The organism is Xanthomonas cassavae CFBP 4642 (genome assembly GCF_000454545.1).
Lineage (GTDB): Bacteria > Pseudomonadota > Gammaproteobacteria > Xanthomonadales > Xanthomonadaceae > Xanthomonas > Xanthomonas cassavae.
This window is the reverse complement of the sequence record NZ_CM002139.1, coordinates 2,939,916-2,997,586: the sequence shown is the minus strand read 5'-3', so window position 1 is coordinate 2,997,586 and position 57,671 is coordinate 2,939,916. Positions and strand designations below refer to the sequence as shown.

The following is a 57,671-nucleotide window of genomic DNA, read 5'->3' as shown; positions in this document are numbered from 1 at the left end:
CGAAGGCAGGCAATGGCCGGCCGCCGGTCGGCCTGGAACGGATGCTGCGGATGTATTTGGTGCAGCACTGGTTCAATCTGGCCGATGAGGCCTGCGAGGAAGCGCTACTGGACAGCACGGCGCTGCGGCGGTTCGTGGGGATCGACCTGGGCCGCGAGCGGGTTCCGGACGCGACGACACTGCTGAAGTTTCGTCGCCTTCTGGAGACGCACGAGCTGGGGGCGGAGCTGTTCTTGCAAGTGAACCGGGAATTGGAAGCACGTGGCCTGAAGGTGGGCACGGGCACCATCGTGGATGCGACTATCATCGGCGCGCCCAGTTCGACGAAGAATGCGGACAAGGCCCGCGATCCGGACATGCATCAGACCCGCAAGGGGCAGCAGTGGTACTTCGGGATGAAGCTGCACATCGGCGTGGATAGTCGTAACGGCCTGGTGCATAGCGCGGCGGTGACGGCGGCCAATGTGCATGACAAGCACCTGCTGGGAGACCTGCTGCACGGGGAGGAACGCCGGGTCTATGGAGACAGCGCCTACGCCAGCCAGAAGGCGCTGATCGGCACGCATGCACCGCACGCCCGGGACTTCACCAACCAGCGGGTTCGCAAGCGTGGCGAAGTGAATGAGGTGCAGCGCCAGCGGAACCGCAACAAGTCGAAGATCCGTGCCCGTGTCGAGCACGTGTTCGCGGTGGTGAAGCGGCTGTGGGGCTTTGCCAAGGTGCGTTATCGCGGGCTGGACAAGAACGCGAACCGCTGCTTCGTGGCCCTGGGCCTGGCGAACCTGTACCTGGCGCGGGTGCGTTTGGCGGGATAGTTGCGCCTGCGGGGCCGCAAAAGCGGCCCGCAGCGCCCGGAAACGGGCATGGAAGGACGGCTGATCGTAGATCCAAGTGCGTCATGAGCCGGATCGGCCAGTTCGCTGGCCGTTGCGACTACTTGATCAGCGTTGCCCTAAGGAGTATCGCGAGCGCGGAGAACCTTATCCCTTCGCTCAAAAGAGGGCGCTAGACCAGGAGGGTGGAAGCATGGATGCATTCAGCGCGCACCCACCAAGTCACCGCTCGCCTAGTGAAGCGGCCGCGCAAGCCGATGCCTTCCCATCTCCAGTTCAGCGCTTTGCTGGTGCAGGGGAAGGGAATGCGCCAAACGACGCGTCGAAAGCTGAGCGGAAATCCATCACGGGCGACCCGGACGTGGACGAAGTGCTCTACGCGCTCGAGAGCAAGAAGGAACTGGCGATCGAGCAGGCTCTGAATCGAGTGGCCAACAGCGCAGCGACGCAGGCGCTGATCGAAAAAGGCAACGAGTTCCTGGAGGCACAGGCCCAGCAGGAGGCCCAGGAGCTTGCCGCCACACGTCAGGCGCTGGGGATGGATGTCTCAGCGGAGATCAACACCAGCCGTGGGCCGGTGATGGTGCTGACCTTGCCAGAGTTCGCCAAGGGGCCGATGCAGAGCGGTCCCCAAGGGGACGGCGGTGGGGGTGGAGACGGCGGTGGTGGTGGAGGGGGCGGCGGTTAGTCAAAATCGCTTCCGTGACCAGCCGAGCTCAGGAAACCTCATGGACAGGCAAGACGCCGCCGCGATGGCGGAAATGATGGCCACGTTGAATGCATCGAACACCTCGTTGCAAGAGACGGTCAAAGTGCTGACGACGCTGGTGGCATCCATGCAGCAGCGCGAACAATGGCTGCGCGAAGTGGTCGCCGAGCAACTTCGGGTAGTCCAGCACGCGGCCAGCAGCGCCGATGCCAAGGTCAATCGGGTCTTGGAAAACGCACTGCCGCGGCTGACGCAGCTGACCAATCAGGCGTTGACGCAGACGCTGGAGCCGGCCGCCAAGCGGTTCAACAAAGAAATGGCCACTGCGGATGAGACATTGCAGCAAGCCACTCGACGTTATGCGCAGGCCCAGCAGTCCTTGGAAACGCGGAGCACGCGGCGCACGTGGATCGCATCCGCCACGATGCTCGTGGCGGGCGTGCTAGGGCTGGGGGCGGTGGCCTACTCGGTTGGAATCATCAACGAAAAGCGAACCGAACTCGCACAGCTTCGAGCGTCCATCGACTACCCGGAGCGCGTGCCGACGTGGCTCCCTGTGGCGAAGGCCGGCTCTGTGCCACCTTGGAGAAGAATGGGCCGCGTTACGGCAACCAAAGGCAATACAGAGCGATCAATCTGCGCGCGACATCAGATTCGCAATGATGCGACGTCGTCATTACAGTGACTGGCTTGCGCGCGACATGGGCGGCCGATAACACCTCATCGCGTGCGGTCGCGCGCCTAAGCGGCTCATCGAACTTCGTTGGCTACCGGCAAATGCCCAGGCCAGCCGAGTCGACGCAATGCGTTGCACTGCAGTCAGATGCAACGCACCCACCACTCACTTCAGGCAGTGGTGCCCGCCAAGCATGCGCGCAACGCGCGCAGCTTCTCTAGGGGTCACAGATTCCAATCGATCCGCATGCCCGCAATCAGCGCGTTCTTCAGATCGTTGGTGCGGGTCGGTTCGTTGAACTGGTCGGGGTTGATCACGTAGTGCAGGTTCGGGGCGATGCGTAGGCGCTTGGTGACCTGGATGCCGTAGCTCAGCTCCATCATGATCTGGTTGTCGGCGGGGGTGCCGGTGCCGCCGGCGGAGGCGCGCGCCAGGCGCAGGTTTTCGATCGCTTCGTCGCTGTACTTCTGCTGGGTGATCACAAACGCAATATTGTCCTGCGGGCGGCTGGCGAAGGTGCCTTTCTGCACCAGGCCTAGTTGCACGAAGTGGTCTTCGATCGCCTGGCCGCTGGTGCTCTTGAGCATAGCGGCGAATACGGTCAGGCCGCGGGTGCCGGAGGGGTCGGGGTTGGTGACCTGCTGTTCGAAGCGGCCGAACAGGCCCGAGCGGCCCTGCTTGTTGTCGTAGCCCAGGCCGCTGAGGACGGCGGGGTCGCCGTTGCGGTCGCGCAGCGGGTCGGTGTAGTCGGAGTTGTCCTGCCAGCCGCCGAGTTCGTACATTGCCGCCAGCGTGCCGTCGCCGCCCTTGTTCTTGTAGCCGATGGCGTAGGGCACCACCACGCCGGTGGTGTCGTCGGTGCTCCACTTCAAACCGTGCTGGCCGTCCTGGGCCTGCACCGGGTTCACTTCATACGCGCCCACATGCACATAGACCTTGGGTGTGACCCAGGCGGTGGCGTGTGCGGCCCAGCTGGAGACCGGCCAGTAGGTGAAGTTACTGGTGCGGAACACGAAGGTGGGGTTGCCGCAGGCGGAGTTGCCCTGGAAGTACTGGCACAGGTCCGAGCCGAGGAAGTGGATGTTGGCCACGCTGCGGCCGGCTTCCAGTTCCAGGCGGTCGTTGAAGAGTTTTTGCAGCAGGGTGAAGTTGGCCAGGCGCGTGCCCTGGCCGCCGTAGATTTCCTGCACCGAGGTGCTGTTGCCGATGCTGCTGTTGGCCAGGTTGGTGCCGTGGCGGTTGGTGACATAGAGCTTGACGGTGGCGCCGTTCCAGCCGAACAGGCGGTCCATGTCCACGTCGGTGCCCACCATCAGCTGGCCGGCGTAGGCGTCGCCGCTCTTGCGACCACCGTCGATCATCGAGGCGGCTTCGCCGGTGTAACCCAGCTTGAGTTTGAAGGCATCGGCGGCGTCTTGCGCCTGGGCGAGTGGGGCCAGCGCCATGGCAAGCGACAGGCACAGCAGACGATGGGAAGCGCGGTGGGAGAGCAGGGCGGACATGGCAGAACTCCGAACAAAGAGGGCGCGGCCGAGGTGGCGGACGCAACAGCGAAGGGTGGGCAGGCCGCTGGCGGCGCGCGATCACTGCGCAGCGCGGCGGTAACAGCGATCAGGAGCGATGGGCGTCCGGCGCGTCGGATGCGGCGGCAGATGTCTGCCGCCGCGGGGTGGCTCAGGCGACGACGTCGGCCACCGGTTTCTTGAGCACGCGCAGGGCGATGGCGGTGACCACCACGCCGGCCAGCAAGGCCAGCACATACATCGCCAGGTGGGTCACGGCATTGGGGATCAGCAGCACGAAGATGCCGCCATGCGGGGCCTTCAGTTCGGCGCCGACCGACATCGAGATCGCGCCGGCCACGGCCGAGCCGATCACTAATGCCGGAATGGTGCGCAGCGGGTCGCGCGCGGCATACGGGATCGCCCCTTCGGTGACGAAGGCCAGCCCGAGCACGCCGGCTGCGGTGGCCGTGCCGCGTTCTTCCACGGTGAAGCGATTGCGGAACACCCAGGTCGCCAGCGCGATGCCCAGCGGCGGGGTCATGCCTGCCACCATGGCGGCGGCCATCGGGGTGTAGACCTGGCTGGCGATCAGGCCGGTGGAGAACGCGTAGGCGGCCTTGTTGACCGGCCCGCCCATGTCGAAGGCCATCATGCCGCCGAGCAACAGGCCCAGCAGCAATGCGCTGCTGCCCTGCATGCCGCGCAGCCAGGCGGTGAGCCAGGCCAGCAGGTCGGCCACCGGTTGCCCGAACACGTACATCATCGCAAGGCCCACCAGCAGGGTGCCCAGCACCGGCAGGATCAGCACCGGCTTGAGCCCTTCCAGCGTGCGCGGCAGTTTGATGTAGCGGTTGAGCGCGGCCACGCCGTAGCCGGCGATGAAGCCGGCAATGATCCCGCCGAGAAAACCGGCGTTGAGGTTGGCGGCGACCAGCCCGCCGATCATGCCGGGCGCGATGCCGGGGCGGTCTGCGATGGAGTAGGCGATGTAGCCGGCCAGCGCGGGCACCATCAAGGTAAAGCCGGCCTTGGCGCCGATCTGGAACAGCGACCAGGCCAACGTGCCTTGGTGCGCGTCGTCGCCGGCATAGATGCCGCCCAGCGCAAATGCCAGCGCGATCAGCAGGCCACCGGCAGTGACGAACGGCAGCATGAAAGAGACGCCGGTCATCAGGTGCTTGTAAGCGCCGGTGCGGGTGTTGCCCTTGCTCGCGGTGGTGCTGGCAGCGGTGCCGGCAACTGGCGTTGCGCCGCCCTGCACGCTCGCCTCGGCCAGGGCCTTGTTGATCAGCGCCGGGCCGTCGTTGATGGCCGGCTTGGTGCCGCTCTTGAACACGCGCTTGCCGCCGAAGCGGGCCAGGTCCACTTCGCGGTCGGCGGCGATGACAACGACATCGGCCGCGCGGATTTCATCGTCGGTGAGTGCGTCCTGCGCGCCCACCGAGCCCTGGGTTTCCACCCGCATCTGGTAGCCGAGTTTCCTGGCGGCCTGCTGCAGGCCTTCGGCGGCCATGAAGGTGTGCGCGATGCCGGTGGGGCAGGAGGTGATCGCGACGATGCGTTTGCTGCTTGCGCCGCCTGCGCCAGACGATACGCCCGCGTCGGCAGGTGCGGCGAGCTGGCTCAGCGCGGCGGCCGGGTCGTCCAGTACCGCGCCCAGGCTCAGGCGCACCAGCTGTGCCTCGCCGAAGCGTGCGGTGTCGGCATCGGTGTCGCCCACCACCAGCACCTGGGACGCGCCGCTGGCGAGTTCGCCCGGCAATGCGCCGAGCACGCCCTGGTCGCTGCGGATTTCGATCGTTACGCTGCGCCCGGCGGCGGTGGCCGCGCGGCGCAGCGCTTCGGCCGCCAGAACGGCTTCGGTGCTGCGTTCGCCAGCGGCGATGACCACGATGGAAGAGGACATGGCAAAACTCCTGCTGTGTTGCGGTCGCCGGTGTTGTCGGCGGGGGGAATTTCAAGCGTTATGCGTGGCGGTGACGCGCGATCTGCCGCGGTCTGCAACTGCCAGCCCGACGGCCACCTGGGTGCACGCATCGGGAGTGGCGAATGGCGGCTCATGACAGCATTTCGATCACGACGTCGGTTGCGGCGCGGCGCACGCCCTCTGGTGTAATCCGGCGCGCGTCGCCGCTTTCCAGCCGGCACATCGAAAACGCCGTGGCCAGCCGTGCGCACTGCTCCAGCGTGGTCGCGGCATCGAGCGAGGCGGCGGCCAGACCGGCCACCATCGCATCGCCTGCGCCCACGCTGCTGCCCTGGGCCAGCCGCGGCGGGCGGGCGATCAAGCGCTGGTCGCGCCGTACGAACAGGGCGCCGTCGGTGCCCATCGAAATGACCACCAGCTGGATGCCGCGCGCGATCAGTTCGTGCGCGGCGGCGCTCAGTGCGGCGCGATCGTGCAACGGCCGGCCGGTCCAGGCTTCGAGCTCGTGTCGATTCGGTTTCACCGCGTACGGCAGTGCATCGCGCGCGGCGCCCAGCGCAGCCACCAGCGGCATGCCGCTGGTGTCCAGCAGCACGCGCGCACCAGCGGCGCTGGCCTGGGCCTGCAATTGCGCCCAGCTGTCGTCCGGTAGCCCGGCCGGCATGCTGCCCGACAGCACCACCGGCAAGCCGGGGCGCAGCAGCGGGGCAAGGTGATCGGCCACGCTTTGCAGATGCGGCGGGCCCAAGCGCAGGCCGGGTAGATTGATGTCGGTGGTGTCGTTGCTGCGCGCTTCCACCAGCTTGAGATTGGTACGGGTTTCGCCGGCCACGCGCTGGCAGTGGTCGACGATGCCGCGCTCGCGGAACAGCGCTTCGAACACGCCGGCATTGCCGCCGCCGAGCACGCCGAGCGCGGCGACATCGCTGCCCCAATCGGCCAGGCACGCGGCCACGTTGATGCCCTTGCCGCCGGCATCGTTGCGCACGCTGCTGGCGCGATGCACGGCGCCGGGCTGCAGGCTGTCGAGCTGGATGGTCTGGTCGATCGCCGGGTTCAGCGTGACGGTGATGGCCTGCAGGCTCATGCCTTGTCCTCGCGCTGCGCTTCGAGTGCGCGCACTTGCTCGGCGGTTTCGCAGTTCAACGCCTGCTCTGCCAATTGCTGCAGCGTGCTGAGCGCAGTGCCACGCAGACGTGCCTTCACCGCCGGGATATCGTTGGGCGTCATCGACAGTTCCTGCACGCCCAGGCCGGCCAGCAGGCTGGCGCCGAACGGATCGCCGGCCAGGCCGCCGCACACGCCGACCCAGCGGCCGTGCTTGCGCGCACCTTCGATCGTGCTGCGGATCATGCGCAGTACCGCTGGATGCAGGCTGTCGGCCTCGGCGGCCAGTTCGGGGTTCTGGCGATCGATCGCCAGCACGTACTGGGTGAGATCGTTGGTGCCGATGGAGAAGAAGTCCGCGTGGCGCGCCAGCACGTCGGCCTGCGCGGCGGCGGCCGGCACTTCGATCATGATGCCGATCGGCACTTCGGGCGCGTCCAGCTCGGCGCGGATGCGCGCGCAGATGTGGCGCAGCGCGATCAGCTCCGGCACCGAGGTGATCATCGGGAACATGATCGACAGCCGCGCACCGTCCCTGGCGGCGCGGTACAGCGCACGCAGTTGCGGCTCCAGCAGGTCGGGGCGACGCAGCAGCAGACGCGCGCCGCGCACGCCGAGGAACGGGTTTTCTTCGTCCGGCAGTTCCAGGTGCGCCACCTGCTTGTCGCCGCCGATATCCAGCGCCCGCACGATCAGCGGGCGGCCATCCAGTGCCTGCGCCATCGCCAGGTAGGTCTGGTACTGCTCGTCTTCGCTGGGCGTGCTGCCGCTTTCCAGGAACAGGAACTCGGTGCGCATCAGACCCACGCCTTCGGCACCCTGGGTCAGCGCCATCGCCACCTGGTCGGGCAGATTGACGTTGGCGCCGATGTCGATGTGGTGACCGTCGGTGGTTTCGGCAGGCAAGGCGCGCTGCGCGGCTTCGCGCTCGCGGATCGCCTGCTGTTCGGCGATATGCGTGCGCGCGGCGTCCAGATCCAGCTCGGACGGGTTGATGTACAGGCGGCCGCTGCTGCCGTCGATGATGGCGGTGACGCCGTCCTCGATATCCAGCAACTGGCCGCCGGCCGCGACCAGCGCCGGCAGGCCGAGCGTGCGCGACAGGATCGCGGTGTGCGAGGTCGGGCCGCCCTGCGCGGTGGCCAGGCCAAGCACGCGCGCGGTGTCCAGGTTGGCGGTGTCCGACGGCGACAGGTCGCCGGCCAGCAGGATGCAGGGTTGGTCGGGCAGGTCGGTGAGGCCGGCGCCAGCCGCGGCCGGGTCCAGCTGCGCCAGTACGCGGCGGCCGACATCGCGCAGGTCGGCAGCGCGGCCGGCCAGCACCGGGTTGCCCAACGCGGCCAGGCCGGAGGCAATCTGTTCCACCGCCTGGTGCCACGACCACGCCACGCCATGGCCTTCGACCATCAGCTGGCAGGTGCGGGTGATCAGGTCGGTGTCGTTGAGCAGTTCTGCCTGGGCCTTGAAGATAGCCGCATCCGAGGCACCGAGACGGCGCTGGGTATCGTCCTGGATCGCCGCCAGCTGCTGGCGGGTGCGGGTCAGTGCGTCGTGCAGCAGCGCGCCGCCATCGCCCAGGCCAACCGGTTGATCGGCCACCTCGGTCTGCGCCGCGCGCAGCCGGTGCACGATGCCGATCGCCACGCCCGGGCTGGCGCCGATGCCGACAATGGCTGGCTGCGCCTGCGGCGGGGTCCAGCCGATGACTGGCGCGGCGCGGCGTTGTGCGGCGCGTTCGGCGTCGGCCTTTTCCTGTGCGGTGAGGCTGTCCATCACCGCACGCAGGCGCGTGAGCAGGGCCGCGGCATCGCCGCCTTCGGCCGAGACGGTGATGCTGTCGCCCGCACGCAGGCCCAGCTGCAGCAGGCCGACCAGGCTCTTGGCATCGGCGGCCTGGTCGCCGGCGCGGACCTGGGCGCGGGCGCCGAAGCCACGCGCGGTTTCAGCCCAGCGGGTGGCCGGGCGCGCATGCAGGCCGCTGGGGTAGGCGATGGTCCACTCGAAGCGTTCGGCCAGGTCGGTGGCCGGTGCGGCACTGGTGTCCGGGGCGCGGTCGCCGGTGAGGGCGGCCACGATCACGCCGGGGTCGTCGGTGGCGAACAACGCCTCCAGCTGCGCAGGGTCCTGGATCAGCCGGGTCAGCCGGCGCAGCAGGGTGATATGGGTGTCGGACTGCGCAGCGATGCCCACCACCAGCCGGGTGGTCTGGCCGGGGTTCCATTCCACGCCTTCGGGCAGCTGCAGCACCGCAATGCCGTCGCGGCGCACCAGATGGCGGTCTTCGCCCACGCCATGCGGGATCGCCAGGCCGTGGCCAAGGAAGGTGTTCGCCAGGCCTTCGCGGCGCCGCATGCTGGCGTCGTAGCCCGGCGCCACGCAGCCGGCGGCAACCAGCAGCTGCGCCGCCTGGGCGATGGCGTCGTCCTTGTCGCGGGCGTGCGCTCGCAGGCGGACAAGCTCGGGGGTCACGGGGGCAAGCGGCGGAGAGGACAAGGCGGGCTCCGGGTGGGATCGGGCTGGGAAGTATAGTGGGAACGTTCCCACACTCCAGGTCAATGTGCGGTGCACAAAACCAAGTAATGCTTTCAGGTTAGGATCGGGGTCACGAGGCGCCTGGGTTCAGGTGCGGCATATGGAGCGGGAACGGTCCCAGTGAGTATCAGCATCAACGACGTGGCCCGGGTGGCCGGGGTGTCCAAGTCCACGGTGTCGCGGGCGCTGGGCAGCGGCCCGGTGAGCGAGCAGGTGCGCGCCAAGGTGGAAGCAGCGGTGCGCCAGACCGGTTATCGGCCCAATCTGATGGCGCGACGGCTGCGCTCGCAGCAGTCCGGCATCCTCGGGGTGATCGTGGCCGACATCCGCAACCCGTACTTCACCGCCCTGATCCGGGCCGTGGAAGAGGTCGCCTACAAGGCCGGTATGCGCGTGACCCTGTGCAATACCGATGAAGATCCCAAGCGCGAGGCGCTCTACCTGGAGCTGATGCAGGAAGAGCGCATCACCGGGCTGATCTTCGCGCCGACCCGCGTGACCGTGGGGCGCATGCATGAGCTGTCGCTGGATTACCCCACCGTACTGGTGGACCGTGCCGGCCCCGGCAGCCGCTACGACAGCGTGGTGCTGGACAACGCGGCGGCGATGGCCGAACTGGTGGCGCATCTGCAGGGCCAGGGCTATCGGCGCATCGGCGGGCTGTTCGGCAGCACCAGCACCACCGCGGCCGAGCGCCGCGACGGCTACCTGGCGGCGATGCGTGCGCAGAGCCTGTCACCGGACTACCGCGAAGTGGCGCCGACTGCCGAAGCGGCGATCGCCGAGCTAGCCCATTGGCTGGCCAGTGACGACCGCCCGGAAGCCATCGTCACCAGTAACAGCCTGCTGCTGATGGGCGCGCTGAAGGCCGCACGTACCGCCGGCCTGCGCCTGCCGCAGGACCTGGCGCTGGCCGGCTTCGACAACGAACGCTGGACCGACCTGGTCGAACCCGGCATCACCGTGGTAGAACAGCCGGTGGAAGACATGGGGCGCGCAGCGATGTCGCTGCTGCTGGAACGCCTGGGCAATCCGCAGCTGCCGATTCGCCGCATGGTCATGACCGGGCGTTGCGTGGTGCGTGGTTCTACCGGCGCACGCGTCGCGAGTGTGTAGGGTCGACGGCGCGAGACTGTCGGGTGCGGTGGGTTTGACGGTCATGCGTTCTCGCCCGGGGCGCTCCTACAAAGATAGCCGTCTACCGCGCGTTGCAGACCTGCGCGATGCCGGCGAACCGGAGGCGGCACGTCGGGTGATTGTTCGGGCCATCGCACCGATCACTGCAACCCGGCCGCCCACCGCACTCTCGTAGGAGCGCACCCGGGCGCGACGGGCGTTATCGGGGCCGCACCGTGCGCACGCGCCATGTCCAGTTCTGCGCCTTGACCGCTTCATCGTATTGCTTGGCGAGCGCATCGGCCTGAGTTTCCTTGGCCTGCGCCTGCGCCTGCGCGCTTGCCTGCGGCTGACGCTGCGCCTGGCGGTCGGTACAGCCACTCACTGCAGCGACGCACAAGCCTGTACGCGCACGGCTACCGGGTGTGCGTACTCAATCCAGCGCAGGTGGCGCTGTACGCGCGCAGCCAGTTGCAGCGGGTCAAGACCGACCGCAGCGACGCGAAGCTGATCGCCAGCTACGGCCTGCGCCATCGTGACCAACTGCGTGCCTGGCCCCCCGATCCGCCGGCCCTGAAGACGCTCAAGGCGCTGGTGCGCCGCCGCGATGACCTGCTGCAGATGCTGCAGATGGAACGCAACCGGCTGGAGGTTGCGCAGGCGGATGTACAGCCCTCGATCCAGGGCCTGATCGACCATCTGCATGCCCGCATCACCGAGATCCAGCAGGCCATCGACGACCACATCGACCAGGATCCGGACCTGCGCCAGCAGCGTACGCTGCTGACCAGCATCGACGGCATCGGTGACATCAGCACCGCCCTGCTGCTGGCCGAGTTGGGTCCGATAAACCGCTTCACCGACGCGGCTGCGGTGACGGCCTTTGCCGGCCTGAACCCGCGCCTGCACGAATCGGGCAGGTATCAGGGCAAGGTCTGCATCTCCCGCACCGGCTCGGCGCGGCTGCGCGCCGGACTGTACATGCCAGCCCTGGTGGCCATGCGGCATAACCCGGTGGTTACCGCGCTCAAACAGCGTCTGCATGCCCGCGGCAAGCACGGCAAGCAGATCGTCTGTGCCGCCATGCGCAAGCTGCTGCATCTGGCCTACGGCGTGCTCAAATCCGGCACCGCGTTTGACCCGCAGAAGGCCCTTGCCACATGAGGGGCAAGACGGTATCTACGACGGCGTGGCGGTTGTCGCGGATCGCGCCGTGCGGGTCCTGTCGAAGCACGCCATGTCACCAATCCCCGCAACTCCGTAGGAGCGCACCCGGGCGCGACGGGCGTTACCGGTGCAGCCCGTCGCGCCCGGGTGCGCTCCTACGAGACATGACTGCAGCGCAGCCAAAAAAAAGCCCCGGCACTGCCGGGGCTTTTCGTTCTGCGCCGTATCCGGATCAGCGATCCGGACGGTGCGAGCCCGAGTCGTTTTGTGCGACCAGATATTCCTTGGACTGCTCGTCCAGCTTGTCGCCCAGCATGCGGCGCACCACCACGAAGAACAGCGGGATGAAGATCACGCCGAGCACGGTGGCGAACACCATGCCGCCGATCACGCCGGTGCCGATGGAGTGACGCGAGTTGGCGCCGGCACCGGTGGAGATGGCCAGCGGCAACACGCCCAGGATGAACGCGAACGAGGTCATCAGGATCGGGCGAAAGCGCAGGTGCGCCGCTTCCAGTGTCGCCTCGCGCAGGGTCTTGCCCGCTGCCCGCTGCTCCACCGCAAATTCCACGATCAGGATCGCGTTCTTCGCCGCCAGACCGATCACGGTGATCATGCCGATCTTGAAGTACAGATCGTTCGGCAGGCCGCGCAGCATCGAGAAGATGATCGCGCCCAGCACGCCGATCGGCACCACCATCAGCACCGCCACCGGAATCGACCAGCTCTCGTAGAGTGCAGCCAGGCACAGGAACACCACCACCACCGACAGTGCAAGCAGCAGTGTGGCCGCGTTGCCGGCGATGATTTCCTGGTAGGACATGCCGCTCCAGTCGAAACCGAAGCCCGGTGGCAGATCGTTGTTGACGATCTCTTCCATCGCGTTCATCGCCTGGCCGGAGCTGCCGCCGGGCGCCGGATTACCGACGATGTTGACCGCCGAGTAGCCGTTGTAGCGGTTCAGCGCCGGCGAGGCGTAGGTCCATTCGGCCTTGACCACATTGCTCAGCGGAATCATGCCGGGCTGGCCATCCGCGTCGGTGGCGGTGCTGCTGGGGCTGAAGAAGTTGCGCAGCGATTCGGGGCCGGTGCGGAACTGGTCGTCGGCACGGATGTTGACGCGCTTGATGCGGCCTTCGGCGAAATAGTCGTTGACGTACACCGGCGCCAGCATCAGCTGGATCAAGCTATAGATGTCGCTGACTTCCAGACCCATCGACTGCGCCTGCACGCGGTCCACATGCAACTGCAGCTGCGGCGAGTTTTCCAGGCCGTTCGGGCGCACGCCCACCAGGGTGTCGGCTTTCTGCGCCGCCTTGCTCAGCACAATGTTGCGCGCCTGGGTCAATGCCTCCTGGCCTGCACCGGAGCGGTCCTGCAGCCACATGTCGAAGCCGCCGAACTGGCCCAGACCCTGCACGGTGGGCAGGTTGACCACGAAGATCTGCGCACCCTTGATGCCGTAGAAGGCACCGTTGAGCTGCTGGATCAACTGATCGGCAGTAACGTCGCGCTCGTCCCATGGCTTGAGCCGGATGAAGCCCATGCCGACATTTTCGCCCGAGCCCAGGAAGCTGAAGCCGGCGATCTGCAGCATGCCTTCCACGGCCGGCTGCTTTTCCAGCACCGCGCGCATCTGCGCAAACGCTTCATTGGTGCGGATCTTGGTGGCACCCGGCGGCAGCTGCACGATCGCCACCGCAAAGCCCTGGTCTTCTTCGGGCAGGAAGCTGCCCGGCATGCGGGTGAACAGGAAGCCGCACAGCACCACCAGCACCACGAACACGATCATCCACGGCGGCGAGCGCTTCAGCGTATGACCCACCACGCCGACATAGCGATGTGCCAGCTTGTCGTAGTACTTGTCGAAGGTGCGATAGACCCAGTTCTTCTTGTCCGAATGGGTGGCCTTGAGGAAGCTGGCGCACAACGCCGGCGTAAAGGTCAGCGCCAGGAACGCGGAGAAGCCCATCGACATGGCGATGGTCAGCGCGAACTGCTTGTAGATCGCACCGGAGGCGCCGGGCTGTAGCGAGGACGGGATGAACACCGCCGCCAGCACCACGGTGATGGCCACCACCGCGCCGGTGATCTGGGTCATCGCCTTCTGCGTGGCCGCCTTCGGCTCCAGGTGCTCCTCGCTCATGATGCGTTCGACGTTCTCGATCACTACGATCGCATCGTCCACCACGATGCCGATCGCCAGCACCATCGCAAACAGCGTCAGCTGGTTGATGGTGAAGCCGATGGCGTACATGCCGAAGAACGTGCCCAGCAGCGCCACCGGAATCACCAGGGTCGGGATGACCGTGGCGCGGAAGTTCTGCAGGAACAGCAGCATCACCAGGAACACCAGCACGATGGCTTCTGCCAGCGTGTGCACCACTTCCTCGATGGAGATGCGCACGAACGTGGTGGACTCGTACGGCGCAAACCAGGTCACGCCCTGCGGGAAGGTGGGCTGCAGCTCGTCGAGCTTGGCGCCCACGGCCTCTGACACGTTCAGTGCGTTGGCACCCGGCAGCAACTGGATGCCGAAGGCACCGGTGGGCTTGCCGTTGTACTGGGTGTCGAAGCCGTAGTTGCTCGGGCCCACGGTGACGCGCGCGACGTCCTTCAAACGCACGGTGGCGCCATTGTTGTCGGTACGCAGGATGATGTTTTCGAACTGCTCGGGCGAGCTGAAGCGGCCTTCCGCCGACACCGTGGCGGTGAAGCTGATGCCCTCAGGCGTGGGGTCGGCGCCGACCGAACCGGCAGCGAACTGCACGTTCTGGTTGCGCACGGCGGTCAGCACCTGGGTGGCCGACAGGTTGTAGCCCTGCAGCTTCTCCGGGTTCAACCAGATGTTCATGGCGTACTCGGCGCCGAACTGGTTGGTACTGCCGACGCCGGGAACGCGCGAGATCTGTTCGAGCACGCGCGAACCGACGATGTCGTTGAGCGCATCGCGGTCGATCGATGGGTTGTCCGAGCGCAGCGCCGCAACCATCAGGAAGCCGGCGTTGGCCTTGGCCACCACCACACCTTGCTGGGTCACTTCCGAGGGCAGGCGCGGCGTGGCCAACGACACTTTGTTCTGCACCTGCACCTGCGCGATATCCGCGTCGGTGCCGGTTTCGAAGGTCAGCGTGATGGTGACGCGGCCGTTGGCGGCCGAGGACGAGTTGAAGTACAGCAGGTGGTCGATGCCGGTGAGCTGCTGTTCGATGACCTGGGTCACCGCCTTTTCGGCAGTGTCGGCGCTGGCGCCGGGGAAGTTGGCGGTGACGGTGACCTGCGGCGGGGCGATCGTCGGGTACGACTCGATACCCAGATTCAGGATCGAGATCACGCCCGCAAGCGAGATCAGGATCGCCACCACCCACGCAAAGACCGGGTGTTCGATAAAAAACTTAGGCATGTCCGGGTTCCGTCACTGCTGCTTGGACTGGGAGTCGGCCGGCTGCGCGGCCGCGTCCTGCTTGGGCTGGGTCTGAGTGGCTGGGGCAGCGGCATCGGCGGGATCGGCCGCGGGTGCGCCCTCCGCCTTGCCGGCCTGGCCGGCGGCCGGTGCCGCACCCGGGGCACCGGGCTGCGCACCGGCGGCCGGCTTGTTCGGATCCCACGGCACGCCCTTGGCCGGCTGACCTTCCTTGGCCTTCTGCACGCCGTCGACGATGACCTGGTCGCCCGGTGCCACACCGCCGGTCACGATCCACTGGCCCTTCTGCTGGCCATCCACGGTGAGGTTCTTGCGCACCACCTTGCCGTCCTTGCCCAGCACCAGCGCATAGGCGCCGGTTGCATCGCGCTGCAGCGCCTGCTGCGGCACCAGATAGGCATTGTTGCGCTGCCCCAGGCTGGCCTTGAAGGTCACGAACGCGCCCGGCAGCAACGCCAGCTCGGGGTTGGGCAGGGTGGCGCGCAGCGACACCGCGCCGGTGCCCGGGTCCACCGTCACCGCCGACACGTCCAGCGTACCGGGGTGCGGGTACTGCGTGCCGTTGCCCAGTTCCACGTTGATGGTGGACTTGCCGTCGCCGCTGAGCTGCACGTTGCCGCTGCTCTGCGCCTGACGCAGCGCGGCCAACTCCTCGCTGCTCATCGCGAAGTTCACGTACAGCGGGTCGATCTGGTCCACGGTGGTCAGCAGGGTGGCCTCACCGGCACCGACCAGCGCGCCCTCGGTGACGCGCTGGATCCCGGCGCGACCGGTGATCGGCGAGGTGACGCTGGCGAAGCTGAGCTGGATCCTGGCGGCCTGGACCGCACCGCGCGCCTGCTGCACGCTGGCGCCAGAAGAGCGCTCGGTGGCTTCGGCGCTGTCGATGTCGGCGCGTGACACGTATTGCTGCGGCGCCAGGCTGCGCGCACGCTTGGCGGCGATCTGCGCGTTGGCATAGGTGGCCTCGGCGGCGGCCAGCTGGCCCTGGGCCTGCAGCAGCGTGGCCTTCAGCGGTTCCGGGTCGATCTGGAACAGTGGCTGGCCTTCCTTGACGTCGGTGCCTTCGGTGTACAGGCGCTTGAGCACCACGCCGTCGACGCGGGCGCGCACGTCGGCCGAGCGGAACGCCGACAGGCGGCCCACCAGGTTGCGCTCCAGCGGCAGTGTCTGCGGCTTCATTTCCAACACCGACACTTCCGGCGGCGGCGGCGCCTGCTGTTGTTCGGGCTTGCTGCAGGCAGAAAGCGCCACGGTGATGGCCAGGGCCAGGCCGAAGGTGCGGAGCGGGGCAATCATCAGGAGGAACTCCGTTAGGGTCTTGACGTGAGAAGGGGGAGCGGGGCCAGCGCGGGCGCGGCGCTGGCCGCGGCAAACGCCCGCAAAAAGGTGTCGACGGCGAACTGCGCCCACTGCTGCCTGGCGGCAAGGCCGGCGCGATGGGGAACCTGGAAGCGTTGGCGATCGAAATCCAGCCCCACGATCATGCTCAGCAACAGCTCGGCCATGAAGTGCGGATCGTCATGGCGCAGCCGCCCGGCGGTCATCGCCTGCTCGAAGCGATGCGCCAGGCGCTGCTGCATGCCGACCACGCCCTCGTGGAAGATCTGCTGTGATTGATCGGGGAACCGGTGCGACTCGGCCTCCACCAAACGGCAGGTCTGTAACACATCCGGGCTGTTGAGACGGTCAAGATGCGCCAGCGCAAACGCCAACAGATCGTCGCGCAGGTCGCCCGAGGCGGCGCCCAGCGGGACCGTGGCCAAGTGCACATGGTCCTGCAGCACGTCGCGCAGCAGGTTTTCTTTACATCCGTAATAACTGTAGAGCGTCTGCTTGGAACATCCCGCGCGCTCGGCCACCGCGTCCATGCTCAGTCGCATTCCGCGCTCGGCAAGTAAGGTCTGCACGGCAGCGTGGATGCGGCGGTCGCAGTCCGATCGCCGGGCAGCACGGGGGGAACGAGGGGTCATGGATGTAGACTATACCGTCCAGTTTAGTTTTTAAACAGCCTTGATGATCGTAGTTTGCTCTGCGCAACGCCTTGTGTGCCAAGCCTTGTGCAGGACTTTGCCGGATCTGGCGATCCAGCGCCCGGCTGGCTCGTGCTGTGAGGCAAAACTACAGAGTCACAGCGCTTTGACTCCATGCCGCGTCCGCTGGGTGCGGTGCATTTGCGCTATGCAGCAAGGCGTTATCACGGTCCATCGGTACAATTCAGGTTTTCCACCGAGCATTCCAGCTCTACTCATGACAGCCAACAAAGCCGCTTCGAAATCGTCCACGACGTCGGTCAAACCGGTCGCCGAACGTGCCGTCCCCGTGCTTGCCACCGAACCGCAGGCGGTCACCTTCGAGCCGGTGTTTGCCGCGTTGCGCAAGCGCTACCCGGCCGCCCGCCAGGCGGAGGTCCAGGCGTTCGCCGCCGACTTCTACCGGCGCATGGAGGAAGACGAATTCCCGAGCCACCCGCCCGAGCAGTGGGCAGCGCTGGCGTCGGACATGCTGGAGTTCGCGCGCAGCCGCAAGGCCGGCACGGTCAATGTGCGGGTGTTCAACCCCACCTTGAAGAGCCACGGCTACGAGTCGCCGCACACCTTGCTGCAGATCGTCAACGACGACATGCCGTTCCTGGTGGACTCGGTCAGCATGACCCTGTCGGACCTGGGTATCGGCGTGCATGTGCTGGGCCACCCGGTGCTGCGCATTGCGCGCGACAAGTCCGGCAAGCTGACCGCGGTGGGCGAGGGCAAGAGCGAGTCGCTGATGGTGCTGGAGATCGACCGCCAGCCGGCCGATGAAATGCCCAAGGTGGAAGCGGCGGTGCGCAAGGTGCTGGGCGAAGTGCGTGCCATCGTGCACGACTGGGCCGCGATGCGCGAAAAGATGGTGATGCTGGCCGACGACCTGGCCACCCGGCGCCTGCCGATCGACGACATCAGCCGCCACGAGGCGCAAGAATTCCTGCGTTGGGCCGCGTCCGACCATTTCACCTTCTTCGGCTATCGCGAATACCGCGTGGAGAAGCAGGGCGGGCAGGACGTGCTGGCACCGGTGGAAGAATCCGGGCTGGGCCTGATGCGCGGTCACGACACCTCGCCGGCACGCCCGGTCACCACGCTGGCGGCGCATGGCCTGAATGCCTCGTCCAAGCTCAAGGACGCATTGATCCTGACCAAGACCAATGCACGTTCGCGCGTGCACCGGGTTGGTTACATGGATTACATCGGCATCCTGGAGTTCGACGCCAAGGGCCGCATCGTCGGCGAGCAGCGCTTTCTTGGCCTGTTCACCTCCAGTGCCTATAACCGCCGCCCGTGGGAAATCCCGCTGGTGCGCCAGCGCCACGAATACGTGATGAGCAAGTCCGGGCTGACCCCGAGCAGCCATAGCGGCAAGGCCTTGCGCCACATTCTGGAAACGCTGCCGCGCGAAGAGCTGTTCCAGTCCAACGAAGAAGAGCTGTACCGCACCGCGATCGGCATTCTCGGCCTGCAGGAGCGCGTGCGCAGCCGCATGTTCCTGCGCCGCGACAAGTACAGCCGCTTCATCTCGGCGCTGGTGTACATCCCGCGCGAGCGCTTCAACACCGATGTGCGTCTGCGTATCGAAGCTTTGTTAAAAGACGCCTTGCATGGCGAATACATCGACTCGTCGGTGGTGCTGGGCGAATCGCGGCTGGCGCAGCTGCATCTGATCGTGCGGCCCAAGAGCGGCGAGGCGCTGGAATTCAACACCACCGAGCTCGAATCGCGGCTGGCGCATCTGCTGCGCAACTGGCGCGATGCGCTGCGCGAGGCATTGGTCGCCCGGCATGGCGAAGCCAATGGCCTGCGCATGGCGGCCAACTTCGGCCGCGCGCTGCCGGCCGGCTATATCGAAGATTCGTCGATCGAATCGGCGGTGTCCGACGTCGAACACCTGGCAACGCTGGATGGCCCGGATGACCTGCATCTGAGCCTGCAGGACATCCGTCGCGACGATGGCATGCGCCTGGATGCCGGCGAAGGGCTGCGCCTGAAGCTGTATCGCCAGCTCGATGACATTCCGTTGTCCGATGCGATGCCGATGATGGAAAACATGGGTCTGCGCGTGATCTCCGAGCGGCCATATCGGCTGCAGGTGGGCGAAACGCCGGTCTATATCCAGGATTTCGAGGTCGAATCCACCGCCGGCAGGATCAATGCAGCCAGTGCCGATGCCAGCTTCGGCGAAGCGTTCGAGCGCATCTGGAACGGCGATGCCGAAAACGACGGCTTCAACCGCCTGATCCTGGCCGCCGGCCTGCACTGGCGTCAGGTCGCGCTGCTGCGCGGCTACTGCAAGTATCTACTGCAGACCGCGGTGCCGTTTTCGCAGGCCTACGTCGAAGCCACGTTCGCCCGGTACCCGTTGCTGGCACGTTTGCTGGTGGAACTGTTCGAAGCGCGCTTCGACCCGTCCACCGGCTCGGAAACCAAGGCACAGATCTTCGCCGGCCAGGAGCGCCTGCGCGAAGAACTGTCCGCACTGGCAGGGGGCGACGACGCTACCTTGAAGGCACTGGAGCCGGTGCTGGAGGCACGCGGCAGCGACCGCGCCGCGCAGCAGGAGGCCACGCGCGCCACCTTGCTGAAGCTGATGGACCGCGTCTCCAGCCTGGACGAAGACCGCATCCTGCGCAGCTTCATCGACGTGATCGATGCGACCTTGCGCACCAATTATTATCAGACCGATAAACAGGGAAAGCACGGCCACTGCATCAGCTTCAAGCTGGATTCGGCGCTGGTGCCGGACCTGCCCAAGCCGCGCCCGTACCGCGAGATTTTCGTCTACGGCCCGCGCGTGGAAGGCGTGCACCTGCGCTTTGGCGCGGTCGCGCGCGGTGGCCTGCGCTGGTCGGACCGCCGCGAGGATTTCCGCACCGAGGTGCTGGGGCTGGTCAAGGCGCAGATGGTGAAGAACACGGTCATCGTGCCGGTCGGCGCCAAGGGCGGTTTCTACGTCAAGCGCTCGCCGGTCGGCGGCGATCGCGATGCGATCCAGGCCGAAGGCATCGCCTGCTACAAGCTGTTCATCCAGGGCCTGCTCGACATCACCGACAACATCGTCGGCGGCAAGATCGTGCCGCCGCCGCAGGTGGTGCGTCACGATCAGGACGACCCGTATCTGGTGGTCGCTGCCGACAAGGGCACGGCCACGTTCTCCGACATCGCCAATGGCCTGGCGCTGGATCACGGCTTCTGGCTGGGTGATGCGTTCGCCTCTGGCGGCTCGGTGGGCTACGACCACAAGGGTATGGGCATCACCGCGCGCGGCGCGTGGGAATCGGTCAAGCGCCACTTCCGTGCGATGGATCGCGATTGCCAGAGCCAGGATTTCAGCGTGGTTGGCATCGGCGACATGTCCGGCGACGTGTTCGGCAACGGCATGCTGCTCTCAAGGCATATCCGCCTGCTGGCGGCATTCGACCACCGCCACATCTTCCTGGACCCGACCCCGGATGCGGCGGTCTCCTTCGCCGAACGTGAGCGCCTGTTCAAGCTGCCGCGCTCCAGCTGGGCCGATTACGACGCCAAACTGATCAGCGCCGGTGGCGGCATCTATCCGCGTACGCTCAAGTCAATCGACCTCAGCGCACCGGTGCGCGAGGCACTGGGCCTGGAGGCCAACGTCAGGCAGCTTTCGCCCAACGAGCTGATGAACGCCATCCTCAAGGCGCCGGTGGACCTGTTCTGGAACGGCGGTATCGGCACCTACGTCAAGGCAGCCAGCGAATCGCATGCCGATGTGGGCGATCGCGCCAACAACGGCCTGCGCGTCAATGGCGGCGAGTTGCGCTGCAAGGTGGTGGGCGAGGGCGGCAACTTGGGCCTGACCCAGCTCGGCCGCATCGAAGCGGCGCAGACCGGCGTGCTGCTCAATACCGACTTCATCGACAACTCGGCCGGCGTGGACACCTCCGATCACGAGGTCAACATCAAGATCCTGCTCAACGACATGGTGCAGGCCAAGAAGCTGACCTATGACGCGCGCAACACGCTGCTGGCGTCGATGACCGACGAAGTGGCCGATCTGGTGCTGTGGGACAACTACCGGCAGAACCAGGCCATCAGCCTGATGGAGCGCATGAGCGTCAAGCGACTGGGCTCCAAGCAGCATTTCATCCGCACGCTGGAACTGCAGGGCCTGCTCGACCGGCAGATCGAGTTCCTGCCGTCCGATGCCGAGCTGTCGGCACGCAAGGCGCGTGGCCAGGGCCTGACCCGGCCGGAACTGTCGGTGCTGTTGTCGTATTCCAAGCTGGTGGCGTTCCAGCAGTTGCTGGAATCGGATATTCCGGAAGATCCGTACCTGTCCAAGGAATTGCAGCGCTACTTCCCGCAGCCGCTGCAGAAGAAGTACGCCGATGCGATGGAGCGCCATCGCCTGAAGCGCGAAATCATCGCTACCGCGGTGACCAACACCACCATCAATCGCATGGGCGCCACCTTCCTGATGCGCATGCAGGAAGACACCGGCCGCAGCATCGGCGAGGTGGCCAAGGCCTACACCATCAGCCGCGAAACGCTGGATGCGCGCGCGCTGTGGACGCAGATCGATGCGCTGGACGGCAAGGTGTCCGAGTCGGTGCAGATCGATGCGCTGGAAGTGATCTGGCGCCTGCAACGCTCGTTCGTGCGCTGGCTGTTGCTGCGTCCTGGCCAGATGCCGGGCATCACGGCGGCGGTGGAGCGGTATCACGGTCCGTTCAACGATATCCGCGTGGCGTCGGGCGTGTTGTCCGACACCCAGCGGCCGCTGTACGAAGCCAGTGTGCAGGAATGGCAGGACAAGGGCCTGCCGCCAGCACTGGCGCAGCAGCTGTCCGAGTTGCGCTATCTGGAACCGGCGTTCGACATCATCGAAACCGCACGCACCCGCAAGCTCAAGCCGGTGGAAGTGTCCAAGGTGCATTTTCGCCTGGGCGATGCGTTGCGCCTGCCGTGGTTGTTCGAGCAGATCGACGCGTTGGAGGTCAATGGCCGCTGGCATGCGGTGGCACGTGGCGTGCTGCGCGACGAACTGGCAGCGCATCAGCGTGCGCTGATGGGTCAGGTGCTGGGTATGCCGGGCAGCAGCGCCGAGGACAAGGTCGCCAACTGGATGGCACGCGACGACTCCAGCCTGCGCTTCACTCTGGCCATGCTGGCCGACGTGGCCGAGCAGAAGACCCTGGATTACCCCACCGTCTCGGTGGCGGTGCAGCGGCTTGGGCAGTTGGCCGCGCACGGGGTGTAATGACGTGCAGCGAGGTGATGGCGGAGCAGGTGCTTCGCCATCACCTTGGCTGAGCTGGTGCAGTTATGGAGTTGTCTGCCCATGCACAAGGCGGCCCAAGGGTCGCCTTGTTTATATGCGGAATTGCTCCGTACGATCGCGAGCCCAGTCCGTCGTCCGGGTGTGACCAATCGCGTGGTGGTCCACAGCCGGTTAGCGACGACACGCGCGCTGCCTTTCTGTGGGCATTTCTGCATGCCAGAGGCATGTCAGGCAACGCACGCGGGTAGGTGAACAATCCCGGGCTTCTTGACACTGTCGAGTAGTCCGATGAGTATCACCTTGCTGCAGTGGATCCTGCAGACGGGTGTGGAAGCCCGAAATCCAAGGCGCACGAGCGCCGGTCAACGATGGCGGTGCTCTCCACTCTCCAAGGAGATCCTTCATGCCGCGTACTACTTCTGCCCATTCGGCCACTGCCGCAACCGCCTCGCAGCCGACCGCCCACCCCGTGGCCGATCATGCTGATGCGCGTGAGGACGTGTTCTTCCGTCGCCTGTCCGAGTCACGTGGTGCGGAGGCCACCAACGGCCTCCATTGGTCTGATCTGCCGATGCAATTTGGCCTGGCTCTCAAATGCGCGCATATCGATCATTGCCTGGTCGGACTGCATGGTGTGCTGGAAGTGCTGCATGCCAGCGAGGCAGCCCGTGAGGCTGGCCAATCTGGCCTGGGGGGGCAGCTCACCGATCGCTTGCTCTACGCGTCGCGTGCGCTTACTGAATCGGGAAAAGAATCGCTCTATGCCTTGCAAGAACGTATTGCAGCTACGTCATAAGGTGCATTGCTAACGTCATTCATCGCGTCGCGCATCCTGGGTGCGCCGTTCAGAGGCTCCCAGGATGCTAAGCAAGTTCTCGTTCTAGCTCTTCATGGGCATAAGAGAAAATGCCTATCCCAACGATCTCAACCTGTGAGCAACGTACATCCCTAGAGCGTGTTATGAACTTGAGGCTTGCGCGGTTATCGTAAGCAGATGAAGCCAGCACGCCCCTATCCGACCGACGTATCCGATGAAGAATGGGCCTTCGCTGCCCCCTACTTNTAGAGCGTGTTATGAACTTGAGGCTTGCGCGGTTATCGTAAGCAGATGAAGCCAGCACGCCCCTATCCGACCGACGTATCCGATGAAGAATGGGCCTTCGCTGCCCCCTACTTGACGCTGATGGATCCGCAGGCACGGCAGCGCAAGTATGACCTGCGCTTGATGTTCAATGCGTTGCGCTGGATGGCGCGAGCCGGGGCGCCCTGGCGCTTGATTCCCCACGAGTTTCCGCCGTGGGAGGCGGTCTACCAGCAAACCCAGCGGTGGTTGCAGGCTGGCTGCTTTGAGGCCATGGTCAACGACTTGCGTTCGATCTTGCGAGTGGCGCAAGGCAAGCAGGGGCAGCCCAGCGCCGTGATCATGGATGGCCGAACGCTACAGTCCACATGCGAAAGCGGACCACGTGCTGGCTATGACGGCTACAAGCGCAAGAAAGGCAGCAAGGTGCACATGGCGGTGGATACGCTCGGCCACCTGCTAGCAGTGCAGGTCACCCCAGCCGACGAGCAGGAACGCGCCCAAGTGCGATCGCTGGCGCAGGAAGTTCAGCATGTCACGGGCGAGACGGTAAAACTTGCGTTCGTCGATCAAGGCCACACAGGCGAAGGACCAGGCGAAGCCGCGCAGGAGGAAGGTATCGAACTGCACGTCGTAAAACTGCCGGAGGCCAAGAAAGGCTTTGTATTGCTACCGCGCCGTTGGGTCGTGGAGCGCAGTTTCGGCTGGGTCAATCGATTCCGACGCCTGGCCCGTGATTACGAACGCCTGCCGGAAACNGAGGCCAAGAAAGGCTTTGTATTGCTACCGCGCCGTTGGGTCGTGGAGCGCAGTTTCGGCTGGGTCAATCGATTCCGACGCCTGGCCCGTGATTACGAACGCCTGCCGGAAACTCTGGCTGGACTCCACTTCGTCGTCTTCTCCATTCTCATGCTTGGAAATGCCGCGTCTCTACTTCAAAGTTCATAACACGCTCTAGACTCATGCCACTGGATTCAAAATCTCGGCCTAGAAAAATGACGTGCTTACCTTCATTCGCTGCCGATTTGAGCGGACCGGACTTTTGCGCGCTTTCAGCAGTTAGAACGACTGCGTCACCCGCGCGTCTAGCCAGGTCTGCATCAGTCGCTCCTGCTGGCAGGCCTGAAGGCGTTGTTCAGAGGGTCCCTAAGCCCGATGCCCGCTCATTTCCTGCCCTGCATGCTTGTCGAAGCGCACATGCCACCAGGTGGCGCTGAGCGAGATCAGGCTGACCACGCAGAAAGCCAGCGAAAAGTCCCCTTGCAGGGGCTGGGCGTGACCGCCGGCGAGCATCGCCAGGTTGAGGATCATCGCGCCAGCACAGACGCCGACCGACAGCATCAACTGCTGCAGCGTGGTGTACAGGCTGCTGGCGCGGCTCATGCGCGCGGTGGGCACGCTTTCGTAGGCGATGGTGTTGTAGGCGGCGAACTGGAACGACATGAACGCGCCGCAGCACAGCAGCAGGCCGGCCATCAGCGCCGGCGGCCAGTCGGGGCGGAACAGCGCGCATACCATGTAGCCCAGGCTGGCCAGCACGCCGTTGCCGATCAGGCTGTTGCGGTAGCCGAAGCGGCGCAGCAGCTGCGGAGTGATGCTGCGCATCAGCAGTGCGCCCAGCGCAGTGGCCAGGATCAGCCGGCCGCTGTGCGCGGCGCTGAAGCCGAAGCCGATCTGGAACAGCAGCGGCAACAGAAACGGATGCGCGCCCTGGGTGATACGCATCAACGCGCCGCCGATCACCGACAACCGGAACGAGTCGATCCGCAGCAGGGTCAGGTCCAGCAGCGGAGCGGGGTGGTGGCGTGCATGCCACAGATAGCCAATGGCCGCGCTGGCGCCGATCGCCAGCAGCCAGCTGGCCACGCCAAGACCGTCGTGCTGGCTGACCATCTCCAGGCCGAACAGCAGGCAGCCCAGCGCGGTGCCGCACAACACGAAGCCGCGCAGGTCGAACCGCGCCGGCACCGATTCGCTGGGAATCTCCGGGATGAAGCGGCGCATCAGCAGGAAACCGGCGATGCCGATCGGCACGTTGATGTAGAAGATCCAGCGCCAATCCAGATACGAGACGAAAAACCCGCCCAGCGGCGGGCCCAGCATCGGGCCGATGAAGGCCGGCACCAGCGTCCACGCCATCGCCGACACCAGGTGGCGGCGCTCCACCGTGCGCAGCAGGATCAGCCGGCCGAGCGGCGCCATCATCGCCCCGCCGGCGCCCTGCAACACGCGGGCGGCGACCATGGTGGGCAGGCTGTCGGCCAGCGAACACAGGATCGAGCCGCCGACGAACACCCAGATGGAGGCGCCGAACACCCGGCGCAGGCCGAAGCGGTCGGCGATCGCGCCGCTGGCCGGGATCAGCACCGCCAATGTCAGCAGGTAGCTGGTCATGGCAATGCTCATGGCCGGTGCGGCGACGCCGAAGTCGCGCGCCAGGGTCGGCAGCGCGGTCGCCAGCACGGTGGCGTCCATCTGCTCCATGAAGATGGCGCAGGCCAGGATCAGCGAAATGATGCGGTAATCGGGGTAGGACGGCGGCATGGCGCCGGCCTCGGACACGCTGGAGGACATCGGACTCTCGGTTGCCGGGCCACGTGGACGGCGCCGCAACGGCAGCCGGATCGGCCCGCGTCGCACGGTGTTGTGCGGCGCAACATGGCTATTGTCCGCGGGTGTGGGGTGGGGTTCAAGCGCACGTGGGTAACAGTGCGTGCTTGTCGGTGCAGACGCGGTGGTCTGGTGGCGGGTGTTGGCGTGATGCAAAGGTTTCGGCTAAGCGGCCGGTGATGAGGCGAGCGCGCGATGGCGATATAGGATGCGCGAAGTGATGCATCGTCGGCATGTTCTCCCCCCAGCTACCCGCACCCTCATCCGGCGCTGCGCGCCACCTTCTCCCGAAGGGAGAAGGATCAAGATGCCGCACGCGGACAGGGATCGCCCCTGGGGAAAGCCGCTCTCCCTGCGGGAGAGGGGGTGGGGTGAGGGTGCGGCGGAAGACAGCCAGCCTGACATCGCGAACGGGCACTTGTCTGAGCTCCCCAAATCAGCGCTGTGGCATCGGGCTGTCCCAGGCGTCCTTGATCTGCAGGATCTGCGGCAGCGCTTCGCGGAAATGCAGCACCAGGCGTGGTTCCAGCTGCTTGCCGGACATGCTTTCCAGCTTGCGCATGGCGTCTTCCACCGTCCACGGCGCCTTGTAGGCGCGCCGCCCGCACAGCGCGTCGAACACGTCGGCCACTGCCACGATACGTGCAGATTCGGGAATGGCATCGCCGGACAATCCCTTGGGATACCCGCTGCCATCCCAGCATTCATGATGATGCAGCGCGATTTCCGCGGCCAGCTGGAACACCGGCCCGCGTCCGTGGCGCAGCAGGTCGTGGCCGGCCTGCGGATGCTGCCGCACCACCGAGCGCTCGTGCTCGTCCAGCGCATCGGGCTTGTGCAGAATGCTGCCGGGCACGGCGATCTTGCCGGCGTCGTGCAAGGGTGCGGCATCCTGCAACAACTGCGCCTGCTGCGGCGACCAGCCCGCCGCTTCGGCCAGCACGCAGGCATACGCGGCCATGCGCCAGATATGTGCGCCGGTGTCCACATCCTGGCCCTGGCCGGCGGTGCCCAGCAGATGGATGGCATCGCGGTAGTGCTGCGCCAGGCGCCCGCATTCGGCCAGTTTGAGCTGGGTGCCGATGCGGGCCTTGAGCAGCGCGGGCGAGTAGGGCTTGCTGACGTAATCGGCGGCGCCCGCCTCCAGCCCGGCGCGTTCGTCGTGCGCGCTGTTGCGCGAGGTGACGAATAGGATGGGGATGGCGCTGCTGGAGGGCTGTTGCTTGAGCGTGCGTGCCACCGCGTAGCCGTCCATGTCCGGTAATTCCACGTCCAGCAGGATCAACGCCGGGCAATGCCGGCTCACTGCTTCCAGCGCTTCGCCACCCGATTTGGCATATACCAGCGGAAAGTCGTCGCGCAACAACTGGCGCAGCGTCGCCAGGTTGCTGGACTCGTCGTCGACACAGAGCAGGGGACGGGACGGCATGGAGAGGTCCTTGCAGCAGGCGCGGGAGATCGTCTTCAGCGTGGGTGGGTGGCCTGCCAGTCGCGCAGGGTGGCTTCGGCGCGGCGGAAATCGAAATCCTCCACCGCCCGTTGCAGTTCTTCCTGCAGCGTGCGCGCCAGGCGAGGCGCGCAGATCAACAGAGCATGGTCGATCTTGTCGGCATCGTCGCTGGCGAAGGCCGCTTCCAGGATCTGCACGCTGTCCGTATCGAGCGCGGTCTCGCCATCGTCGCCGCTGGCCGCGTCATCGTCGTGCTGCAGGAAGGCGCGAATCGCATCGGCCGTGCGCTGCATGATGTCCTGCAGCGCCGTCAATGCGGCGGTGATGTCATGGCCGTCCTCGATGCGCGTTTCCAGATCGCCTGCGGCGCCGGCCAGGGCCGGCAGCGCCAGCGACCCGGCCGCGCCGCGCAGCTTGTGCGCCATGGCGCCGATCGCCGGCAACTCGTTGTTGCGCAGATGCTCGGCCGCCACACCGGCCGGGTCCGGGTTTTCGCGCAGCAGCTTGCGCAGATAGCGAGCATACGGCTCGCGCTCGCGCCACAGGCTGCGCGCGCGCGGCGTCCAGCAGTTCCGGGTCGCTGTGCTGCCATTCCGGGCCATCGTTGCTGGCGGTCTCGTGCGGCAGCGACGGGATGCGGCGCATCCCCGGGTGCATGAAATGGCGGATCGCGGTGACCAGTTCCTCCACGTTGAACGGCTTGGCGATAAAACCGTTCATGCCGGCTTCCAGGGCTTTTTCCTGCTGCGGGCGGAAGGCGCCGGCAGTGAGGGCAATCACCGGCAGGCTGGCCAGGGCCGGGATCTGGCGCAGCCTGCGGGTGGCTTCGTAACCGTCCACCACCGGCATCTGCACGTCCATCAGCACCAGCTGGAACAGCTCCGGCGCGCGCTTGAGCACGTTGACCGCCTGCTCGCCATCGTGGGCGACGGTGACCATGGCGCCTTCGCCTTCGAGAATGCGCTGCGCCACCTCGCAATTGATTTCGCTGTCGTCCACCAGCAGCAGGTTCGCGCCTTCCAGTCGCCGCGCCACGAAGGTGGGCGCAGCAGGACGAGCGCCGGGGCGCGCGTCGGCCAGCTGTTCCACCAGGCGATGCAGTGCCCCGCTGGTCACCGGCTTGGTCATCACCGCGTCCAGGTCCTGCTGCTCGGGATGCTGCTCCAGCAGGCGGCGTTCGTAGGCGGTGACCATCACGATCACCGGATGCGGGCCGGGCGCGGCGCGCGCGCGGATCTGGCGTGCGATGGCCACGCCGTCGATGTCGGGCATGCGCCAGTCGAGCAGGAAGATGTCGTAGGGCTCGGCGGCCTGTTCGATCGCGGCCAATGCGGCCTGGCCGCTGGCCACCGCATCCACCCGCCAGCCAAGATCGGTGGCGATGCGCACCAGGTTGTTGAGCGCGGCATCGTGGTCGTCGGCGATCAGCACGCGCGGCATCGTCTCCGGCGGTGGCAGCGGTGCATCGCTCTGCGCGGCCGGCGGGGCGGATTTCTCCAGCGTCACCACGAAGTAGAACTCGCTGCCGCGGCCGGGCACGCTCTCCACTTCCAGTGCACCACCCATCAGCTCGATCAGCCGTCGGCTGATGGTCAGGCCCAGACCGCTGCCGCCGTAGCGCCGGCTGGTGGAGGTATCGGCCTGCAGGAACGGGGAAAAGATCAGGCTCTGCTTTTCCTTGGAAATGCCGATGCCGGTGTCGCGTACCGAAAACAGCAGCTTGACCTTGTTGGGGTCGCCGCTGGGGAAGCGCCGCACCGACAGCACCACTTCGCCCTGTTCGGTGAACTTGATCGCGTTGCCAACCAGGTTGACCAGCACCTGGTTGATGCGCAGTGCATCGCCCAGCAGCCAGCGGCTGTCGCGCGGCAAGGGCTCGACGATCATCTCCACCGGCTTGGCGCTGAGCGAGGAGCGCATCAGGTCGGCGATGTTGTCGAACAGCTGGTTGAGGTCGAATGGCGCACGCTCCAGGTCGATGCGCCCGGCTTCGATCTTGGAGAAGTCCAGGATGTCGTTGATGATCTCCAGCAGGCTGCGCGCGGAGCGGTCGATCTTGATGACCATGTCCTGGGCGGCGCCGGGAAGCTCGCTGCGTTGAAGCAGGTACAGCATGCCGAGGATGGCATTCATCGGGGTGCGGATTTCATGGCTCATGTTGGCCAGGAAATCGGACTTGGACTGGTTGGCGCTCTTGGCCGCATCCATCGCCAGCCGCAGCTGCTTCTCGTGCAGCTTCTGCTCGGTGAGATCCACCGCCACGCCGAGATAGCCGATCACCTGATCGTTGTCGTCGCGCAGGGTGCTCAGCGTCAGCAGCACCGGCAGGCGGCGACCGTCGTGGCTGACATAGGTCCACTCGCTGGTATCGCTACGGCCCAGGCTGGTCAGTGCGGCCACCGCTTCCAGTGTCGGCGCCACCGGCGTGCCGGTCTGTTCGGACAGCAGGTGCGCGCGCTCGTGCAGATCGTCGTGTTCGACGAACTGGCTGGCCTTGCGTCGGCCGATCACATCATCGGCGCTGTAGCCCAGCAGTTTTTCTGCGGCGGGATTGAACAGCGTGACAAATCCGCTGGAATCGGTGGCGATGATGGCGTAGCCGGCATGCGCCAGGATCGCGCGTTGCAGGACCGAGAACTTCACCAGCTCACTGGTGCGCTCGGCCACCTGGTGTTCGAGCGAGGCGTTGAGATCGACGATACGCTGGTGCGAGCGCACTCGCTCGGAGATGTCGCGGAAGAAATGCGAGTGACCGCTGAGGGTTTCGTTCGCTTCGATGATCGGCGCCTTGCTGGCCAGCACGTGCACCTGATGCCCGTCGCGGTGGCGCACGCTCAGCGCCGCAGACGCGTTGACCGGATGCGCCTGGTCGGGCTGGTCGATCTCCGGCATCGCATACGGTTGCGGCGACAGCAGCATGCCCAGATCCTGGCCGATCGCATCGTCCGCGGGATAGCCGAACATCGTTTCTGCGGCGGGATTCCAGTGCGTGATGCGGCCATCCGGGGTCTCGGCCACGATGGCTTCGCTGGAATGGCTGACCAGGGCTGCCAGTTCCATCTGCTTGCGCAGCACTTCCTCGCGGCGCAAGCCGTTGCTGAAGTACAGCCCCAGCAATGCAGCCAGCAGCGCCGAGGTTGCCATCACCAGTCCGCCGACCAGCCATGGCGGGGTCTGGTTGAGCGATGCGACGAAGCTGGCGGTGGGATGGGCGGTGATGACCCAGGTGCGGCCGTAGATGGGCAATAGCTGCACCACCGGCCGCCACCGCGCGCTGTCGCGGGTAGGCGTCCCGCTGCGGTAGAAGTTGTGGGTGGGCTCGTTGCGATCGGACAGATCCAGCGCCACGTCGTCGCGCTCGCCCAGTGCGCTGCGCACCATCTGCTCGACACTGAAGGGCGCATACACCCAGCCGTTGGTCGCTGCCATGCGCTGTTGCGGGGTCTGCAAGGGCATGCCTTCGCGATACACCGGCAGCAGCACCAGAAAGCCGCTTTCGCTGGGCACGCGGTAGCCCGACAGCGAGACCGGCGAGGTCATGGTCGGTTCGCCGCTGCGTGCGGCCTGCAGGGCTGCCGCACGTCGGCGCGGTTCGGATGCGATGTCCAGGCCGATGGGCCGGTTGCCGGACGATTCCGGCTCGAAATACAGCACGATGTAGCGCTCGCCATCCCACGGTGCCAGCGCGCGGCGATGGATGTCCGGCGCACCATCGGCACGGGCGGTTTCCAGGAACTGCGCCTCGTCGGCGGGGGGCACGCGATGGATATAGCCGTATCCCAGCACGCCGGGAAACTGGCGCGAATAATCCCGCGAGCGGCTGTACAAGGTAAAACGTTCCCGGCTGATGACCTCGCTGCCGGCGCCGATCACCACGCCGCGCGCACCGCGCAGGCCGTGCTCGAAGGTATACATGCGCTCGCTGATATTGCGCGCCAGAGTGCGCACCACATAGTGGAATCGCTGGTCGCGCTCCAGTTCGTTATGCCGTTGCAGCCACACGCCCGACGCGATGGCGGCGATCAATCCGGCAGCGAGAAGCAGTGCTGCACAGATAAAGGCACGGCGCCCATATTTCCTGCGCAGATTCCAACGGCCATTCGGCATGCTCGTTCCTTCGCCTTGCCTGTTGCGTGCCCAGTGTCCTGGCCGACGGTGACGTCGACCGCGTGGTACCGCTTGACGATCATCCGGCTGCGTACAAGTCTCCCCATGGCCTGCCTGCATTGCTGGTGGGCGCTCACCTTCGTTTCAGTGCATCAGAACGATAGCCAGATCGATAATGCGTGAAGGGCAAGACCGATCAGCCCGCCAACCAAGGTGCCGTTGAAGCGAATGTATTGCAGATCGCGTCCGACACCCAATTCCAATTGTTCGACGAGGTGACGTTCGTCCCAACTTTTCATCGTCGATGCAATATGGTCGGTGACCGATGCACGCAGCCGTGTGGTGAGTTTGTCCGCAGCCTGCAGCATGTGCTGGTTGAGTGCCTCGCGCAATGACGGATCCTGCGACAGCGCCTGGCCGAGCGACTGCATGGAGCGCTCCAGGTGCGCGGCCATCGACGATTCCTCGCGTGCCAGGTCGTTGCGCAATGCCGTGCGGATTTCGCCCCACAGGCCCTGCACGTGGTCCTGCAATGCCGGATGGTCGATCACGCGCTGCTTGAGCGCTTCCACGCGTTCGGCCATGTCCGGCTCATCGCGCAGCCGCGCGATGTAGCCCTGTAACCAGGTTTCGTAGTCGCGCCTGAGTGGATGCTCGGGTGTGGTGAGGATGTCCTGCAATTCTTCGATCGCTGCACGTGCCATGCGGTCGGCCAGTGAGTCGCCGATCTCTTCGATCGGCTTGACCCAGTTCACAGTGCCGACCAGCTTGGGCCATTCGCGCCGTGCGTAGCGCACGATCAGTGCCGAGGCGCGGGTCTTGACCTGTTCCTGGTCCAGCCACTCGCCCAGCCGCAGCAGCACTTCGTCCAGCAGTTTCTGGTGGCGCCCATCGGTGGTGAGCAAGGCCATGACATCGCCAACGGTGACGGCCGCATTCCACTTGCGCAGGCGGTCCATCACGAAGCGCTGGATCGCACGCCGCACCGCGGCCTCGTCCAGCAGCTCCAGCGCCTGCAGCATCCAGCCGCGCGCCATCTGCGCCAGCATGCGCGACTGCTCGGGCTTGGCCAGCCATTCGCCGAGCCGGCTGGCCGGGTCGAAGACGCGCAGCTTTTCCATCAACGCATCCGGGGCGAGGAACTGGTCGCGCACGAACACCGCCAGGCCGTCGGCCAGCCGCTCCTTGCCGCGCGGCAGGATGGCAGTGTGCGGGATCGGCAGACCCATCGGATGGCGGAACAGGGCCACCACCGCGAACCAGTCGGCCAATGCACCGACCGTGGCCGCTTCGCAGAAGGCCGAGACCCAGGCCCAGATGCCGTGCTCGCCCATCAGGTGGCTGACCAAAAAGCCGGCGAACATGGCCAGCAGCAAGGCCACGGCCAGCAATTTCATGCGCTGCAACTGGGCGCGGCGGGGATCGGCGGGGCGGGGCGTGCTGGGGCTGGGTTTCATGTCCGGAGTGTACCCAGTCGCTTGAGCAGGACATGTCCACGGCCGCGCTTGATGACGCATGCAGCGGTTGAGTGCGGCCAGCCAGCGCGAGAAGGCGAGAGGATATGCGGCACGCCCGGTGGGTGGCGCGTTCGCGTGTCGCGGCATTGCCGGTCAGGCCGCGACACGGCAGGGCATGCCTGGCGGTTGCGATGGCTTGCATGCAGTCACTGCCTGTGCAGCGCAGGGTCTGTGCGAGGCGATCACTGGCTGATGCGTGGAGTGGCGGCCCGCTGGTGCACGGTGTTGTTGCAGGGAAAGCGTCGTCGCGCCAAGGGCACCTCCCATGGGCACTTGCAGCGGAGCGGTGGTGGGCTCTTCGGCAGTCGCGATTGTGGTGGTGCTGGCCGGGCAGGGGGGCGCTTGCGTCTGTGGCTTTACACGAAAGCCCCATCGCGCCCAGGGGCGCTCCTACGACGGGCAACGGGGCTAGGCGGGCTGCCCAAAGCGTGCCACTGGCGATTGCGACGACGTCGAAAAACAGGTAGGAGCGCCCCTGGGCGCGACGAGGCGTCACCGGTGTCGGCCCATCGCAGCCAGGCGCGCGCCGGCGAGTCCGAACGATTGCCCGTACTACCTGCGCCTGTGCCGCGTCGCGCGCTCAGCCGCGCAGCCTCTCCAACTGCGCTTGCAGGGCGGCGACCTTGGACTGCAGCGCGGCGTTCTCGTTCTCCAGTTCGGTGACGCGGCGCTGCAAGGCCGTGAGGTCGCGGCGTTCGGCCTCGCCACCGTCGGCCTCGTCGGCCTTGGGCTTGCGCTTGGCATCGCGCACGCGCTTGGCCGCCTGCTTGAGCTCGGCCTTGCCGGCCTGCGCGGCGGCGCGCTGTTCGTCTTCGGACAGGGTGGCTACCGCAGCGGCGGCGCTGATCGAGATCTCGCCCGCCTTGACCGCCTGCACCACTTCCGGGGCGGCCTGCTTGTGGATGCGCTCGATCATGACCACCTGGTTGCTGCTCAGGCGCGCCTCGCGTGCCAGCTCGGCGCGGCTGACCGGGGTGGAGGTTTCTTCCCACGGTGGGCTGTCGGTGTCCTCGGCAGCGTGCGCGGCGGGGGTGTCGCGCACTGCGCTGTCGTCACCGTCGGTCTGTGCATGCGCGTTGGCCACCACCGGCGCCTCGGCGGCGGCATCGGCCTCGCGCTGGATACGCTGGCGTGCGGCCAGGATCTCGCGCTTGCGCAGTGCCAGCACGCCGCGCTGGAAGTCGGAGACGCTGCGCCGGCCCAGGTGCTGCTCGATCATCCACAGATGCACGTCCTGCATCGACTGGAAGCGCGGATTCTGCACGGTCTGGAACGGCAGCCCGTGCTTCTGGCAGATGCCATAGCGGTTGTGGCCGTCCACCAGCACCTCCCCCCACAGCACCAGCGCGTCGCGGCAGCCTTCGGCCAGCAGGCTGCGCTCCAGCGCCTCGTGCTCATCGGGCGTCAGCGGGTCGATATAAGCCTTGAGTTCTTCTTTGACAAGGATGTTCATGCGGCAACTGCGGGGGAGTACGGGGCCGGCATTGTAGTGAGCCTGCCCCGGCTTTGCGCGCTTGACGCGGCGCCTGCGCGCGTGACACGCGTGCGCCCGGTGCGCGCCCTGCCACTGGATGGCCGCGGCCTGCGCGCGGGCCGCGGGCGGTGCGTGTGGCCTGCCGGGCAAGGCGATCCGCACCGCCCAGGCGAGCGGACCACAAGCGGGCAGATGGCGTCGCGGACACGCTGGGCGACTGCCCGGCCTGGCGGCATCAGTCCAGCGTGCGCAGGATCCCGGCCAGGGTCTGGACCATCTGCCCGATCTGCTCCTGGGTCACGATCAGCGGCGGCGACAGTGCGATGACATCGCCGGTGACCCGCACCAGCAGGCCGCCTTCGTGGAAGCAGCGCTCGAACGCGGCATAGCCACGTGCCCCCGGCGCACCGTCGCGTGGCGCCAGCTCGATCGCACCGATCAGGCCGATGGTGCGGATGTCGATCACATGCGGCAGCCCACGCAGGCCGTGCAGCGCCTGTTCCCAGTGCGGGCCGAGCGTGATCGCGCGCTGGAACAGGCCTTCTTCGGCGTAGGTGTCCAGCGTGGCCAATGCTGCCGCGCAGGCCAGCGGATGGCCGGAGTAGGTATAGCCGTGGAACAGTTCGATCGCCGCCTCCGGTCCGCGCATGAAGGCATCGTGGATGGCGGTGTTCACCAGCACCGCGCCCATCGGCACGGTGCCGCTGGTCAGCCCCTTGGCGGCGGTGATGATGTCCGGGGTGACGCCGAAGCGCTGCGCCGCAAATGCCTCGCCGACCCGACCGAAGCCGGTGATCACCTCGTCGAACACCAGCACGATGCCGTGACGGTCGCAGATCTCGCGCAGCCGCTGCAGGTAGCCTTCCGGCGGCAGGATCACCCCGGCCGAGCCGGACACCGGCTCGACGAACACCGCGGCAATGGTGGAGGCATCGTGCAGGGCGATCAGCCGCTCCAGATCGTCGGCCAGCTCCGCGCCATGCGCCGGCAGCCCGCGCGAATAGGCGTTGCGCTGCAGGTCCAGGGTGTGGCGCAGATGGTCGGTGCCGGCCAGCAGCGGGCCGAACCACTTGCGGTTGTTGGGCAGCCCGCCGATCGACATGCCGCCGAAACCCACCCCGTGATAGGCCTTCTCGCGGCCGATGAAGCGGATGCGCTGGCCCTCGCCACGCAGCCGGTGATAGGCCAGCACGATCTTCATCGCGCTGTCCACCGCTTCGGAGCCGGAGTTGGTGAAGAACACATGCCCCAGCCCCGGCGGGGCGATCGCCGCCAGCCGCTGCGCCAGCACGAACGGCAGCGGTGAGCCCATCTGGAAGGTGGGCGCGAAATCCAGCGTGCCGGCCTGGTCGCGGATCGCCGCCACGATGCGCTCGCGGCCATGCCCGGCATTGCAGCACCACAGCCCGGCGGTGCCGTCCAGGATCTGGCGGCCGTCGACGTCCCGGTAATACATGCCGGCTGCCGAGGTCAGCAGGCGAGGGCGCGCCTTGAACTGGCGGTTGGCGGTGAACGGCATCCAGAACGCGTCCAGCTGCGGCGGCGCCTGCAACGCGTGGGCGGTCTCGTGCGAAGGGTGGTCGTGCATCGCAGGCTCCATAACGGGGATGGCCCGACTCTACGGCAGCCTGCGCCCTGGCCGTCACCCCGGCCGATGCCCGGCCGCTCGTCGCACCGCACCAGCCAACGCTGGCAGCAGCGCCATCTAGTCAATAAGGACTAGTCAATTAGTCGCACAGCCGGCCGCTAACGACGAGGAAGGCTTGCGTGGCGTGGGTGTGGCAATGCGATGGAACGCTGCGAGGCGATGCCGAGCATTGCAATGACGCGAGGATCGCCGATGATGCGCCAGACCGGCGCCTGGCGGGGCTGATTGTTGTCGCCGGCCTGATCGCACCATGCCACTCCATCGCAGCCGTCAATCGTATTCATCGCAGTTCATCGCACTTTTATTTGGGGAAATGGGAATGACGCAAGGGTCCACCGTGGCGACAGCCAGCGGCGCTGACGCCGGTCTGCTGTCCAAGGAGCGCATCGTTGCGCGTCCTGGATTCAATCGTTGGCTGGTGCCGCCGGCAGCGCTGGCGATCCACCTGTGCATCGGCATGGCATACGGCTTCAGCGTGTTCTGGTTGCCGTTGTCCAAGGCGCTGGGCATCACTGAGTCGATCGCGTGTCCGGCCGACATGAGCCTGTTCGCGCGTGTGGTGGCCACCACCTGCGACTGGAAGATCAGCGAACTGCAGTGGATGTACACGCTGTTCTTCGTGCTGTTGGGGTGCTCGGCGGCGATCTGGGGCGGCTGGCTGGAACGTGCCGGCCCGCGCAAGGCCGGCGTGGTCTCGGCGCTGTGCTGGTGCGGCGGCCTGGTGATCTCGGCAGCCGGTATCCACTTCCATCAGATTTGGATGCTGTGGCTGGGCTCGGGCGTGATCGGCGGTATCGGTCTGGGCCTGGGTTACATCTCGCCGGTGTCGACCCTGATCAAATGGTTCCCCGACCGCCGCGGCATGGCGACCGGCATGGCCATCATGGGCTTCGGTGGCGGCGCGATGATCGGCAGCCCGCTGGCCGATGCGCTGATGCGCCATTTCGCCACCCCTACCTCGGTGGGCGTGATGGAAACCTTCCTGGTGATGGCGGCGCTGTACTTCGTCTTCATGATGGCCGGCGCGTTCGGCTACCGCGTGCCGCCGAGCGGCTGGACCCCGGCCGGCTGGACTGCGCCGGTGGCCAGCAGCAACGCGATGATCACCGCCAACCATGTGCACGTAAAGAAGGTCTGGGGCATCCCGCAGTTCTGGTTGCTGTGGGGCGTGCTGTGCCTGAACGTTTCGGCCGGTATCGGTGTGATCGGCATGTCCTCGCCGATGCTGCAGGAAGTGTTCGGCGGCCGCCTGATCGGTGTGGACATCGGCTTCGGCAGCCTGGACCCGACCCAGCTGGCCAGCATCGCGGCCATCGCGGCCGGCTTCACCGGCCTGCTCAGCCTGTTCAACATCGGTGGCCGCTTCTTCTGGGCCAGCATGTCCGACAAGCTCGGCCGCAAGAACACCTACACGCTGTTCTTCGTGCTGGGTATCTGCCTGTACGCGGCAGCGCCGTCGGCCGGTGGCGTGGGCGGTATCGCGCTGTTCGTGGGCATCTTCTGCATCATCCTGTCGATGTACGGCGGCGGCTTCGCCACCATTCCGGCGTATCTGGCCGACCTGTTCGGCACCCAGATGGTGGGCGCCATCCACGGCCGTCTGCTGACCGCCTGGGCCACCGCCGGCATCCTCGGCCCGGTGGTGGTGGGATACATGCGCGAGTACCAGCTGGCCCACGGCAGCCCGCCGTCACAGGTCTACAACACCACCATGTACATCCTCGCCGGCATGCTCGTGCTCGGCCTGATCTGCAATCTGCTGGTGCGCCCGGTGGCCGCGCGTCATTTCATGACGCCCGACGAACTGGCGCGCGAAAAGCAGCTGGCGCACGAAAAGGTCGACCGCAGCGGGCACGCGGTGCTGCCGCCGGAGCAGATGGCGCGTATCGGTCACGGCGGCAATCCCGCGCTGGTGGCGTTTGCCTGGTTGGCAGTGGGTATCCCGATGCTGTTCGGCATCTGGGTCACGCTGCAGAAAGCCTTCGTGCTGTTCCATTGAGGTGAGATGACCACCCCGTCTTCCCGCTCGGTGCGCCCTGGCAGTGTGGTGCGCACGGTGTTCCGCCATCGCGGCGGGCGCGGTGCCACGGTGCAGGACCAGGTGGCGGCCGAAATGCCGGTCGCGCTGATCTACAACCAGGTGCCGTTCGCGGTGATGATGGCCACGCCGGAAGACCTGGAAGACTTCGCACTGGGATTCTCGCTGAGCGAGGGCATCATCGACCGCCCGCAGGACCTGCGCGTGGTCGCGGTGGAGACCTTCCTGGAAGGCGCTTCGCTGCAGATCGAGATCCCGCCCGAGCGCGCCGCCGCGTTGGACCAGCGGCGGCGCAACCTGGACGGGCGCAGCGGTTGCGGGGTGTGCGGTAACGAGTCGATCGAGGCGGTGCTGCGCGTGCCTCCGGTCGTGCACTCCGAACTGCGGATCGAGACGGATGCATTGGCGCGCGCGCTGGCTGGGCTGCACGCGCAGCAGCCAATCGCCGCGCAGACCGGCGCGGTGCACGCGGCCGGGTGGGCCGATGCCGAGGGTGGGGTGCGGCTGGTGCGCGAAGACGTCGGCCGGCATAACGCCTTGGATAAGTTGATCGGTGCATTGGCGCACGCGCGCATCGATGCATCGCAGGGATTTGCGGTCGTCACCAGCCGCGCCAGTTACGAGATGGCCATGAAAGCCGCGCAGGCCCGGATACCGCTGCTTGCAGCGATCTCCGCGCCCACCGCGCTGGCGATCGGCCTGGCCGACAGTACGGGCCTGACCCTGATCGGGTTTGCCCGCGATCACGATTGTGTCGTTTACAGCCATCCGCAGCGCCTGAACCTGGGCGTTGCAGTGGGAGAGCCCGCATGAGCAAGAAGACCATCAAGCAGTACGACAATCCCGCTGGCGGCTGGGGCGCATTGCGCTCGGTCGCCAAGCACCTGATGGAACAGGACATCGCGGTGCAGGGCGCCAAGACGCTGCTGCACGCCAACCAGCCGGATGGCTTCGACTGCCCCGGCTGCGCCTGGCCCGACCGCGATCACACCTCCACCTTCGAATTCTGCGAGAACGGCGCCAAGGCCGTGGCGGCCGAATCCACCGCGCGCCGTGCCGGGGCCGAGTTGTTCGCCTCGCACAGCGTCGGCCTGTTGTCGCAGTACAGCGACTACTGGCTGGAAGGGCAGGGCCGCCTGACCCAGCCGATGCGCTACGACGCGGCCACCGACCACTATGTGCCGGTGAGCTGGGACGATGCCTTCGCGCACATTGCCAGCCATCTCAACGGCCTGGCGAGCCCGGACGAGGCGATCTTCTACACCTCCGGGCGCACCAGCAACGAGGCGGCGTTCCTGTACCAGTTGTTCGTGCGCGAGTTCGGCACCAACAACTTCCCCGACTGCTCCAACATGTGCCACGAGCCCTCCGGCACCGCGCTGCGGTCGCAGATCGGCGTGGGCAAGGGCACGGTGTCGCTGCACGATTTCGAACTGGCCGATGCCATCTTCATTTTCGGCCAGAATCCCGGCACCAATCATCCGCGCATGCTGGGCGAGTTGCGCCAGGCCTCCAAGCGCGGCGCAGCAATTGCGGCGTTCAATCCGCTGCGTGAGCGCGGGCTGGAAAAGTTTGCCGACCCGCAGGACAAGCTGGAGATGCTGCACAACGGCTCCACGCGCATCGCCTCGGATTATTTCCAGCTCAAGATCGGCGGCGACCTGGCCGCGATCAAGGGCATCATCAAGCATGTGCTCGAACGCGATGCGCAGGCACAGCGCGACGGCACGCCGCGGTTGCTGGATCTGGAGTTCATCGCCGAGCACACCGCCAACTTCGACGCCTTCGCCGCCGATGTGCATGCGGAAAGCTGGGGCACCATCATCGAAGAATCCGGCCTGGACGAGGCGGCGCTGCGCAAGGCCGGCGAGATCTATCTGAAGGCCGAGCGTGTGATCGCGTGCTGGGGCATGGGCATCACCCAGCACAAGCATTCGGTGGCCACCATCCACATGATCACCAACCTGTTGTTGCTGCGTGGCCATCTGGGCCGCCCCGGCGCAGGCGTGTGCCCGGTGCGTGGGCATAGCAACGTGCAGGGCGACCGCACGATGATGATCTACGAAAAGCCGCCGGCCGCGTTCCTGGACAAGCTGCAGTCGGTGTTCGGCTTCGCGCCGCCGCGGGCCGACGGCTTCGACACCGTTGGTGCCATCGAAGCGATGCTGGATGGGCGCGGCAAGGTGTTCTTCGCAATGGGCGGCAACTTCGCTGCGGCCACGCCGGATACCGATGCCACCCACCGCGCGCTGCGCAACTGCGAGCTCACCGTCCACGTCACCACCAAGCTCAATCGCAGTCACCTGGTGCACGGACGCGATGCGTTGATCCTGCCATGCCTGGGGCGCACCGAAATCGATATCCAGGAGGCCGGCTCGCAAGGCGTGACGGTGGAAGATTCGATGAGCATGGTGCACCTGTCGGCCGGCATCAATCCGCCGGCCTCGCCGGACCTGTTGTCCGAGCCGGCGATCGTGGCACGCATGGCCGAAGCCACCCTGGGAGCGCGCAGCGCGATCCGCTGGCGCTGGCTGGTGGGCGACTACGACCGCATCCGCGACCTGATCGCGCAGGTGTTCCCGGACTTTGCCGACTTCAACCAGCGGGTGCGCACGCCGGGCGGCTTCCGCCTGTCCAATACCGCGCGCGACCGTAACTGGGGCACTCCCGAGCAGCGTGCGGTGTTCAAATCGCATGCGGTGCCGACCGACAACCCGATCCATCGTGCGCGGCGTTCGCGTGGCGATCAGATGGTGTTTACGCTGGCCACCACGCGCTCGCATGACCAATACAACACCACCATCTACGGCCTGGACGATCGCTACCGCGGCGTGTTCGGCGAGCGCCGCGTGCTGTTCATCAATGGTGCCGACATCGCGGCACTGAACATGAAGGCCGGCGACTGGGTGGACCTGGAAAGTCTGTGCGAGGACGGCATACGCCGCGAGGCGCGGCGTTTCCTGCTGGTGGACTACAACATCCCGCGTGGCTGCCTGGCGGCCTATTACCCGGAAACCAACGCGCTGGTGCCGCTGTCCAGCTTCGCCGACGAAGCGCGCACGCCTACCTCCAAGTCGATTCCGGTGATCGTGCTGCCGCATCGCGCCGAGACCGCCGATGCGGCGCCGCGCGACATCGGGGCCGTGCTTGTCCGCTGATCCGCAGCTCACCGCACAGCTGTTGCACGCCCTGGCCGACGCGCCTCAGGGCGTGTCTCTGGCGAAGTTGTGCAAGCAGCTGGGCGTGCGTATGAGCGTGCTGCTGCGCACGCTCGCCTGGCTGGGGACGGCAAACCTGGACGGTGAACCGGGTCCGGACTGGGTCCGCGTAGAAGAGCGTGGCGAACGGCAATTTGCGGCGATCACTGCTGCCGGTCTGGTTGAGCATGTGAAACGTGTAACGGCGCAAGCGCCGCAGGGTGGTTGAGCGATCTTTTCGTTTTGATGAAGAGCTGGCGGTGTTTTGGATTTGGTTGGTACCGCATCCAGGAACGACGAGGGTCACGGGTTAGAGCCGAAAGCGTCGTTGGGCTCGCGCGCGGTGCCCTCACCGGTTGCGGGACACGTCGTGAACCCATTCCTGGGGGCTCGATGGCGGCATTGATGCCGTCAACGGTCCGGCAATCGGCGAGGACGGCCTGCCCACAGCACTGTCGGTCACGCCTGTAACTTTTTACCAACCGGTCCGCCTGCGCAAAGCGCTGCCGCGATCTGCCAGAATCGGCCGTCTTGTTCCCGGATGCCGATCGCCGATGACTGCCGCAGCGCCGCTTGTCACGCCCTCCAATTCGCCTGCGCGTGTGCTGTTTGCCAGCCTGATCGGCACCACCATCGAGTTCTTCGATTTCTATATCTACGCCACTGCGGCGGTGCTGGTGTTCCCGACGTTGTTCTTCCCGGCCGGCAACGGCAATGCGGCGATGCTGCAATCGCTGGCCACGTTTGCGGTGGCCTTCATCGCGCGGCCGGTGGGCTCGGCGGTGTTTGGCCACTTCGGCGACCGCATTGGCCGCAAGGCCACGCTGGTGGCGGCGTTGTTGACGATGGGCCTGTCCACGGTGGCGATCGGCCTGTTGCCCGGTTATGCGCAGATCGGCGTGCTGGCGCCGGCGCTGCTGGCGGTGTGTCGCTTCGGCCAGGGTCTGGGCCTGGGCGGCGAGTGGGGCGGGGCGGTGCTGCTGGCCACCGAAAACGCGCCGCCCGGCAAGCGGGTCTGGTACGGCATGTTTCCGCAGCTGGGCGCGCCGCTGGGCTTTCTGCTGTCCACTGGTACGTTCTTGGGCATGGGGGCGTTGCTGGACGATGCCGACTTCCTGGCGTGGGGGTGGCGGGTGCCGTTCCTGGCCAGCGCGCTGCTGGTGCTCACCGGCCTGTGGGTGCGCCTGAGCATCACCGAAACCCCGGATTTCCAGAAGACCCTGGACCGCAAGACGCGCGTACGCCTGCCGCTGGGCACCGTGATCTCGCAGCATTGGCCGGCGTTGATCGTGGGCACCCTGGGTGCGTTCGCCACCTTCGTTCTGTTTTATCTGATGACCGTCTTTGCGCTGGGCTATGGCACCAAGACCCTGGGCTACGACAAGGAGCAGTTCCTGCTGCTGCAGGTGGCCGGCATCGTGTTTTTCGCGCTGGGGATCCCGTTGTCGGCAAAGTTCGGCGACCGCCATGGCGCGCCGCTGGCGATGATGCTGGCCAGCATCGCCATCATCGCGTTCGGGCTGGCGTTCGCGCCGTTGTTCCAGGCCAATCATCCGCTGCAGGTGCTGGGCTTCCTGTCGCTGGGATTTTTCTTCATGGGCCTGACCTACGGCCCCTGCGGCACGCTGCTGGCGCAGCTGTATCCCACCGAGGTGCGTTACACCGGCGCATCCTTGTCGTTCAACCTGGCCAGCATCCTGGGCGCGGCACCGGCACCGTATGTGGCCACCCAGTTGGCAGAACGCTATGGCGTACGCGCGGTGGGCTATTACCTTGGAAGTGCCGCGGTGCTGAGCCTGATCGCGCTGATGGTGGCGCACAGATCGCGTCGTAGAAAGGGCGTTGCGTGGGCGTGAATCTGCAGATCCGTAGGAGCGCACCCGGGCGCGACGGGGCGGTACCGATAACGCCCATTCGCGCCCGGGTGCGCTCCTACAGGACGATCGCTGTGGCTGGCTGGAGCTGATCTGAGGTGCGCTTGAATGCGCAGTGACGTTGCGACGTCGATCAGCTCGCCAGGCGGACCTGGTTGCGGCCGCCGGCCTTGGCCAGGTACAGGTACTTGTCGGCCTCGCCGAGCAGGTGATGCAGCGATTGCCCGCTCTCGCTGGCAATGCACACGCCAATGCTCACCGTCATGCTCAGCGTTTCGTCGCCGATACGCACGCGCAATGCGCTGATGCGTTCGCGCAGGGTCTCGAAGTAACTGGTGGCGTTGGCTGCATCGAGCCCGGGTACCAGCAGGCAGAATTCCTCGCCGCCGAAGCGCGCCACTAGATCCTGCGGACGCGCATGCCCGGACACCGAGGCGGCCACCGCGCGCAGCGCCTGGTCGCCGGCTTCGTGGCCCCAGGTGTCGTTGATGTGCTTGAAGTGGTCGATATCCAGCATCGCTGCGGTGACCGTCTGGTCCTGCGACAGCAGCTTGGGGATCACCCGCTGGCTCTGTTCCAGGAAATAGCGCCGGTTCGGCAAGCCAGTGAGGAAGTCGCGCGTGGCCAGGTCCTGCAGCGTGCCGATCAGTTCCAGCTGGTCCACGTTCTGCGAGACACGGCAGAAGAATTCCTCGCGCGAGAAGGGCTTGCGCAGGAAGTCGTTGGCACCGTTCTTGAGGAAGCGCGGGATCAGCGACGAATCGCTGTTGCCGGAGATGCCGATCACCGCCACCTTGTCGCGCGAGCGGATCGCACGCAGCCGGCGGGTGAATTCCACCCCTTCCATGCCGGGCATTTCCTGGTCGACAATGGTCAGGCGGATACCGGGATCGCGCTCGATCGCTTCCAGGCCGGCTGCGCCGTCGGCAGCCAGCACCACGCGGTAGCCGTACATCGACAACAACGCTGCCGCGTAGGTGCGGGCAGACAGCGAGTCGTCCACGACCAGTGCGCCGATGCGGCGGTTGCGCTCCAGGCGCTGCACCAGCCAGGCCAGATATTCGATGCTGCCCGGTGCGTTCTTGAGCACGTAGTCGATGATCTGCTGCTGCAGCACGCGCTGGCGCAGGTCCTCGTCGTACACGCCGCTGACCACCACGGTGGGCAGGTTGCGCGACAGGAAGAACTCCACCACCTTGTCGCGGTCGCCGTCGACCAATACCAAGCCGGTCAGGACCAGGAACCAGCCATCTTCTTCGTCGAGCACGCGCGCCGCTTCGGCCAGGGTCGAGACGACCGTGACCGGCAGTTCCACGCGTTGCTCGATGGCTTCGCGCAGCATGCTGGTGAACGTGCGTGAGTTCTCCACCAGCAACACGCGTTGCGGCAGAACTGCACTTTCACTATTGCGATGTAGGGTACCTGGAGACATCGGCTGGCCGTGTGGATCGAACCGTCAGATCAGCTAACGGCTCTGCCCGCCAAAACTTGAGCGCTGCGTCGCAGCCTGTGCGCGGTGCCGGCGGTGGCGTTCACCACAGGGCGTCGCGCAGCCGGTACCAGCTCATGGCGGCCACCAGCAACGGGGTGCGCAGCCGTTGTCCGCCCGGGAACGGCCGGTGCGGAATGCGGGAGAACACGTCCAGGCGCCGGCTCTGGCCGGCGATGGCCTCGGCGATGACCTGGCCGGCCAGGCCGGTCGCCGCGACGCCGTGGCCGGAGAAGCCTTGCGCGAAATACAGGTTCGGCGCGAGCCGGCCCCAGTGCGGGGCGCGGTTGCGGGTGATGTCCACGTAGCCGCCCCACACGGTCTCCAGCGGCACGTCGCGCAGCTGCGGGAAGACGGTGTGCATGCGCCGGGTCATCAGGCGCTGCAGGCCCGGCGGCGGACGCGACGAATAGCTGGCGCGCCCGCCGAACAGCAGCCGGTGATCGGCGCTGAGCCGGTAATAGTCCAGCGCCCAATTGGTATCGGCCACCGCCATGCCGTTGCCGATCAGCGCGCGTGCACGCGCCGCGCCCAGGGGCGGCGTCGCGCCGACATAGGTGCCCACCGGCATGATGCGCTGCTCCAGCGGCGGGGCGATGCCGTGCAGCAAGGCGTTGCCGGCAATCACCCCGAAGTCTGCGCTAACGCTGCCCTCGGCGGTGTGCATCGTGACCGATGCACCACCGTCCTGCCGGGTCACCACCGAGTCTTCGAAGATGCGCACCCCGGCGGCCAGCGCGGCGCGCGCCAGGCCAAAGGCGTAGGCCAGCGGATGCAGATGGCCGCTGGCCGCATCGAACATCGCGCCCAGGTACAGCGGGCTGTCCAGCACCTGTCGGGTGCGGACGCGATCCCACCATTCCAGCGGGTAGCCGTAGCGCTCGGCCATGCGCACGATGCCGTGCTGCAGGGCGCGTACCTGGCGCGGCTTCAATGGCACATGCGCATGCCCGTCGCGCCAGTCGCAGGCGATGGCGTGGCGCTGGATGCGCTGGCGCAGCAGCTGCATGCCGTCGCGCGAAAAATCGAACAGCAGGCGCGCATCCGCATCGCCGACCAGCGCTTCCAGCGTGTCCTGCTCGCAGCCGTAGCCGACGATGGCCTGGCCGCCGTTGCGTCCGGACGCGCCCCAACCGATGCGCCTGGCCTCCAGCACGACCACCCGATAGCCGGCTTCGGCCAGCGTCAGCGCGGCCGTCAGGCCGGTATAGCCGGCGCCGAGGATGCAGACATCGGCCTGCAGCGCGCCCTGCAGGCGCGGCTGGGCGGGCAGCGCCGGCGCGCTGCGCGCATACCAGCTGTCCGGATACCCGCTGCCCGGTGTTTCACTGGTGGTTGCAGCCGGGCTGCCCATCACACGGTGCGCAGGTACCGGGCGTAGTCCAGGTCCGGCACCAGCGCCTGGTAGTCGAACAGCTCACGCTGCTTCTGCTGGCCGAACACCTGCCGGAATTGCCTGCCGAACTGGGCGTCGATGAAATCGCTGCCCAGGAACGCATCCACCGCGCCCTGCCAGGCGCGCGGCCGGAACACCGAGTGCGCATAGGCATTGCCCACGATCGGAGCAGTGGGCTCGCCGGGCTGTTGCAAGCCGTCCAGCATGGCCGCCAGCACCGCGGCGGCCACCAGGTACGGATTGGCATCGGCGCCAGCAATGCGGTGTTCGATACGGGTGTTGCGCGCATCGCTATGCGGAATGCGCAGCGCCACCGTGCGGTTATTGAAGCCCCAGCTGGCATCCAGCGGCACGAACGCGTTGCTGACGAAGCGGCGGTAGCTGTTGGCATGCGGGGCGAACAGCAGCAGGCAGGCGTCGGCATGCCGCTGCAGTCCGGCAATGGCGTGCCGCAGCGCGGCGGCCGGCGCGTCGGCGCCGCCGGCCAGCACGTTGTTGCCTTCCTCATGCAGAAGGCTCACATGCAGATGCAGGCCGCTGCCGGCCTGATCGGGGAAGGGCTTGGCCATGAAGCTGGCGAGCGTGCCTTGCTGCTGCGCAATGGCCTTAATGGTGCGCTTGAGCAGGATCGCCTCATCGCAGGCCGCTACCGCATCGGCGCGATGCTGCAGGTTGATCTCGAACTGGCCCGGCGCGTACTCGGCCACCGCGGTGTCGGCGGGAATGCCTTGCTGGCGGCACGCAGCGGTGACCGCGTCGGTGAAGTCACGCTGGTCGTCCAGGTCCTGTAACGCATACACCTGGGTGCTGGCGCTGCGGGCGCCGGTGACCGGGTCGCGCGGGGTCTGCGGGCGGCCCTGCGCATCGGGCACCGCATCGAACAGGTAGAACTCCAGTTCCACCGCAATCACCGGGGTCAAGCCCCGCGCGGCGAAGCCGGCCAGCACGCGCTGCAGCACCGCGCGCGGCGCCACCTCGAACAGCTGGCCCTCGGGGGTGTGCATCGCCAACAGCAGCTGCGCCATCGGTTGCGGTGCCCACGGCACCGGTCGCAGCGAACCGGCGATCGGCCGGCAGATGCGGTCGGCATCACCGATCGCATACCCCAGCCCGGTTTCTTCCACGGTATTGCCGGTGATATCGGTGGCGATCAGCGACATCGGCAGGCACACGCCATCGCGGTACACCTTGCCCAGGGTGTCGGCGGTGATGCGCTTGCCGCGCAGCACGCCGTTGGTGTCGGGCAACAATAGGTCCACCGAGGCACAGCCGGGGATGCGCGCCAGCGTGGCGGCGTCGGCGGCGGGCAGGGACGCGACGGGGTTCTCGGAAGCCATGGGCACCACCTGCAAAGTCGCCGCCAGCCTAGCAAAGCGCGCGTGAGCCGTCGCAGGCGCGCGAGGTGGTGGCGGTGGCAATGGCGGCGGTGGCGCGGTAAGTTCGGATGCACCTGCTGATCAACGCACCGCACCGGGATGTCTGCATGGCTGTCGTACCGCTGGTCGGGTTGCCGACCGATCGCATCGCGCAGGGGCCGCATCCGTTCCTGGCGGCCGGCGAAGAATACGTGCGCGCGGTGGTGGAAGCGGCCGGGGCCATGCCGGTGCTGCTGCCCAGCCTGCAGCCCACGCTCGATGCCGCCGTGTGGCTGGAGCGCCTGGATGGCCTGTTGCTCACCGGGGCGGTCAGCAATATCGAGCCGCATCACTACAGCGACGCATCCAGTTGGGAGGGCAACCCGCACGATGCGGCGCGCGATGCCACCAACCTGGGGATGATTCCACAGGCGCTGGCGCGCGGCCTGCCGGTGCTGGCGATCTGCCGCGGCCTGCAGGAGGTGAACGTGGCGCTGGGCGGGCGCCTGCACCAGCGCGTGCATGACGTGCCCGGCCTGCGCGATCACCGCGAAGACCGCAGCGCTGCGCTGGAGGTGCAATACGGCCCCACCCATCCGGTGCGGCTGCAGTCCGGCGGCTGGCTGGCCGGCATGAGTGGCGCCGGCGAGGTCATGGCCAATTCGCTGCACGGGCAGGGCATCGCCACGCTTGCCGACGGGTTACTGGTCGAAGCCACCGCTCCGGACGGCCTGATCGAAGCGTTTCGCGGCCCCGGGCCGGGGTTCCTGCTGGCGGTGCAGTGGCATCCGGAATGGCGTGTCACACAGCAACCGTTCTACCGTGCCATCTTTGAGGCCTTCGGCGAGGCCTGTCGCCGTTATGCCGCCCAGCGCGGCCAGTGAGGTTGTATGTCGCTTCGTCAACGTTCGCGCATCGCCACGCCCAAACAGCCGGAGAGCGCCTTGCGCCGCTGGCTCAAGGACCGCCACATCACCGAGGTGGAATGCCTGGTGCCGGACATCACCGGCAACGCGCGCGGCAAGATCATTCCGGCCGACAAGTTCTCGCACGACTACGGCACGCGGCTGCCGGAAGGCATCTTCGCCACCACCGTCACCGGCGACTTTCCCGACGACTACTACGCGCTGACCTCGCCATCGGATTCGGACATGCATCTGCGCCCGGATGCCTCCACCGTGCGCATGGTGCCGTGGGCCGCCGACCCCACCGCACAGGTCATCCACGATTGCTATACCAAGGATGGCCAGCCGCACGAACTGGCGCCGCGCAACGTATTGCGTCGCGTGCTCGATGCCTATGCGCAGGTCAAGCTGCAGCCGGTGGTGGCGCCGGAGCTGGAATTCTTCCTGGTGCAGAAGAACACCGACCCGGATTTTCCGCTGCTGCCACCTGCCGGGCGTTCGGGCCGGCCGGAAACCGCCCGACAGTCGTACTCCATCGATGCGGTCAACGAGTTCGACCCGATCCTGGACCTGATGTACGACTACTGCGACGCGATGGAGCTGGACGTGGACACCTTGATCCACGAATCGGGCGCTGCGCAGCTGGAAGTCAATTTCACCCATGCCGATGCCTTGTCGCGCGCCGACCAGGTGTTCCTGTTCAAGCGCACCATGCGCGAGGCCGCGCTGCGCCACGGCGTGTATGCCACCTTTCTGGCAAAACCAATGGAGACCGAGCCGGGTAGTGCGATGCATATCCACCAGAGCCTGTTGCACGCAGGAACCGGCAAGAACGTGTTCAGTGGCAAGCGCGAAGGCGGGTTCAGCGACACCTTCGCGCATTATCTGGGCGGGCTGCAGAAATACATTCCGATGGCGATGGGGCTGCTGGCACCCAACGTCAATTCGTACCGGCGGCTGATGTTCGGCGAGGTGTCGCCAAGCAATGTGCTGTGGGGGTTCGACAACCGTACCTGCGGGCTGCGGGTGCCGATCGATGCGCCGCAGAACATGCGGGTGGAAAGCCGCTTTGCCGGTTCCGACGCCAACCCGTATCTGGCGATGGCGGCGACCTTGGCCTGCGGCTTATTGGGCATTCGCGAAAAGCTCGAACCTACCGCGCCGATCAGCAGCAATGGCAAGGAGCAGGGCTACGACCTGCCGCGCTCGTTGGGGGAGGCGCTGGATGGGTTGGAGGGATGCGAGGCATTGCAGGAGATGTTGGGTGCGCGGTTTGTGCGGGCCTACATCTCGGTGAAGCGGAAAGAATATGAGACGTTTTTCCGGGTGATCAGTTCGTGGGAGCGTGAGTTCCTGTTGTTGAACGTGTGAGCTGCGCGATCGAGGCCCGTGCCGGGGATTTCCCCTCTCCGTCCGGGACATTGTCCTCCTTTATGGGGGAGAAGGTGCCCGAAGGGCGGATGAGGGTACGGTGCTGGGTGGTGTTGAAGCGTGGCGTGATTTGCGTGCTTGCGCGTTTCTGATGGCTCAAATTTAAAGCAGAGCTTTCACGATCTGTGGAATTGTTCTGGATAGTTGAGCCCAAAGCAGAGCTTTCACGCCCTTGCGGGCGCGAGTCACTTTTCTTTGCTTGTGCAAAGAAGCGCTCTACGGCAGCCGAAGGCTGACCAAAGTAACCAAAAGAAAGCACACCCCGTCCTCGCGCCCTGCGCGCCTGCGGCGCTCCGGGTGCGCAAGTCCGGCAGAAATTTTTGTAAGGGACATCCCTGTCCCTTACAAAAACGTCGCGCATCCATGCGCGCCGCCCTGCGGGTTGTATCTGCCGGCCTTGCCGCTGCGGTATGGGGCCCCGGAAAGCGTAAGCAAGGCAAAGCAAGGCAAGGCAAGGCAAGCGCTGCAATGGGCGTCGCTCGAAAGTGCGGCGATGTCATGCGCAGGCCAGGCGGTGCTGGGCAGGAGGCCGAAAGTGCGGTCGAAATGTGCAGGCTGGCTACGTCGCCAGACGTTTCCTTCTCCCATTGGGACATTGTCCCCCTTTATGGGGGAGAAGGTGCCCGAAGGGCGGATGAGGGCGACGTCGGTGGCAGGGAAAGTTTTCGCGGCCCACCTGCCTGTCGGGCGTGCAGGGGAGTGGCGGAGCGATCTGCACAGCCGTCCACGGTCCGGCAACAGGGCCTGGGTATGCTCTTGGTTCCTGAGGCGTGGAGCAGGTCGTGGATTCTTCTGTGCTCAAGTCGTTGCAGCAACTCGATGCCGCGCATCATCTGCATCCGTTCAACGACAATGCGGCGTTGGCGCACAAGGGCACCCGGATCCTGACGCGCGGCGAGGGTGTGTATGTGTGGGATGCCGACGGCAACAAGTTGCTGGATGCGTTTGGCGGGTTGTGGTGCGTCAATGTGGGTTACGGGCGCAGCGAGCTGGCCCGGGCCGCGGCACGGCAGATGGAGCAGCTGGCGTACTACAACAGCTTCTTCCAGTGCACCACCGAGCCCACCATCCAATTGGCCGCCAAGCTGGCGGAACTCACGCCGGGCGATCTGAACCATGCGTTCTTCGCCAACTCCGGGTCGGAGGCCAACGACACCATCCTGCGCCTGGTGCGGCATTTCTGGGCGGTGCAGGGGCAGCCGCAGAAGCAGGTCTTCATCGGTCGCCACGATGGCTACCACGGCACCACCATGGCTGGCGCCAGTCTGGGCGGGATGCGGCGCATGCACAGGCAAGGAGGCTTGCCGATCCCGGGCATCGTGCATATCGCACCGCCGTATCACTTCGGCGATGGCGGCGACATGGATCCGCAGGACTACGGCCTGCTGGCGGCGCGCCGGCTGGAAGCGAAGATTCTCGAACTGGGGCCAGACAACGTGGCTGCCTTCATCGGTGAGCCCATCATGGGCGCGATCGGTGTCTATATCCCGCCGCGCAGCTACTGGCCGGAGATCGAGCGCATCTGCCGGCACTACGACGTGTTGCTGGTGGCCGATGAAGTGATCTGCGGATTCGGTCGCACCGGGCCGTGGTTCGGAGCCGAGTATTTCGGGTTTCGGCCGGATGTGATGACGCTGGCCAAGGGCATCACCTCCGGCTATATCCCGCTGGCGGCGGCGATGTTCAGCGATCGCGTGGCCGGGGTGCTCAAGCGGCAGGGCGGCGAGCTGGCACATGGCGGTACCTATGCCGGGCACCCGGTGTGCGCGGCGGTGGCGCTGGAGAATCTGCGCCTGCTGCAGGGCGAGGGCATCGTGGACACTGCTCGCATGCAGATCGCGCCGTACCTGGCGCAGCGCTGGGCCGAGCTGGGCGAGCACCGGTTGGTGGGTGAGGCGCGCATCGCCGGGCTGGTTGGTGCGCTGGAATTGGTGCCGGACAAACGTCGGCGCGGAACCTACTTTCCCGGGCGCGGGCGGGTCGGCGCGCTCTGCCGTGATTTCGCGCTGCAACGCGGGCTGATCCTGCGCGCCACCTACGACGCGATGCTGCTGTCGCCGCCGCTGATCATCACCCGCGCCCAGGTGGACGAGCTGTTCGACAAGGCCTGGGGCGCGCTGGACGACACCGCGCACGCGCTGGGCAGGTAAGCGACAGCGACGCATCGCCGGCGCGGCAGCAGCACCTGCGGCAGGAGCACCCTGCGCCCGTGCAGGGTCCGGCCTGCCGATCGGCGGCATGGCATCGGTCGCTGCGAACGCGCCTGTGGGTGGCCAGCATGCTCCCCGCCGTCCGGCGCGTGGTCAGCGCTCCTCCCGGCCGGCCCCGCTGGGCTAATCTGGGCACGGTGGGTAGTCTGGCGGCAGACCGGCCCCGCGCCGGGCCGCCCCCATCGCGCTGGAGACCCACATGACGCTGCGACTGCTCGCCCTGACGCTGTCCATCACCCTGTTGTCCGGCTGTGGCGGCGGTGGCGCGCCGGGGAAATCCGACGCGCAGGCCAAGGTGCTCAACGTCTACAACTATTCCGACTACATCGCCGAGGACACCATTCCGGCATTCGAAAAGAGCACCGGCATCAAGGTTACCTACGACGTGTTCGACAGCGACGAGATGGTGGAAACCAAGTTGCTGGCCGGCGGCAGCGATTACGACGTGGTGGTGCCCACGCTGAACTTCTTCGGCCGGCAGATCCAGGCCGGCGTGTTCCTGCCGCTGGACAAGAGCAAGATCCCCAACCTGGCCAATCTGGATCCGGACGTGATACGCCGCATCGCCGCGCAGGACCCCGGCAATGCCTATGGCGTGCCGTACATGATCGGCACCACCGGCATCGGCTACAACGTCGACAAGCTCAAGGCGATCTTCGGCAGCACCGAGGTCGCCAACAGCTGGGATCTGGTGTTCAAGCCGGAGAACCTGTCCAAGCTCAAGGACTGCGGCGTGACCATCCTGGACACGCCCTCGGACATGATTCCGATCGCCCTGAACTACCTGGGCCTGGACCCGCACAGCACGCTGCCGGCCGAGATCGAAAAGGCTGCCGCGCTGATCAAGGCCATCCGCCCGTACGTGCAGAATTTCCATTCCAGCCAGTACGTGACCTCGCTGGCCAACGGCAATACCTGCCTGGCGGTGGGCTGGTCGGGCGACATCATCCAGGCGCGCGATCGTGCGGTGGAAGCCGGCAACACCATCAAGGTGGCCTATGCGATCCCGAAGGAAGGCGCGCCGCAATGGTTCGACATGCTGGCCATTCCCAAGGACGCCAAGCATCCGGAAAACGCCTATGCCTTCATCAACTACCTGTTGAAGCCCGAGGTGGCCGCGGCCAACACCAACTTCATCCACTACGCCAACCCGGTGCGCACCGCCACGCCGTTGGTGGATGCGGCGATCCGCAACGATCCCACCATCTATCCGCCGCCGGAAGTGACCGCCAGGATGTTTACCTACGCGATCAATCCGCCGGAGGTGGACCGCCTGTACACGCGGCTGTGGACCGAGATCAAGACCGGCCGCTGACTGCTGCGCACGCCTGTGCGGCCTCCGAACGGGCAAGGCCGGAGCTTGGAAGCCGCACTCCGGATTCCTGCGCGCCGTCCACGGCCGTCTGACCACCGCCCGCAACGGATTGCGGGCCGGTCTAAGCACCACCCACCGACGCGGCGCAGGCGGCCGCGTTCCCATAAGAATCCATGGTGGTCGCCAACACTGCAGACCTGGTTGCAGCTGCGAGCGGCTGGTACGGCGCCGTTCCGTGGTCGCGTGCCCGGTTGACGCGATGCGTGACCAACCACGCAGGGCCTAGGCCTGCGCAAGCCCAGCGGCGGCTGACCAGGCTCGTCACACAATCTGTACTGACGGGTTTAAATAATTGTATGGTTTCGCCGCGCTTGCTGGCGCCGCCATGGCGGCACGCCGTCGCGCGCCTCGCCCACGACACATAGGACGCCTTCCTTTGAGCAACCAAGACCACCCGTCCAATGATGGCCGCGATTCGTCCGCCGATGCCCAGGGCGATGAGGCCCAGCAACCGCCCAAGCCGTCGCCGCTGAAGAATCCCAAGGTCAAGTGGACCCTGATCCTGGTGGGCGTGCTGGTGCTGGTGCTGTTGGTGGTCTGGCTGGCCTATCACCTGATCAAGGGCCGCTACATGCAGGACACCAATAACGCCTATCTGCAGGCTGATTCGGTGGCGGTGGCGCCGCGTGTCAGCGGCTATGTGACCAAGGTGCTGGTGGGCGACAACCAGATCGTGGACGCCGGCCAGCCGCTGCTGCAGATCGATGACCGCACCTATCAGGCCACCCTGCAGCAGGCCGAGGCAGCCATTGCCGCACGCCAGGCCGACATCGTGGCCGCCACTGCCAATGTGGCCGGACAGGAAGCGGCGCTGGTGCAGGCGCGGACCCAGGTGACCTCGGCCGCGGCCAGCCTCACCTTCGCCCGGGCCGAAGTGAAGCGCTTTGCGCCGCTGGCGGCCTCCGGCGCCGACACCCATGAGCACCAGGAAAGCCTGCAGCACGAACTGGCCCGCGCCCGCGCCCAGTACGACGCCGCACAGGCGCAGGCCACCGGGGCGCAAAGCCAGATCCAGGCCAGCAAGGCGCAGCTGGAACAGGCCCAGGCCGGCCTGAAGCAGGCCACCGCCGATGCCGACCAGGCACGTGTGGCGGTGGAAGACACCCGCCTGACCAGCCGTATCCACGGCCGGGTCGGCGACAAGACCGTGCAGGAAGGGCAGTTTCTCGCCGCCGGCACTCGCACCATGACCATCGTGCCGCAGGAATCGCTGTACCTGGTCGCCAATTTCAAGGAAACCCAGGTCGGCCTGATGCGCCCCGGCCAGCCGGCCGAGATCGAGGTGGACGCGCTGTCGGGCGTGAAACTGCATGGCAAGGTCGAGAGCCTGTCGCCGGGTACCGGCTCGCAGTTCGCGCTATTGCCGCCGGAAAACGCCACCGGCAACTTCACCAAGGTGGTGCAGCGCGTGCCGGTGCGCATCCGCGTGCTGGCCGGCGAGGAGGCGCGCAAGGTGCTGGTGCCGGGTATGTCGGTGGAAGTGACCGTGGATACCCGCTCGGCCAAGGACGCCAAGCAACGCGCCGAAGAAGAATCCGACCGCGTGCAGGAGCAGGAGCGCGCGCGATGAGCGCAGCGGCCGCCACCGGCCAGAGCGCCGGCGGCAGCGCAGGCCGCGAGAAGGCCGGCCCGGGCGCGTGGCTGGCGGTGCTGGCCGGCACCATCGGCTCGTTCATGGCCACGCTGGACATCTCCATCGTCAACGCCGCGCTGCCCACCATCCAGGGCGAGGTGGGCGCCAGCGGCACCGAAGGCACCTGGATCTCCACCGCCTATCTGGTGGCGGAGATCATCATGATCCCGCTCACCGGCTGGTTCGTGCGCACGCTGGGCCTGCGCAACTTCCTGCTGATCTGCGCGGTGATGTTCACCGCCTTCTCGGTGGTGTGCGGCCTGTCGACCTCGTTGCCGATGATGATCATCGGCCGCGTCGGCCAGGGCCTGGCTGGTGGCGCGTTGATTCCCACCGCGCTGACCATCGTGGCCACCCGGCTGCCGCCCAGCCAGCAGACCATGGGCACCGCGCTGTTCGGCATGACCGTGATCATGGGGCCGGTGATCGGCCCGCTGCTGGGCGGCTGGCTCACCGAAAACGTCAGCTGGCACTACGCCTTCTTCATCAACGTGCCGATCTGCATGGGCCTGGTGGCGCTGCTGCTGCTGGGGCTGGAGCATGAGAAGGGCAACTGGGCCGGCCTGCTCGATGCCGACTGGCTGGGCATCTACGGCCTCACCGCCGGGCTGGGCGGGCTTACCGTGGTGCTGGAAGAAGGCCAGCGCGAGCGCTGGTTCGAATCCAGCGAGATCAATACGCTGAGCCTGATCGCCCTGAGCGGCTTCATTGCATTGATCGTTGGTCAGTTCCGCAAACGTGCGCCGGTGATCGACCTGTCGCTGCTGCTGCACCGCAGCTTCGGTGCGGTATTCATCATGGTCATGGCGGTGGGCATGATCCTGTTCGGCGTGATGTACATGATTCCGCAGTTCCTGGCGGTCATCTCCGGCTACAACACCGAGCAGGCCGGCTATGTGCTGCTGCTGTCCGGGCTGCCCACCGTGCTGCTGATGCCGATGATGCCCAAGCTGCTCGAAGTGGTGGACGTGCGCATCCTGGTGATCGCCGGCCTGCTGTGCTTTGCCGCCGCCTGCTTCGTCAACCTGTCGCTGACCGCCGATACGGTGGGCATGCATTTCGTCGCCGGGCAGCTGCTGCAGGGCTGCGGGCTGGCGCTGGCGATGATGTCGCTCAACCAGGCGGCCATTTCTTCGGTGCCGCCGGAACTGGCCGGCGATGCCTCTGGCCTGTTCAATGCCGGCCGCAACCTGGGCGGTTCGGTCGGCCTGGCGCTGATCTCCACCTTCCAGGAGCGGCGCATGACCTTCCACACCGAAACCATCGGCAGCTCGATCACCGCCAACGCCCCGCGTGCGCAGGAGGCGCTGGCCGGCCTGAGCGCGCAGATGCAGGGCAGCGCGGGGGGCGAGGCGGCGATTCGCTCGATGGCGCAGTTCGCGCGGGTGGTGCAACAGCAGGCGCTGGTGATGACCTACAGCGACCTGTTCTGGATCTTCGGCATGATCGTGGTGTGCACGATCCCGCTGGCCTTTTTGCTCAAGCCGTTACCCAAGGGGACGCACCTTGCGATGCATTGATTCCATGCGCCTGCTCCGCATGCCGCTGGCCGCGGCGTTGAGCGCCGTCGTGCTCGGTGGCTGCATGCTCGGCCCCGATTACACCAAGGCCCCACCGGTGGCCGATGCGGCCATGCAGGCCCCGGCGCTGCATCGCGCCAGCAGCGCGGACGTGGTGGCCGCCGCACCGTTGAATCACTGGTGGGAGGAGCTGCACGACCCGACCCTGACCCAACTGGTGACCCAGGCGCTGGCCGACAGCCCCAATCTGCGCGCCGCGCAGGCACGCCTGCGCGCCAACCGCGCCCTGGCCCGCCAGCGCCGCGCCGAGCGTCTGCCCAAGCTCAATGCCAGTGCGGTGTACGCGTATGCCGAGCCGCCGCAGACCATCGTGGACACCCTGGGCGGCCTGCAGAACGGCCAGCAGGGGCAGCCGCCCACGCAAGGCAGCCAGGCGCTGGATCTGGAAAAGACCCAGATCTACAGCGCCGGCTTCGACGCCAGCTGGGAGCTGGATTTCTTCGGCCGTCGGCGGCGTGCCGCCGAAGGCGCACTGGCCCAGGCACAGGCGTCCGAGGCCGAACTGGCCGACGCACAGGTGCAGCTGGCTGCCGAAGTCGGGCAGGTGTACCTCAACTACCGTGGGTTGCAGGCGCGGCTGGCGATCGCCGATGCCAATCTGGCCAAGATCCGCCAGTCTCTGCAGCTGGTGCAGCAGCGCCGTCGCCAGGGTACCGCGTCGGACCTGCAGGTCGAACAGATCGCCACCCAGGTGCAGCAGCAGCAGGCGCAACGCCTGCCGCTGGAAATGCAGGCACAGGAAGCGCAGGACCAGCTGGCGCTGATGGTCGGGCGCGAGCCCGGCGCGCTGGACGCCCAGTTGAGCACGGCCCAGCCGTTGCCGATGTTGCCCACCCAGGTGCGCGTGGACGATGCCGGCGCGCTGATCCGCCGTCGCCCGGACGTGCGCAAGGCCGAGCGCGAGCTGGCTGCCTCCAGCGCACAGATCGGCGAGGCGCTGAACGGCTATTTCCCGCAGGTGACCTTGCTGGGCGGGCTGAGCTGGGTGGCCGGGTCACCCAGCGATTTCAATTCCGATGCGTCG

General features: G+C 66.5%; 34 protein-coding genes and 5 pseudogenes (2 of these 39 cut by a window edge). 21 read left to right on the top strand and 18 right to left on the bottom strand.

The features are described from left to right. The 3 genes and pseudogenes from XCSCFBP4642_RS0113300 to XCSCFBP4642_RS24795 all read left to right on the top strand — a co-directional run. On the top strand, positions 1 to 815 hold the 3' portion of the coding sequence (locus XCSCFBP4642_RS0113300) for an IS5 family transposase (RefSeq protein ID WP_029218204.1). 148 nt of this gene lie to the left of the window's left edge; only the last 815 of its 963 coding nucleotides appear in the window; its start codon lies off the left edge, out of view; its stop codon occupies positions 813 to 815. A gap of 139 nt (positions 816 to 954) precedes the next feature. After that, positions 955 to 1,521, top strand: a pseudogene (locus XCSCFBP4642_RS0113295) (hypothetical protein); the annotation flags it as partial. A gap of 40 nt (positions 1,522 to 1,561) precedes the next feature. After that, a pseudogene (locus XCSCFBP4642_RS24795) lies at positions 1,562 to 2,205 on the top strand (hypothetical protein). Between the two features lie 237 nt (positions 2,206 to 2,442). On the opposite strand, the gene XCSCFBP4642_RS0113285 reads toward XCSCFBP4642_RS24795, so the two are convergent. The 4 genes from XCSCFBP4642_RS0113285 to ptsP all read right to left on the bottom strand — a co-directional run bounded on the left by XCSCFBP4642_RS0113285 (position 2,443) and on the right by ptsP (position 9,250). Continuing rightward, positions 2,443 to 3,720 (bottom strand): carbohydrate porin, encoded by a 1,278-nt coding sequence (locus tag XCSCFBP4642_RS0113285; protein ID WP_029220223.1) that lies wholly within the window; start codon positions 3,718 to 3,720, stop codon positions 2,443 to 2,445. Between the two features lie 172 nt (positions 3,721 to 3,892). Next, positions 3,893 to 5,629, bottom strand: a complete 1,737-nt coding sequence (locus XCSCFBP4642_RS0113280; RefSeq protein ID WP_029220222.1) for a PTS fructose transporter subunit IIC — start codon at positions 5,627 to 5,629, stop codon at positions 3,893 to 3,895. 151 nt (positions 5,630 to 5,780) lie between these two features. Then, positions 5,781 to 6,737: a 1-phosphofructokinase gene (pfkB, locus tag XCSCFBP4642_RS0113275; RefSeq protein ID WP_029220221.1), complete on the bottom strand. Its 957-nt coding sequence runs from the start codon at positions 6,735 to 6,737 to the stop codon at positions 5,781 to 5,783. Beyond that, positions 6,734 to 9,250 (bottom strand): phosphoenolpyruvate--protein phosphotransferase, encoded by a 2,517-nt coding sequence (gene ptsP / locus XCSCFBP4642_RS0113270; RefSeq protein WP_029220220.1) that lies wholly within the window; start codon positions 9,248 to 9,250, stop codon positions 6,734 to 6,736. Before ptsP ends, pfkB begins: the two co-directional genes overlap by 4 nt. 159 nt (positions 9,251 to 9,409) lie before the next feature. Between ptsP and XCSCFBP4642_RS0113265 the strand changes: the two genes are divergently transcribed. Then, positions 9,410 to 10,405, top strand: coding sequence for a LacI family DNA-binding transcriptional regulator (locus XCSCFBP4642_RS0113265; RefSeq protein WP_029220219.1), 996 nt, complete (start codon positions 9,410 to 9,412; stop codon positions 10,403 to 10,405). Positions 10,406 to 10,590: 185 nt separating this feature from the next. On the opposite strand, the pseudogene XCSCFBP4642_RS29445 reads toward XCSCFBP4642_RS0113265, so the two are convergent. Further along, positions 10,591 to 10,805, bottom strand: a pseudogene (locus XCSCFBP4642_RS29445) (hypothetical protein); the annotation flags it as partial. 23 nt (positions 10,806 to 10,828) lie between these two features. Here XCSCFBP4642_RS29445 and XCSCFBP4642_RS0113255 point away from each other — a divergent pair. Beyond that, complete coding sequence (locus XCSCFBP4642_RS0113255) at positions 10,829 to 11,569, top strand: IS110 family RNA-guided transposase (protein WP_029220218.1); 741 nt, start codon at positions 10,829 to 10,831, stop codon at positions 11,567 to 11,569. 235 nt (positions 11,570 to 11,804) lie between these two features. On the opposite strand, the gene XCSCFBP4642_RS0113250 is transcribed toward XCSCFBP4642_RS0113255, so the two are convergent. The 3 genes from XCSCFBP4642_RS0113250 to XCSCFBP4642_RS0113240 are packed head-to-tail and all read right to left on the bottom strand — an operon-like array spanning position 11,805 to position 16,969. Continuing rightward, positions 11,805 to 14,975, bottom strand: a complete 3,171-nt coding sequence (locus XCSCFBP4642_RS0113250) for a multidrug efflux RND transporter permease subunit (RefSeq protein WP_029220217.1) — start codon at positions 14,973 to 14,975, stop codon at positions 11,805 to 11,807. A gap of 12 nt (positions 14,976 to 14,987) precedes the next feature. Next, the gene (locus XCSCFBP4642_RS0113245; protein WP_029220216.1) at positions 14,988 to 16,295 is read right to left on the bottom strand and encodes an efflux RND transporter periplasmic adaptor subunit; all 1,308 of its coding nucleotides are present in this window, start codon (positions 16,293 to 16,295) and stop codon (positions 14,988 to 14,990) included. A gap of 14 nt (positions 16,296 to 16,309) precedes the next feature. Beyond that, on the bottom strand, positions 16,310 to 16,969 hold the full coding sequence (locus tag XCSCFBP4642_RS0113240) for a TetR/AcrR family transcriptional regulator (RefSeq protein ID WP_029220215.1): 660 nt from the start codon (positions 16,967 to 16,969) through the stop codon (positions 16,310 to 16,312). Positions 16,970 to 17,246: 277 nt separating this feature from the next. Here XCSCFBP4642_RS0113240 and XCSCFBP4642_RS0113235 point away from each other — a divergent pair, with 277 nt between their 5' ends. The 4 genes and pseudogenes from XCSCFBP4642_RS0113235 (at position 17,247) to XCSCFBP4642_RS30790 (ending at position 24,306) form a co-directional block, all read left to right on the top strand. Further along, the gene (locus XCSCFBP4642_RS0113235) at positions 17,247 to 22,256 is read left to right on the top strand and encodes an NAD-glutamate dehydrogenase (protein ID WP_029220214.1); all 5,010 of its coding nucleotides are present in this window, start codon (positions 17,247 to 17,249) and stop codon (positions 22,254 to 22,256) included. A 520-nt stretch (positions 22,257 to 22,776) separates the two neighbouring features. Further along, a complete protein-coding gene (locus tag XCSCFBP4642_RS27105) occupies positions 22,777 to 23,073 on the top strand; it encodes a hypothetical protein (protein WP_084624811.1) in 297 nt (98 codons plus the stop codon). Positions 23,074 to 23,385: 312 nt separating this feature from the next. Further along, positions 23,386 to 24,105 (top strand): annotated as a pseudogene (locus tag XCSCFBP4642_RS24790) (IS5 family transposase); the annotation flags it as partial. 54 nt (positions 24,106 to 24,159) lie between these two features. Then, a complete protein-coding gene (locus XCSCFBP4642_RS30790) occupies positions 24,160 to 24,306 on the top strand; it encodes a transposase (protein WP_425480195.1) in 147 nt (48 codons plus the stop codon). Positions 24,307 to 24,504: 198 nt separating this feature from the next. On the opposite strand, the gene XCSCFBP4642_RS0113220 is transcribed toward XCSCFBP4642_RS30790, so the two are convergent. The 7 genes and pseudogenes from XCSCFBP4642_RS0113220 to XCSCFBP4642_RS0113190 all read right to left on the bottom strand — a co-directional run bounded on the left by XCSCFBP4642_RS0113220 (position 24,505) and on the right by XCSCFBP4642_RS0113190 (position 36,448). After that, positions 24,505 to 25,932 (bottom strand): DHA2 family efflux MFS transporter permease subunit, encoded by a 1,428-nt coding sequence (locus XCSCFBP4642_RS0113220; protein ID WP_029220211.1) that lies wholly within the window; start codon positions 25,930 to 25,932, stop codon positions 24,505 to 24,507. A gap of 472 nt (positions 25,933 to 26,404) precedes the next feature. Beyond that, positions 26,405 to 27,397: a response regulator gene (locus XCSCFBP4642_RS0113215; protein WP_029220210.1), complete on the bottom strand. Its 993-nt coding sequence runs from the start codon at positions 27,395 to 27,397 to the stop codon at positions 26,405 to 26,407. A gap of 35 nt (positions 27,398 to 27,432) precedes the next feature. Beyond that, positions 27,433 to 31,525: pseudogene (locus XCSCFBP4642_RS24785) on the bottom strand (CHASE domain-containing hybrid sensor histidine kinase/response regulator). Between the two features lie 152 nt (positions 31,526 to 31,677). Then, positions 31,678 to 32,982 carry a DUF445 domain-containing protein gene (locus tag XCSCFBP4642_RS0113205; RefSeq protein ID WP_029220209.1) on the bottom strand — a complete coding sequence of 435 codons (1,305 nt, stop codon included), beginning with the start codon at positions 32,980 to 32,982 and terminating at the stop codon, positions 31,678 to 31,680. Positions 32,983 to 33,622: 640 nt separating this feature from the next. Further along, complete coding sequence (locus XCSCFBP4642_RS0113200; protein WP_029220208.1) at positions 33,623 to 34,495, bottom strand: hypothetical protein; 873 nt, start codon at positions 34,493 to 34,495, stop codon at positions 33,623 to 33,625. A 256-nt stretch (positions 34,496 to 34,751) separates the two neighbouring features. After that, positions 34,752 to 36,116, bottom strand: coding sequence for an omega-aminotransferase AptA (gene aptA, locus XCSCFBP4642_RS0113195; RefSeq protein WP_029220207.1), 1,365 nt, complete (start codon positions 36,114 to 36,116; stop codon positions 34,752 to 34,754). Between the two features lie 146 nt (positions 36,117 to 36,262). After that, positions 36,263 to 36,448, bottom strand: coding sequence for a hypothetical protein (locus tag XCSCFBP4642_RS0113190; protein WP_029220206.1), 186 nt, complete (start codon positions 36,446 to 36,448; stop codon positions 36,263 to 36,265). A gap of 35 nt (positions 36,449 to 36,483) precedes the next feature. Between XCSCFBP4642_RS0113190 and XCSCFBP4642_RS0113185 the strand changes: the two genes are divergently transcribed. From XCSCFBP4642_RS0113185 to XCSCFBP4642_RS0113165, 5 genes are all read left to right on the top strand, one after another. Further along, positions 36,484 to 38,163: an OFA family MFS transporter gene (locus XCSCFBP4642_RS0113185; RefSeq protein WP_029220205.1), complete on the top strand. Its 1,680-nt coding sequence runs from the start codon at positions 36,484 to 36,486 to the stop codon at positions 38,161 to 38,163. Positions 38,164 to 38,169: 6 nt separating this feature from the next. After that, positions 38,170 to 39,015, top strand: coding sequence for a formate dehydrogenase accessory sulfurtransferase FdhD (gene fdhD / locus XCSCFBP4642_RS0113180; protein WP_029220204.1), 846 nt, complete (start codon positions 38,170 to 38,172; stop codon positions 39,013 to 39,015). After that, a complete protein-coding gene (locus XCSCFBP4642_RS0113175; RefSeq protein WP_029220203.1) occupies positions 39,012 to 41,360 on the top strand; it encodes an FdhF/YdeP family oxidoreductase in 2,349 nt (782 codons plus the stop codon). The genes fdhD and XCSCFBP4642_RS0113175 overlap by 4 nt, the downstream gene beginning before the upstream one ends. Further along, positions 41,350 to 41,628, top strand: a complete 279-nt coding sequence (locus tag XCSCFBP4642_RS0113170; protein ID WP_029220202.1) for a hypothetical protein — start codon at positions 41,350 to 41,352, stop codon at positions 41,626 to 41,628. Before XCSCFBP4642_RS0113175 ends, XCSCFBP4642_RS0113170 begins: the two co-directional genes overlap by 11 nt. Positions 41,629 to 41,953: 325 nt before the next feature. Further along, positions 41,954 to 43,255 carry an MFS transporter gene (locus XCSCFBP4642_RS0113165; RefSeq protein WP_029220201.1) on the top strand — a complete coding sequence of 434 codons (1,302 nt, stop codon included), beginning with the start codon at positions 41,954 to 41,956 and terminating at the stop codon, positions 43,253 to 43,255. A 151-nt stretch (positions 43,256 to 43,406) separates the two neighbouring features. Here the strand turns inward: XCSCFBP4642_RS0113165 and XCSCFBP4642_RS0113160 are convergent, their stop codons facing one another. The 3 genes from XCSCFBP4642_RS0113160 to XCSCFBP4642_RS0113150 form a co-directional block, all read right to left on the bottom strand. Continuing rightward, complete coding sequence (locus tag XCSCFBP4642_RS0113160) at positions 43,407 to 44,705, bottom strand: diguanylate cyclase (RefSeq protein WP_029220200.1); 1,299 nt, start codon at positions 44,703 to 44,705, stop codon at positions 43,407 to 43,409. A 100-nt stretch (positions 44,706 to 44,805) separates the two neighbouring features. Next, the gene (locus tag XCSCFBP4642_RS0113155) at positions 44,806 to 46,116 is read right to left on the bottom strand and encodes an NAD(P)/FAD-dependent oxidoreductase (RefSeq protein WP_029220199.1); all 1,311 of its coding nucleotides are present in this window, start codon (positions 46,114 to 46,116) and stop codon (positions 44,806 to 44,808) included. Next, complete coding sequence (locus XCSCFBP4642_RS0113150; protein ID WP_029220198.1) at positions 46,116 to 47,495, bottom strand: glutamine synthetase family protein; 1,380 nt, start codon at positions 47,493 to 47,495, stop codon at positions 46,116 to 46,118. Before XCSCFBP4642_RS0113150 ends, XCSCFBP4642_RS0113155 begins: the two co-directional genes overlap by 1 nt. A gap of 146 nt (positions 47,496 to 47,641) precedes the next feature. Here XCSCFBP4642_RS0113150 and XCSCFBP4642_RS0113145 point away from each other — a divergent pair, with 146 nt between their 5' ends. The 7 genes from XCSCFBP4642_RS0113145 to XCSCFBP4642_RS0113115 form a co-directional block, all read left to right on the top strand. Next, the gene (locus XCSCFBP4642_RS0113145; protein ID WP_029220197.1) at positions 47,642 to 48,397 is read left to right on the top strand and encodes a gamma-glutamyl-gamma-aminobutyrate hydrolase family protein; all 756 of its coding nucleotides are present in this window, start codon (positions 47,642 to 47,644) and stop codon (positions 48,395 to 48,397) included. Between the two features lie 6 nt (positions 48,398 to 48,403). Continuing rightward, positions 48,404 to 49,789, top strand: a complete 1,386-nt coding sequence (locus XCSCFBP4642_RS0113140) for a glutamine synthetase family protein (protein ID WP_029220196.1) — start codon at positions 48,404 to 48,406, stop codon at positions 49,787 to 49,789. An 842-nt stretch (positions 49,790 to 50,631) separates the two neighbouring features. After that, complete coding sequence (locus XCSCFBP4642_RS0113135; RefSeq protein WP_029220195.1) at positions 50,632 to 51,999, top strand: aspartate aminotransferase family protein; 1,368 nt, start codon at positions 50,632 to 50,634, stop codon at positions 51,997 to 51,999. Positions 52,000 to 52,258: 259 nt separating this feature from the next. Continuing rightward, entirely contained in the window at positions 52,259 to 53,374 is a 1,116-nt protein-coding gene (locus tag XCSCFBP4642_RS0113130) for a polyamine ABC transporter substrate-binding protein (protein ID WP_029220194.1), read from the top strand. Positions 53,375 to 53,810: 436 nt separating this feature from the next. Next, a complete protein-coding gene (locus XCSCFBP4642_RS0113125) occupies positions 53,811 to 55,004 on the top strand; it encodes an HlyD family secretion protein (RefSeq protein WP_029220193.1) in 1,194 nt (397 codons plus the stop codon). Next, complete coding sequence (locus XCSCFBP4642_RS0113120; protein WP_029220192.1) at positions 55,001 to 56,587, top strand: MDR family MFS transporter; 1,587 nt, start codon at positions 55,001 to 55,003, stop codon at positions 56,585 to 56,587. The genes XCSCFBP4642_RS0113125 and XCSCFBP4642_RS0113120 overlap by 4 nt, the downstream gene beginning before the upstream one ends. 4 nt (positions 56,588 to 56,591) lie before the next feature. Next, positions 56,592 to 57,671: the 5' portion of an efflux transporter outer membrane subunit gene (locus tag XCSCFBP4642_RS0113115; RefSeq protein ID WP_029220191.1), read on the top strand. 411 nt of this gene lie beyond the right edge of the window; only the first 1,080 of its 1,491 coding nucleotides appear in the window; it begins with the start codon at positions 56,592 to 56,594; its stop codon lies off the right edge, out of view.

Coding starts and splice junctions, on each gene's coding strand:
- XCSCFBP4642_RS0113285 (WP_029220223.1), bottom strand. CDS start 3,720: ATGTCCGCCCTGCTCTCCCACCGCGCTTCCCATCGTCTGCTGTGCCTG.
- XCSCFBP4642_RS0113280 (WP_029220222.1), bottom strand. CDS start 5,629: ATGTCCTCTTCCATCGTGGTCATCGCCGCTGGCGAACGCAGCACCGAA.
- pfkB (WP_029220221.1), bottom strand. CDS start 6,737: ATGAGCCTGCAGGCCATCACCGTCACGCTGAACCCGGCGATCGACCAG.
- XCSCFBP4642_RS0113250 (WP_029220217.1), bottom strand. CDS start 14,975: ATGCCTAAGTTTTTTATCGAACACCCGGTCTTTGCGTGGGTGGTGGCG.
- XCSCFBP4642_RS0113245 (WP_029220216.1), bottom strand. CDS start 16,295: ATGATTGCCCCGCTCCGCACCTTCGGCCTGGCCCTGGCCATCACCGTG.
- XCSCFBP4642_RS0113240 (WP_029220215.1), bottom strand. CDS start 16,969: ATGACCCCTCGTTCCCCCCGTGCTGCCCGGCGATCGGACTGCGACCGC.
- XCSCFBP4642_RS0113235 (WP_029220214.1), top strand. CDS start 17,247: ATGACAGCCAACAAAGCCGCTTCGAAATCGTCCACGACGTCGGTCAAA.
- XCSCFBP4642_RS0113220 (WP_029220211.1), bottom strand. CDS start 25,932: ATGTCCTCCAGCGTGTCCGAGGCCGGCGCCATGCCGCCGTCCTACCCC.
- XCSCFBP4642_RS0113215 (WP_029220210.1), bottom strand. CDS start 27,397: ATGCCGTCCCGTCCCCTGCTCTGTGTCGACGACGAGTCCAGCAACCTG.
- XCSCFBP4642_RS0113205 (WP_029220209.1), bottom strand. CDS start 32,982: ATGAAACCCAGCCCCAGCACGCCCCGCCCCGCCGATCCCCGCCGCGCC.
- XCSCFBP4642_RS0113200 (WP_029220208.1), bottom strand. CDS start 34,495: ATGAACATCCTTGTCAAAGAAGAACTCAAGGCTTATATCGACCCGCTG.
- aptA (WP_029220207.1), bottom strand. CDS start 36,116: ATGGAGCCTGCGATGCACGACCACCCTTCGCACGAGACCGCCCACGCG.
- XCSCFBP4642_RS0113190 (WP_029220206.1), bottom strand. CDS start 36,448: ATGAATACGATTGACGGCTGCGATGGAGTGGCATGGTGCGATCAGGCC.
- XCSCFBP4642_RS0113185 (WP_029220205.1), top strand. CDS start 36,484: ATGACGCAAGGGTCCACCGTGGCGACAGCCAGCGGCGCTGACGCCGGT.
- fdhD (WP_029220204.1), top strand. CDS start 38,170: ATGACCACCCCGTCTTCCCGCTCGGTGCGCCCTGGCAGTGTGGTGCGC.
- XCSCFBP4642_RS0113175 (WP_029220203.1), top strand. CDS start 39,012: ATGAGCAAGAAGACCATCAAGCAGTACGACAATCCCGCTGGCGGCTGG.
- XCSCFBP4642_RS0113165 (WP_029220201.1), top strand. CDS start 41,954: ATGACTGCCGCAGCGCCGCTTGTCACGCCCTCCAATTCGCCTGCGCGT.
- XCSCFBP4642_RS0113160 (WP_029220200.1), bottom strand. CDS start 44,705: ATGTCTCCAGGTACCCTACATCGCAATAGTGAAAGTGCAGTTCTGCCG.
- XCSCFBP4642_RS0113155 (WP_029220199.1), bottom strand. CDS start 46,116: ATGGGCAGCCCGGCTGCAACCACCAGTGAAACACCGGGCAGCGGGTAT.
- XCSCFBP4642_RS0113150 (WP_029220198.1), bottom strand. CDS start 47,495: ATGGCTTCCGAGAACCCCGTCGCGTCCCTGCCCGCCGCCGACGCCGCC.
- XCSCFBP4642_RS0113145 (WP_029220197.1), top strand. CDS start 47,642: ATGGCTGTCGTACCGCTGGTCGGGTTGCCGACCGATCGCATCGCGCAG.
- XCSCFBP4642_RS0113140 (WP_029220196.1), top strand. CDS start 48,404: ATGTCGCTTCGTCAACGTTCGCGCATCGCCACGCCCAAACAGCCGGAG.
- XCSCFBP4642_RS0113130 (WP_029220194.1), top strand. CDS start 52,259: ATGACGCTGCGACTGCTCGCCCTGACGCTGTCCATCACCCTGTTGTCC.
- XCSCFBP4642_RS0113120 (WP_029220192.1), top strand. CDS start 55,001: ATGAGCGCAGCGGCCGCCACCGGCCAGAGCGCCGGCGGCAGCGCAGGC.